The sequence below is a fragment of the Chryseobacterium sp. 7 genome, assembly GCF_003663845.1.
Classification (GTDB): Bacteria; Bacteroidota; Bacteroidia; order Flavobacteriales; family Weeksellaceae; genus Chryseobacterium.
In genome coordinates this window covers 115,343-173,013 of record NZ_RCCA01000002.1, presented here as the reverse complement: position 1 = coordinate 173,013, position 57,671 = coordinate 115,343, and the positions used below count along the sequence as shown (strand labels likewise).

Below are 57,671 nucleotides of genomic sequence, written 5' to 3'. Positions count from 1 at the left end.
GAATGGATATACCCATCGTTTTTTGTTAACAAGAAAATAAGTAACGTTAATGTGCTGGATGCTATTTTAAGCCCGTACAGCAGTAATGAAGTACTCTTTACTAATTATACCACGTTTGAAAATGGTGTTTACAAAATGAAATATAATGCGGCAAACAAAGATTTTGACCTGGTAAAATATTATAATCTTGGTGCAAAACCTTTTTACAGACGCCCTGTTGGACTTACTACAGATCCTCAAAATAACATTTTTGTATCTTTTGGATTTAATGATGGAAATCCTTCCATAGGCATCTATGATAAAGCTGCTGATGATTTTGTCATTAAGAAACTCATTCTTGCCAGTGATGGTATACAGAAGTCTATTTTCTACGAAAATATGCTGTGGACTCCGCTGCCAAGATCTAATAACTTCTGGGTATATGATTATAAAAACGCACTCAACCTTTCCGATGACTCAGATTATATCCTGGGTACGTCTAATGGATTCACAGGTTCGGGAGGAATCTTATCTGTAGCATTTGATAAATCCGGAGATGCATGGATAGGAACAGATGGAGGCTTAAGAATAATGCCTAATGCTACATCAGAAATAAAAAGTACAGATCCTAAAGTAGAGCCAATAGTTATAGAACAAAATGGACTGGGCGAAGAACTCTTCAGAGAATCTGCTATCCTTCAGATTGCTGTAGACGCAGGAGATTATAAATGGGTATCTATTGACGGTGGTGGTGTATATTATCTTTCTTCTGACGGCCAGAAAACCATAAAGCATTTTACCAGAGAAAATTCACCTCTGCCTACCAACAGTGTTACAGATATAAAAATTGACAAAAAAACAGGTAAAGTATATTTTGTAACCTATAATGGTATTGTTACTTACCAGGGTGATGTTGCTGATGTAACGTCTAATTTTGGTGAAGTTGTAGTATATCCTAACCCTGTTGTTTATTCTAACTTCAAAGGGAAAGTAACCATTAAAGGCCTTGCAGAAAAAACCAATATAAGAATTGTAGATGCTGCAGGAAATGTAGTGCATTCTGCAGTAGCTCGAGGAGGTTATTATGAATGGGATCTTAATAATCAGAAAGGGGCAAGAGTAGCATCAGGAATTTATTTTGTTCTGATGACTAATGAAGACGGATCTGACAAAGCTACAGCCAAAATAGGAGTAGTCAATTAAATTAATGAATTCACAAAACGGTTTTTTACTTTCATTTATCAAATATGGAGAAAACGATGCTGTACTGCATTGTTTTACAGAAGAAGAGGGTTTTCAAAGCTATTTTCTGAAAGGAATCTATTCCAAAAAGAACAAAAAGAAAGCCCTGTTGCAGCCACTAAACCAGCTTAACTTCTCTATAAATCCATCCCGGGGTAATGGTATAGCGACTGTTTCAAAATTTGAATTGGTAAAGAATAATGACATTTATACAGATATAAAAGTCAATACCGTCATTTTCTTTATCTCAGATTTCCTGAGCCATATCCTTAAATATGAGAATAAGAATATTCCCATTTATTCCGGCATTGATCATTTTATCAATGAGTTGACCAAAAAAAATTATCAGGCTCACCTTCTGTTTTTACTGGCTTTTTTAAAAATCCAAGGTGTTGCCCCATTATTGAGTGAAGGTAGATTCTTAGATCCGGAAACAGGAACTTTTTCCCCGGGGATCTGTCATCAGCTTTTCAATGAAGAAATTTCTACACTGTGGAAAGAAGCGCTTTGTGCGGAAGACTTTTATGCGACAAAGATCCACTCTTCCTTAAGAAAAGATTTTCTGGACAGTCTTTTGGTGTACTATCATTATCATATCACAGATTTCAAAACTCCAACTTCTTTAGAAATTATTCAACAGATATTTGAGTAAAATATTTTTTTTTACTTCTCTTTTGCTTTTTCAACATCATCCGGTATTTCAGTTTCAGATTTCGCAATTTCTTTTTTGGAAAATCTAGGCTGTAAAATTTTGGCAATAAGACCCGTCCATCCCGTTTGGTGGGAAGCTCCTACTCCACGGCCATTATCTCCGTGAAAATATTCATAGAAGAGTACATAATCTTTAAAATCCGGATCGGTCTGAAATCTTTCGTACTGCCCATGAACCGGTCTTTTTCCGCTTTCATCTTTTAAAAATATCTTCGCAAGCCTTTTGTTTAAAGCATCTGCAATCTGATCTAGGTTTGAATAATTACCGCTACCCGTAGGATATTCCACCAAAAAATCAGGGCTGTAATAAAAGAAAAAACGCTGCAGACTGTCGATGATCAGAAAATTAATAGGAAACCATACCGGGCCACGCCAGTTGCTGTTTCCGCCAAAAAGTCCGCTGTCACTTTCTGCAGGGGTATATTTTACGCTGTAATCCGTATCATTCAGCGTTAAAGTATAAGGATTATTTTCATATTCTTTTGATAAGGCTCTTACTCCATAATCACTTAGAAACTCATTTGGATTCAGCATTCTGCTTAAGAGCCTTTTCAATCGGTGCCCCCTAAGCAGAGACAGAAGATGCTTAGAATCCTGACCTTTCACTTCCCATCTTGAAACCAAAGAAGCGAGCTCAGGCTTATTATCCAGTACCCATTTCATTCTTTTTTTGAAATTGGGAAGGTTTTCAATCATTTCATCATCAATAACCTCAACGGCAAACATGGGAATTAAGCCTACAATTGTTCTTAACTTCAGGTACATGTGCGTTCCGTCACTGGAAGCTATCGCATCATAGAAAAATTCATCCTGCTCATCCCAAAGACTGAAATTTTCGTCGCCCATATTATCTAATGAATGAGCAATTGATAAGAAATGTTCAAAAAATTTCATCGCCATTTCTTCATACACTTTGTTATAAAGAGCTAATTCCAAGGCAATTCTCATCATATTCAGGGCAAACATGGCCATCCAGCTGGTACCATCAGACTGTTCCAGCTGTTCTCCATTAGGTAAAACCGAATTCCGGTCAAAAACCCCAATATTATCGAGACCTAAAAAGCCCCCTTCAAAGATATTATTACCGTTAAGGTCTTTTTTATTCACCCACCAGGTAAAGTTCATCAGTAGTTTCTGGAAAGCACTTTCCAGAAATTCAATATCAGGTTTATCTTTTAAATATTCATCAATTTTAAATACTCTGAAAACTGCCCAGGCATGCACAGGAGGATTTACGTCGCTAAAATCCCATTCATAAGCGGGAAGCTGACCGTTAGGATGCATATACCATTCAAACAGGAAAAGTTTCAGCTGATGTTTTGCAAAATCCGGATCTATCAGAGAGAAGCTTATGGTATGAAATGCCAGATCCCAGGTTGCATACCATGGATATTCCCATTTATCCGGCATGGAAATAATGTGTTCATTATTAAGATGCTTCCACCCGTAGTTTCTTATTTTTTCGCGGGATTTTGGCGGCTGCATTTCGGATGGATCTCCTTTCAGCCATTTTTCTACATTGTAATGGTAGAACATTTTATTCCAGAGCATTCCTGCAAAAGCTTGTCTTTGAACCAGTTTTTCATCATCAGAAGAAATTCCTTTCTGAATTTCTGCATAAAACTCATCTGCATCTTTCTGTCTTTGTTCAAAAAGAGTGTCAAAATCTTTAAAGGGCTCTCTCAGATCTTGATCTGAAAGTCTGAATTCAAATGTTTTCGATTCTCCAGCCTGAAAATCTTCATCAATAAAGAAAGAAGCTTTGGTTCCTGTATTTTGTGGATTCACAGACTGAGAATTTCCCGTCATCACAAAATTATTGATACCGTCTTTACAGTATTTTGACTCATTAGATGATTGGTAAAGTCTTTCATTATTGGTTTCGTTGTTGCAAAACAGCGTCTTTAAAGATTGTTTTCCATACACATTTTTAATCTCAATGTCCTGATGACTTACATGGATATGATTAGCATCTTCAGCATGCAGCTGTGGCTTATAATCATCATATCCCCAGTTCCAGGTATTTCTGAACCAAAGAGTGGGCAATATTAAAAGGGGAGCTTCTTTTTCAGATTTGTTGATAATCGTTAGCCTGACCAAAATATCATTCTGGCTTTCTTTTGCGTATTCGATAAAGATGTCAAAATATTCATTCTGATCAAAAATACCGGTATCAATCAGCTCATACTCTGCTTCATCTTTACCTCTGGCAGCATTCGTTTTTACAAGATCTTCGTATGGAAAAGCATTCTGTGGATACTTATACAGCATTTTCATATAAGAATGCGTAGGGGTAGAATCCAGATAATAGAAATACTCCTTTACATCTTCGCCATGATTCCCTTGTCCATTGGTCAAACCAAAGAACCGCTCCTTCACCATCTTATCTTTCTTATTCCAGAATCCTACAGAGAATACCAGCTTTTGAAGATCATCACAAATTCCGCATATTCCCTCCTCACCCCAACGGTAAGTTTTGGCTTCTGCGGTATCATGATTGGTATAGTTCCAGGCATCTCCGTTTTCACTGTAATCTTCACGAACAAGTCCCCATTCCCGGTTACTGACATAAGGACCCCATTTTTTCCATGAAACATCTGAAATTCTCTGTTTTTCCGACATAAACGATAATTATAAGTAATGAGCAATAAATAATGAGTAATATTGAGTATCGTTTAAAGCTATGAGAACAATCTCTAAACCTTGAACCTTGAACTTTAAACCTTAAACTCTCCTACCCTCCCGTAGAAAAACTCTCAAACGTAGTCATTCCGCCATCAATAAAGATACTGGCTCCTGTAATATAGTCTGCAAGATCACTTGCAAGGAATGTAGCTAAGTTTCCGATATCCTGAGGCTGCCCTATTCTGTTATAAGGAATAAGAGTAAGAAGAGAATTGAGTGCTTCCGGAGTACTCCATGCATTCTGATTGATAGGAGTCTGAATAGCTCCCGGACAAATAGAATTTACACGGATTTTGTCTGCACCATATTCCTGAGCAAGGGTTTGCATCAGCATTCTTATTGCACCTTTGCTGGAAGCATAATTAGCATGTCCAGCCCATGGAATAATTTCGTGTACTGAACTGATATGAATGATTTTTCCGCAGGCGACAGAACGTGAGAGATCTATTCCGCGTCGTAAAAATTCTTTAATGGCTTCTCTGGCACATAGAAACTGCCCTGTAAGATTCACTCCTATGACAGCATTCCACTGATCCATAGTCATTTCGGTGAATTTTGAATCTTTTTGAATTCCGGCATTATTAATCAGGATATCTACGGTCTGATATTCAGCCACTACATCCTGAAACATCTTGATGACCTGATCTTCTCTGGAGACATCACACTGATAGGTCATTCCGATTCCTCCTGCATCAGTAATTTCTTTTAAAACAGCTTTAGCATCTTCTACAGATCTTTCTGAAGGATAATTGACAATGACTGTTGCTCCTGCTGACGCTAATGATTTTGCAATTCCGGATCCGATTCCGCTGGAAGCTCCTGTAACTATAGCTACCTGATTTTTAAGTGATATTTCCATCTTTTGAATTTGTTTCTAATCAAATTTATGGAAAGATATCAGCAGATAAAAAATAATAACTCTTAAAGTTTATTAAAGTTTTTTGTACATCAGATACTGAGGTCCGCTTCTTCCGATTCTGGTTTTGCCATCATAAATATATCCTGCCTGAAGATAAATATGATAAGCAGATTCATTTTTTTGGTTGACAGCCAATACAATTTCATCGCAGGGATTGAAGCGTTCTCTGACAAAATGTTCAACTTCCAGCATCGCCGCCTTTCCAATTCCCTTGCCCTGCATCTGAGGGTTCACAGATAGAGAACGTACTAAAACTGAGTTCTCATTATCGGTAAGTTCCAATTTATCTTTTCCAAAATCGAGTACAAAAAATCCGACAGGCATATCATTTTCAAATATCGTCACTGGAAATGCATTATCATCATCCCGCTCACTGATACTTTTTAAAGCCTGTTGAGCTGTTGCTGTAAACCTCATCTGATTTTCATCCAAAGCATAGCTAACTCCGGAGAGATCTTCCTGTTTAAAAAATTCTAAATGTATCATAATATTAGTGATGGTAGATATCTTCATACATTACCCCGGCACGGATTTCCACAGGAAGCTTATTTTCTTCTGGAACAACAGGGCAATTGTAATCATAAGCGTTATAAGCACAGAAAGGATGATAAGATTGATTAAAATCAAGTACAATCGTATTTCCTTTCGGGATTTTAAGATCCATATATTTTCCTCCTCCATAGGTTTCTTTTTCATTGGTAGCATCACGAAATGGAAGGAAGAGATAGTCTTTATATTTTTCCTGCTTAATCAAAGCCAGACTTTGGTACAATGTTACCGTATAGGGCTTGCCATCTAAGGTAAAAGTCGCTTTTCCGTATTCCTGATAGGTTTTTGTTTTCCCTGAAGAGGTAGGAAGTTCAAAAGGCTGGGTGTCTTTTGATTTAACAAATTTTGCAGTTACCCGGTATTTGGCATCAAAAGGAAAGAAAGGGTGACCTTTAAAGTTGGTAAAATTATCTCCCCTTAATGGAGTTTCCTTTGGATTGAGATATTCCGCATTTAATTCTTTTTGAAATTTCTGTACCTCTTTCTCTTCCTTTGATATCTTTTTTTGAGAAAAAAACCATAGTGGAAGGAGTAAAAAGAGGAGTATATATTTCATGAGTTTAAAATTATAAGTAAAACTATGAATTTCCGAGACAACAGAAGTTAAAATTGTAATAAAAAATATAATCTGTAATAAATAAAACAAACACCAATAAATATAGCATACTTTTTGAAAAATAAAGCTCATGGACAGAAAAAACTTCATTAAAACCAGTGTTTTGGCGATATCCGGATTTTATTTTCTTCAATCTGAATTATTTCACGCAGCAGAAAGAAAAAACAGCCAGATAAAGAAATATCATGATGTTCCCATTATTATTATCGGCAGTGGATATGGAGGGGCGGTATCTGCCCTTCGTCTTTGTGAAGCCGGAAAAAAAGTAGTACTGCTGGAAATGGGTCTTAACTGGGAAAAAGCTGGTATTCCGTTTTCCAATCTTCTGAAACCCGGAAAGAGTTCTGCATGGCTGAAAAAGAAAAGCATTGCCCCTTTTATGAATATTTTTTCTCTGACTCCTTTTACCGGAACACTGGATCGTCTTGATTTTGACCACATCAAAATCTGGTTAGGAAGAGGTGTTGGAGGAGGTTCCCTGGTAAACGGCGGAATGGCCGTTACCCCTAAAGAAAGCTATTTCAAAGAAGTTTTTCCTGATCTTGATGCTGAAAAGTTTTACAGTCATTACTTTCCTTTGGTACGGGAAGAGCTTAAGGTAAATGTGATTGATGAGCAGTTTTTAAAAGACTGTCCGTATTACAAATTCACACGTGTAGGTGAAGAAGAGGCTCACAAAGCTGGTTTTAAAACGATGAGAGTTCCTAATGTGTATGATTTTAAATACATGGAAAAGGAATTCCGTAATGAAGTTCCACGCTCTGCCCTTAATACTGAAGTGATTTACGGAAATAATCATGGGAAAAACAGTTTAGACAAAACCTATCTCAAAAAAGCGCTGGAAACCGGAAATTTAGAAATTCTGGATCTTCATCACGTACAAAACATAAAGCTGAATGATGATAAAAGCTATACTTTACATGTTCAACAAACTGATACAGCCGGAGCTTCGGTTACCGACAAAGTTTTCACCTGCAAAAAACTCATTCTTTCTGCAGGAACCATGGGCACTTTACAGCTTCTGTTGAAATCTCATGCAGTAAACGATTTCCCTGTTCATGAAAAGGTTGGAAAAAACTGGGGAAATAATGGAAATTTCATGACCGGAAGAAACTGGGTTAAGCCATTATCCGGCGGAACCGGAGCCAAGCAATCTACTATCCCGGTGGGAGGAATTGATAACTGGGACGATCCTGAACATCCGTTTTTCACAGAAATTGCTCCTTTGCCTATGGGAATGGATGTCGCTACCGCTTTGTATCTGCTGATCAACAGAGTTGAGAAAAAAGGTGAAGTCACATACAATAAAGCCAGCCAGTCTCTTACATTGAATTGGGACGAAAGCAATACTGTTAAAATGAGAGAAAATGCCCAATATTTTATCCGGAAAATGAATAAAGCCAATGGCGGCACCAGAAGTCATTTGCTTTTCAATAATGGTTTTGGGGCAGATATCTGTTATCATCCGCTTGGCGGCTGTGTTCTTGGTGAAGCTACCAATGAATACGGAAAGCTAAAAGAACATGAAAATCTCTATGTTCTGGATGGTTCATTAATTCCGGGAACCATTGGCGTTAATCCATTTGTGACCATTACGGCTATTGCAGAATATTGTATTGAAAATCTGATTAAGCAAAATGAATTTGCTTAGAATTAAGGCATTGTATGTACTTCCTTAAGATAGATTCGGATATCGTCTTCCAACTTTGAAGGATAAATAAAATGAAGTTTTTCTGCCAATGAAGTTCCCAGCTCATGTACCAGAGCTGCATAAACAAACAGGGCCTTCCAGTTTTCCTCAATATCACTTCCTGAAAATGTATTTTCTACCCTGCTCCAAAGATCAGCTGATAGATATTTTTTGAAAAGTCTTCCATGTTTATTGGCTGTGATATTATTCCAGTCATTATTTCCGGCTATGTACCATTCGATCAAAGGGATAAGGTAATCTGTACGGAGAATATTTTCGGACATGAATTTAGCATAAAAAATATCACCCCGTTTCAGGCATTTTGCTACATAAGTTGTATCCCACCAAAAGTCATTCATCAGCTGGTGAAATTCTTTTTCTGTAGGTTTCTTAATCATGATTGATTGGTAGCTCGGAAGTTTTAGATTTTTGGTCAAATTATCTTTATCCAGTAAAACTTTATATCCTACATCCCAATCTTCGGGAAGATTTTCTTCATTGATTTCTTCAATAAATTCCGATACCTGATAAAGTTTAAAATCAACTTTCACATGATCTTTGTATAACACCATTTTCATGGCATGTTTTCCATCAAAAACACTGTCATTTTCTTCAATCATAGAAATGGGTTCACCAAAAAGACTGATCCATTCATTTCCCAATTCATAAGATACTCTGTTTTCAAAAACAAGCTCTACATCAAGGTCACTAAAATTATCTACGGGAGCGTAAGGGTTTACCAGAGAACTGGTCAGGAGAACAGCACGGATATCCGGATTTTTTTCAGCCCATTGAATAATCTGTTCCAGTTTTTCTTCCCTTATTTTCATATCAATAAGACTCTGATATTTTTACACGATATACATCTGAAGTATTTCTTTTAATTGATTCTACAAAAAAACCTCCTTCCTCGGGAATAACTTCTTTGAGATCAAAACTTTTACAATCTTTTGGAAGTCCGGAAAATATTAAGGTAAACCAAAAGTCTTTCATAAAGGGAACCGGCGTCCAGTATGGGGAAATTGAAATGTTTTCAGCATGAATCATTTTGCTTCTATGCTCAGACTGATTATCGAAAAGATAGGTCGAATGCCAGATCCTGATCAGGTTTCCTAAAAACGGTGATGCCGGAAAACAGCAGTGTACAATAACCTGCCGCTCCTCTTCTGTTTTAGCCTGAAGAGATTCCAGGATTTCCTTTGCAATTACTGGTTTTACAATTACTTCTTCCACCTTTTTATGAGTAATAAGTAATGGGCAATGAGTAGTAGCAATTACTACTCATTGCCCATTATGGATGTTAATATTCTAATTCTAGTTTTTCTTTGGTATAATTCCTCACTTTATGGGTCAGTTCCGGGTTTTCGGCCAGTTTTTGTCCGTAAGAAGGTATCATTTCAAGCAATTTTCCTTTCCATTCTCCATGCAGTTTTTCCGGGAAACATTTTTCCAATACATTCAGCATGGCATATACAGCTGTAGAGGCTCCTGGTGAAGCTCCCAGCAGAGAAGCAATTGTTCCGCTTTTGTTTACCACCACTTCAGTTCCGAATTCCAGCTTACCCCCTTCTTTTTCATCTTTTTTGATGATCTGAACTCTCTGTCCTGCTACTTTCAATTCCCAGTCTTCTTCTTTTGCATCTTTGATAAATTCTCTCAAATGCTGCATTCTCTGAGATTTCGTCATCGCAACCTGCTGGATCAGATACTTCGTCAGTGGAATATTATGCCACCATGCTCCGAAAAGTGATTTTAAGTTTTTCGTATTTACACTCTCCGGAAGATCAAGATAGCTTCCTTCTCTTAAAAACTTCGTTGAAAATCCTGCAAAAGGTCCGAAAAGAAGCGCTTTTTTCCCATCAATAATTCTAAGATCTAAGTGTGGAACAGACATTGGCGGAGCGTCTACTGTGGCCTGAGTATATACTTTAGCGTGGTGTTTTTCTACCAGCTCCTGATTGTGGCTTACCAGCCATTGTCCTGAAACCGGGAAACCTCCGTATCCTTCACTTTCTTTAATATCTGAACTGTCCAGTAACGGAAGTGCATATCCTCCAGCTCCAATAAATACAAAATCTGCTACTACTTCCTGCTTATGGCTGTGGATCCTGTCTTTTACCTTCATTTCCCATTTCCCGCTCTCTCTTGGGCTGATGTCTTTCACTTCATGATACAGGAACACCTCAACATTGGAATCTTCCAGAAGATGTCTTCCCATTTTTCTCGTCAGAGTTCCGAAGTTCACATCCGTCCCCATATCCATCTTTGTGGCTGCCATTACCTCAGACTGATTTCTTTTGCTCATTACCAAAGGAATCCATTCTTTCAGTTTTTCATGATCTGTAGAAAACTCCATTCCTGAAAAAAGGACAGAGTCTGCCATTTTATCATGACGTTTTCTAAGATATTCGGCATCTTTCTCTCCAAATACCAAACTCATATGTGCACAGGAATTGATAAATTCTTTTGGCTCATGAATATATCCTTTGGTAATCAGGTAAGACCAGAATTGTTTTGAAATTTCAAACTGTTCTGCAATGCTTTCTGCTTTGGTGATATCAATAGATCCGTCCGGTTTTTCCGGGGTATAGTTTAGCTCACAAAAAGCGGAGTGCCCTGTTCCGGCGTTGTTCCATGCAGCTGTGCTTTCTTTGGCAAACCTTCCGAGTCTTTCGAAGATAGCAATTTCAAGGTTTGGATCAAATTCATGAAGCAGTGTTGCTAAAGTAGCGCTCATGATTCCGCCCCCTATCAGTACAACGTCATATTTAGGTTTCGGTGTTCTGCTTGTAAGCGATTGTGACATAATTTTAAAATTTTACTTCAAATTTCGGGAAAAGTTTTAAAAACAGGAACGCGTTTAACGATTTTAACATGTTATTTTTGTTTGAAAAACACTTCTTTATCACACAACAAAAAACGATGGAAAATTTCAATAAACAACCATTGAAATGATTGATAAATACTACAATTTACATTAAAATAAAATTAAATTCTCATTTTTTTAATTCACTAATAGGTAAATAATTCAGTTGCTTTTTCACGTCAAAATCCTTCAAAAAGTTAAGTTTACTTAAGTTCGGCACAATAAATGACATAACTATAAATATTTACGCATATAATATTTTTCAAACACATGTGATAAATAGATATTAAATAATCAGATAAAATCACTTTTTATTGATAAATAGCTAAAATATTCGATATAAATCGATATGCAAAACATAAAATAATTGTTTTTTTTACGTACTTTTACATTGAATTAATACATATTAAACCAAAATTTTAGTTAAAATTATTTCATAAACATACTAGAGATGAAAATTATTACCTTCTTGGGTACACTGTTTGCGACAGCAGCATTTGCCCAAAGCGGAAGTGTTGGGATCAACACGTCTACACCCGACCCAAGTGCCATTCTGCACATTGAGAACTTCAAAGGAACTCCAGCCACGGTTACGGCAACTATTTCAGGCGGAGCAGTTACCGGCATTACGATTAACAATGGAGGAAGCGGCTATACAACGGCACCTACCGTTAACTTTTACGGAGGAGGACCAGTGATAAGCGGAGGTTCAAAAGCCCGCGCTACGGCAACCATTACCGGAGGAGTGGTAACAGGCATCACGATTAACAATGGAGGAAGCGGTTACACCTCGGCCCCAACGGTAACAGTTTCAGGAGGGAATAAAGGAATGCTGTTCCCTAATTTGAATCTTGCCAACCTCAGCAGCACTACTACACCAGTTGCCTCTCCTGCCAATGGATTAATTGGATTTAACGGAGGAACTAACAGCAACAATAAGGCGCTGCATGTTTTTAATAGTACCACCAATTCATGGCAGAGTACCATTGATGCTCAAAATACACCAAAAATTGCTTACCTTGATTTCACCGGATCACTATCCGTATTAGATAATGCTGTGTCAGGTGTCAGCAGCCAACTTTTGGTGAATAATCCAGCCATTTCCGGAGTATCGAATATCAGTGGATTCAAAGTACGTCCAAGCACTTTAGGAGGATATTCTCTGATTCTTCCGCAGGGAAGTTATCTGGTGGAAGTCAATCTGAATTTAAATTCCCCTCAGGAAAGCCCGGCAGGGGTAAACAGTACGGCTCCATTATCAGGGAGTACCTATTATCTGATGGGATATTTTATAGATTTTAACAGTGATGTTTATAATAATTCTACCAACTCTTTTACGGAAGGGCCATATAGCAGAAAAGAAGTTCCTATTGTTTCAAAAGTAAGCACCAACCATCTGGCTACATGGTCTTTCTATTATACCGTTCCTGCCAATGCCAATGCTAATATTATAGGCGCACTGAGAATGAGCCTGGGAAGAATGCAAAACAGTACATTCTATGACCTTGTAAATGTCATTGCCAATGGATCTTATATTAAAATATCTCAGCTTTAAAAACAATGAAAATGAAAAAATGTTATATCCTGCTATTATTGATCATAGCACAGACCATATATGCACAGGTTGCTATTGGAAAATCCACAGTAAGCAGCTCAGCTGTTTTGGATGTAGCCTCTACAACCGGTAAAGGAGTTCTTCTTCCCAGAGTGGATATTATAGACGTACTGAGCAGTACATCACCTGTAAGCAGCCCGACAGAAGGACTTGTTGTGTACAACAAAGGAAACTCTATCAGCCCTGGTGTTTATATTTGGAAAAACAATATGTGGAACTTGCTGTCTGACACCTACAACCTTGTAAGTTATATGATGCTTCAGCGTACGACAGATTATGCGGTATTGGGTGGTTTAGCCAACGGTACCTATAAAAATTTCAATGACGCAGCCTTTACTGTCATATCGAATGATATCGGTGCTTTATATAATTCATCTACCGGGGTAATTACTCTTCCGGGGAACAGCGGTTATCTGGTGAATGTATGCCTGAACGTAAGAACAGCTCTTGAAACAACAACAGGTGGAATTGGCGGAACCCAGGTTCATCTGCATCAATATCTGGTAAAACTTGTAGACCCTGTGAGTGGAACCCAGTATGGCAAAACAATCAGCATCAATGCGCAGTCTATTGCCGCCAATAAAACCCACACGCTGAATATGAGTTTTTCTTTTGTAACCACTTCACCTTCTCCCATTCTTTTAGTGCCTGCTATTGCTCACGACAATGGAGGAACCTATCAGAACGGAGCTGGCGGTAGCACCCCTAATAACGGAGAGATTATTATTACCAATGCGAAAGTTGATATCCAAAGATCAGCCCTTAACCAATAATTAAAAACACAATGAAAACATATATTTATATTGTCTGCATGATACTTTTCGGCACGTACACAAATGCACAGGTCGGTATCAATACAAACACTCCTAATACAAGCAGTGTTATGGACATAAACTCGTCGAACAAAGGGGTTCTTTTTCCACAATATGATCTTGTTGTTCTGAACAGCACTTCAACTCCTGTTGCCAACCCTACAGACGGACTTATTATTTACAATAGCGGAGGGGCTTCCACATTTCCGAAAGGATATTACGTGTGGATCAGAAATCAATGGCAGCGTACCCTTATTGCGGGGAGTGAGCCTCAGAATATGTCTCTGCTTATAGGTCCGGGAGTTTTAATTCCTGCCGCAAGTACTAATAATACGCTTGCAAATTTTTCTGTAACTTCTAATAAAATTACGGGTGCGTCTCTGGCCGCAGATAACTCCACCATTACATTACCTGCCGGAAATTATATTATCCGTTATTCCGTAGACTCAGGAAGCGGAACGTTCGTCAGCGGATCAAATACACAGTATCTTGGGCAGAACTTCACCTGCACCAGGTCTTATCTGATTAATTCGGCTACCAGCGGAACAATTACTGAAGTGAACAGAACGTGTCTTTTGTCGAGTTCTTTTACTTTTTTTCAGGGAACTTATTTTCTGACGCTGGCTGCTCCTACAACCATTCGTCAGAAATTCGAATTTGATTCTTCGGGAAATGGTTTTACGGCCAACAACCTTAATATCAGATCATCATTATCCCTTGTAATTACTAAGATGGGTCAATAAAAAAAAGAGCTTAAGCCTAATTATGTATGTTTAAAACAGGATTTAAAAATTTAAATCCTGTTTTTTATTTCCCAGCCGGGATTATATTGCTTACGCAAAACTTCAACTAGCCTTAAAAATCATTATCATACTCAAAAATCTAATTCAGATTTTTGTTCATTCCTCTTTCCTGCAAACAGCAGTCTTATCTTTCGTCAGCATTTTCAAAATGTGAAGGACAAAACTTCCATACCCTGTCATTTTTCATCTTTCAACCTACAACAGTAACGAGCCAGAATCTTATTGGGTAATTTATTAAAACCACAATCATTTTTACTCTCATCATTCATTAAAAAAGCAGATATAATAGATAAGTAATATCACAAAAATGAAATATAATATCTAAGTAACACCTATACATTGTCAACTTTTTAATAAAGGAAAATAAATTTGCATACAGAATAGACACAGGAAAATTTAGTCAAGGTTTAAAAACTTCATTATTTTTTGTCAGGCTTCTGATCATTTAAATTAATAATAAAGTTGTACTGACTTCTTGAAATGATTCTAAACATAATAAAAATACGCAATAATGAAAAAAACACTTATTCTATGTGCAATGATTACGACGTCATTTGCATTCGCCCAAGTCGGTATTAATACTCCAAATGCTCAGTCTACTTTAGATATAGTAGGTAGCCCAAATGATACTACTAAAGCAGATGGTATTATAGCACCCAGACTCACCGGTAATCAGTTAGCGGCAAAAGATGCAAAATATACAGCAGCTCAAACAGGAGCAATGGTATATGTAACAGCTGCGGCAGCTCCCACAACTCCTAAAACGATCAATGTAACCTCTCCTGGTTATTATACTTTTAATGGGAATATATGGACCACTTCCAGTAATAATACCGGAGGGACTTTAGTATCTTATGAAACATTAATATCAGGAAATACAGTAGCTTATCCCGGAAATAATACTTCGGTAGCTTTAGATATGAGTATTGGAACCGGTACTCTTGCCAGTTGGAGAATTAATAATACGACATTAAAGGTACCGGCTGGTAAATCAGGAAAATACCTGGTAAGCTTCACCGGAGGAATAAGAGTAATAGGCGATGTACCCTCATCATATTCATTTTTTATATATCTTAATAAAAATGGAACTAGCCTCACAACAGGTACCCCCGGCTGTACAATCCCACAGACAAGCGGAGCTTTCACAAGTGCTATTTTCTCCGTTTCCTGGAGTGAAGTTTTAGACTTAAATGTCGATGACACAATAAGTTTTTCAGGTTTAGTTTTTGGAGCTTCCGGAACCCCACAAACATTCAGACTTTCTAATGTTTCGATTCAGAAAATAAACTAAAAAGAAGTAAAAAAATTGAAAACCCCTGAAATAAGCAGTGATCACACGAAACTCATTTTAAGGGGTTTTTATTTAATTTGAGCTATATCATCAGTATCTTTAGTTCTGCTGGGATAATAGTTTCAATATCAAATCATCACCAGGATTATCATTACAAAAATGACTGCCCAATACTTAGGTTTATAACTATATTTTATAATAAAATTTTATATCTAAAGTTTTGCTGTTTATTTTAATTCAGCTTTGCCGTTAGTTTCTTAAACTGTTTTTCAGCATTTTTACCTTCATAAAGAATAGCGTATACCGTATCTATAATCGGTAGCTTAAGATTTTTCTGTTTTGCCGTTTTATAAATAGAATCTGCCGCATAATATCCTTCTGCCACCATGTTCATAGACTGAATGGCAGATTTCACCGTATATCCTTTTCCGATAAGGTTTCCAAGATTTCTGTTTCTTGAGAAAAGTGAATAAGCAGTTACCAAAAGGTCTCCCAAATAAGCACTTTCATTCACATCTCTTGGGGCTTCATAGATGGCTTCAAGGAAGGTTTCCATTTCACGGATCGCATTGGAAACAAAAACAGCTGTAAAGTTATCTCCATAGCCTAATCCACTTGCTATTCCTGCTCCGATTGCAAAAATATTTTTAAGAATAGCGCTGTATTCATTTCCTAAAATATCTTTACTTGTTTGTACCTTGATAAAATCTGAACTGAAAATACCTTCAAGTTTTTCAGCAGTTTCATCTTCTACCGTAGCAATCGTAAGGTAAGAAAGTCTTTCCATTGCTACTTCTTCAGCATGACAAGGTCCTGCAATAACAGCCTGGTTTCTGAAACCGATTTTAAATTCATCGCGAAGATAATGAGCTACCACATCATTTACTTTAGGAATAATCCCTTTGATTGCAGAGATAAATATTTTATCAGAGTAATCGCAGGTCATTTTATCTAATGTATCGGAAAGGTAGATTGATGGAGTTGCCAGCACAACAACATCACAGGCAGAAACCAATTCATTAATATCCGTTGTCAGTTTTAAGCTTTTCAGATTAAAGTGAGCAGCCGTAAGATAAGTTGGGTTATGTCCACGTAGCTCAATGGCTCCTTTTACAAATTCACTTCTTACGCACCAGTGTACTACTTTGCAGTTTTCAACAAGCATTTTTACAATTGCGGTAGCAAAACTCCCGCTTCCTACAACTCCTACAGAAATATCCTTTTTATTCTTTTTTGGATTCGAAGATTCTGAAATAATTTTCTTTTTAGCCATAATTGGAATGTGAACTGCAAAGATATTAAAACAAAGACGTAACGCAGAATCTGAAACAATGATAAAAGCTATTTTCTGAAAAAATTAACATTCCAATACAATTAAATAGCTAATTAACCGTTAAATACAGAAAAAACTGAATTTTAATTAAAAATAACTCTCAAAACGTATTTTTAATTAAATTTGCAAGTTCAAAACCGTTTTAACTTACTAAGAGAAGAAATATGAAAAAATTTCTAAACAGCAAGAAGAACGTAAACATTCTCCTCGGAGGACTTTTACTAGTAGTTTTTGCACAAGGTGTATGTATTGCCAAACTCTTTTCTGAAAGAGATGACAAAACCTACGAAGTAAACCTTGTAAAAATAAACACTGAAAAAGACAGTGTAGATTATTTAAAAATGAAAACTGATCTTACTCTTGTAGATCAGACCGTTGGTCAACTTAATTCCTTCCTGAAGTCTAAAGATATTACCAACGAAAAGCTAATGATGCTGGATCAGGACAGTATTTCAAATTCAATTTACCTTTCCAAACAGGCTAACCGATACAGCCAATATCTGATGGATCTTCAGACTAAACTGATGCAGGTTCCTTTAGGTATGCCTACTGACGGATATATTTCCTCTAACTTCGGGATAAGAAAAAACCCAATTCCTTTTAAAACTGTTTACGCTTCTGTAAAAACAAGTGCTGTCGCAGAATCAAAACCAGCCGTTGCCGCCGTTGCAAAGCCTGAAGTCAAAGCTGAACCTGTAGAGAAGATTGTGGAACTTACCGACAGTTATGGAAATAAAAGAGAAGTAAAAGTAATGGTTACTCCAAAAGCGGCTCCTGTGGCTGCTGCGCCAGCTCCTGCTGCTACAAAAGCTGTTGCCGGAACCAATACTACAACCCAAACTGCTGTAGCAGAAAAAAATAATCCACCTGCTGAAGCTGATCAGATGCAGTTCCACAAAGGACTGGACATTGCTGTTGCTTACGGCTCTGATGTGAGGGCTGCTGCTGCGGGAACTATTATTTTCTCTGGGCAGAAAGGAGGTTATGGAAACTGTGTGATTGTTTCTCACGGAAACGGATTGGCTACTTTATACGGACATTTATCTCAGCTTATTGCGAAGGTAAATGATAAAGTAAAAGTAGGCCAGGTAATTGCTAAATCCGGTAACTCCGGACGTTCTACAGGACCTCATCTTCATTATGAAGTACACAAAAACAATACTCCGGTTAATCCGAAATTGTTTATGAATTTATAATAAAAATGGCTGTCTATTTGACAGCCATTTTTTATTTTGATATGACTCCGGATTCCGGATAACTCATAAGTATTTTATTCTTTATGGGAATTCAATATTCAGCATTTTTTTAGTCTTCCTGTCAAATGCTACATTGATAAAAGGGAAAACCTTATCTCTTTGGCTTACTTCTCTTATTAAGATCATCTGTCCCAGATTGGAATTATCCAGAAATTCAAATCCCTGAAACTGTATTTTTGTAATAGGACCTAATTGAGAATCCATTCTTGAAAGTGTCTCTTTAACTACTTCCTTTTTAGGCTTAAATTTCGGCTCAAACATTTCAAGAATCCCGCTGTCATCTTTATTAATCAAAAATGAATTGATTTTATCAATTTCCGGGTATATATCTTTTACTTCCTGCAGTTCTTTCTGAGTAAATGATTTTGTAAAACTGGCCCCGTCTGATAAAAGTAATTTTGTTTTAATAACATCATATTCTCCGGGTTTTTGATTCTGAAAAACTATAAATGCAATATTGGCAGCATTGGATATTGCTCTTTGAGGCTGGCTATTGATCATTTTACTGTCTTTAATCTCCACTTCAAAAAAATCATCGGATTTTCCATTCAGTGTCTGCACTCCTTTCATTGTTTCAACATGACCTCCATAAAACTTAAGAATTTCGTCAACAGATTTTTTATCCTCTGATGTTGTAGCCAATTTACCACAACTAAACATAGACAATAGTAATAATAAAGGCAAAAATTGAATTGATTTCATTTGGTTATTAATTGATTGTAAAAATTTAATTTATAGATTTGAGCCTTTGCTAAGCATAAATTTTAGAAAAGTTTCTATCCCCTAAAGGTATAACCAAATATAATAAAAAAGTACATGTAAAATTTACATGTACTTTTGATTCATATCATTATTTCAAAATTTTAAGAGTTCCTTTTGGATGGGTAAATGTACCATCAGGACCTGCAATATTTGAATATACTATATTTTTATTATAATCCTGAATATGGGTTACATTGAAGCCAAGATGAGGTTCATGCCAATACACCATAAAAACATTCTTCGCTACTTCTACGGCCGTATATTCTACAGTATCGGTACTGTTTTTTGAACTTCCGGCTGTTCCTGTAAACGTCATTGTTTTGTTATCCTTAAAATCAAGAAGGAATTTTACCGTTCCAAAATCTACTTCTACTTTATTCCCGATTGCCGGATAAGGTGATTTCAGATCCCAGGCCATTTCGCCAAAGAAAACTTTCGCTCCCATTCCCAGTTCATCTTTTCCATGAAGATCAGGATATTTTTTTACCATAAAATCTACAACAGCAGAAGATGTTTTGTTTTCAGTGACTGCATGTTTATAGTTTTCCAGATAGTTTTTCACAAAATCAAGAGATTGTGGTGATGTGGAAGGTTCTGCAAAATGGGAAGGAATCACCTGTTCAGGCTTCAATGCTTTCATTGCATCAATCTGCCCCATCCACTGATCTATTGCTTTTGCATTCTGGGTATCTGCCATCCAAAGGTGAGAACCTACAGAAACTGAAATACCGCCCACAATGGTTTTAATAGAAGGAATCCAAAGAAAACTGTGTGCCGGATCTTCCAGATTTTGTCTGATTTCGATTTTGTTTCCTTCAAGATCAGGAATTGAAGTAACTGCTTCAGGAACGGTAATTTCTGATGGAGCATCAGTTTTCAACTGTGGTTTCCATACTCCCATTTTATCATCTTTTGAAGCTGATATCAAAAATGCAGTCTGAGCAGTTGAGATAATCTTTGCATTAGGAAATGCTTTTTTGATGACATCTAACCCGAAATAGAAATCAGGGTCACTGTGAGAAATAAAAACGGTTTTCAGATTTTTTCCTGTTGCTTTTATTTCTTTCACAAGCTGCTCTGCATATTGTTTCTGAAACTGAGCATCTACCAATACGGCGTCTTTATCACCGTAAATAATGGTAGACGTAATGGGAAAAATAGCTTTAGTTCCCGGATTATAAACTTTCACTTTGAGATTCCCGGCGAATATGCTGATAAATCCCAATAGTGCTATTAACGACAATAATTTCTTTTGTATCATTTCTGTTCTTTTTGGATTAATAAGCTGCTGTAAAACGTTCACGGATATGATTATTCTGCTCTAATTCGTCAACTAAAACTACAGCTACATCCTCTACAGACAGACGGCTTCTTCCGTTTTCATCAAATACCGGAGTTTCTAATGAAGTTCTGTATTTCCCTGTTCTTTCGCCTACATTAGCCTGATTCATTTCAATAGCTGGGCTGAAGAATGTCCAATCCAAAGTATTGTTTTCTTTGATTTTGTTTAAATAGTCTCTCGCTGCCTTTGCTCCTGGTTTGTAAGCTTCAGGGAAATCCGGAGTATCTACGATCTGTACATTATCCGGAGTGTAAAGGCTTCCTGCTCCACCTACTACAATCAGTCTTTTTACGCCTGACTGTTCTACTGCTTTCTGAATATTCTCAGAACCATTTAAGAAATCATTGTAAAGATTAGGATTCGTCCATCCTGCGTTGAATGTGCTGATTACAGCATCACTTCCTTTCAATGCTTCAGTAAGCTCGTTTACGTTATTTACGTCAACGCTTTTTGCTGTTACGTTCTCTTGTGTTTTTACTTTTGAGGCATCTCTTACCAAAGCTTCTACTGCATATCCTCTCTCTGCTAATTCTGATACTACGTGTGCTCCTACAAATCCTGTTGCACCGATTACTGCTACTTTTTTCATAATATTTTATTTTAATTAAATTGTAATAAATTTTGTTACATTTAAGGGTAAAAATTTTTATTCAAACTGATCCGTGAATTCCTGTAACGACTTGTCTCCTAAAAAGTTTACCACCAATTGATCTGTTTCTGCAAACAATGTATTTAAATGATTATTAATCTCCTTTCCTACACCACATGCCGGATTGGGATTTTGATTTTTTTTGCCTAATACTTCTGTATTTTTTACTGCTCTATAGATCTCAGAAATTGTGATCGTTTCAGCATTCTTTGACAGTTGAGTTCCCCCTTCTTTTCCCTGTCTGCTTATAATAAGGCCTGCTTCTCTCAATACACTGATTTCCTTTCGGATAATTACCGGATTTACATTGATACTACCGGCAATCCAGTCAGAAGTAAGCCACTCCTGAGGACTTTTCGCCAATAAGGTCATAATATGTACTGCCGTAGCAAATCTTGTATTGTTCATTGTAATTACTCTGCAAAGATAAACATTTTTCAAATGTAACAAAATTTATTACAGTTAAATTTTTCTTAAAGAATTAATTTATCCAGATCTAACAGTAAATAATTGATATTCTGATTGATGGTTCGTGTTGCAGATTGCATCTGATTCAGCATGGCAGCGCGGTTATGAAGATCATCTGCCCTGTAAAATCCTCCATCACTGAAGATAACAGATTTATCCGCTGCATCTTTACTGTCATCAAACTGATAATGAAGCCATCTTTGCTTCATATTTCCGATAATGGAATGTTCTTCTTTGTTGGAAAATTTCTTCTCCGTATACATATACCAGATAAAAGGTGGAAAATTGGGAGATTCCAGTTTCTCTTTCCAGATATCTCTCAAAAGATTTCTTTGATGGATAAATTCCACTTTTTTTCCTTTGGGATTAAGGGTTGCCAGACCAAAACCTGCTCCCAAAATACCTCCTCCGATGCCTATTGCATTATCCCAGCCGTCACTTTTCACTATTCCGCCAGCTATTGAAGAAGCTGCACCGGCAATGATTGAATATAAAATCAGTTTATTATTTCTGGATGAATTCAGATTGTCTACATAGTTTCCGATCTGTGCTACTCTTTCACCTTCACAATCGAATTCTGCGGCTACCGCATCCAGTTCAGTGAGCGCAATGGTAATTCTGCTGTTGATTTTGGTTTTAAGCTGTAATATCCTGACTTGTGAAGTCAGTGAAGAATCTTTTTTAAGCTGAATAATTTTATGCACATCATCCAGATTATTCAAAGCATTTAAAATTAAAATACTCTGATCTGAAAACATTCCGTTAAGATCTTTATTGGCAGTAAGGATAGAATCCGAATTATAAGACGGAAGTTTATTATTATAATTGTACTTAAAAGGAGCTTTACAATAGCTGTCTTTCAGGGTAAGAATATTCTGCTGAATAGCCTGATTTTTTTTGGAAACACAGGAAACCAGCAAGCCAGCAATAGCAAAGAGGTAAAAAAGTTTTTTCATACAGTCATATTTTGTGTTGCCTAATGTATTGTAGAATAAATTTCGTCATTTTCACAATTCATCTATACGAATATAGCACAAATAAAAAAATTTACCTGAAATCAGGTAAATTTTTAATCTATTTTTAAGAAGGATTATTTAATATCAAGCAATTCAACTTCGAAAACAAGGGTACTGTTTGGCCCTATTTCTTTGCTGATTTCCTGATCTCCATACGCTAAATGCGGTGGAATAATAAGTCTCCACTTACTTCCAACCGACATTAATTGAAGAGCTTCTGTCCAACCAGAAATTACTCTGTTTAAAGGGAATGATGCAGGTGTACCTCTTTTTACAGAGCTGTCGAATACTTTACCGGAAATGGTAGTTCCGTGATAGTGGCATTTTACTGTAGATTTAGGACCTGGTTTTGCTCCGTCTCCTTCTGTAATGATTTCATATTGTAAGCCGCTTGGTAACTGCACTACACTTTCTCTTTTACCATACTCTTCCATATATTCTTTACCATCTTTCAGGTTCTTTTCTGCCAATTCTTTTTTACGTTTAAATAACAAATCTGCTACTCCCATATTATAATTTTTTACAAAGATAAGGCTTTTTGGGCTTGGAAGATGGAAGTACGGTAATGGGAGCTTAAAAATAGAATCTCTTTTATATCCACAATAATTTTTTAATTCATTCTTATTTAAAATAATTAAAATCTAAAAATCAATCAGTTAAATAGATTATCAGTTAAAATTCAGCAATCATATTGACTTACTGTTTTTATTTTTCATACTATTTTCCACAAAATTCAAACAATTGTAATACTTTCTTAACACAGATTTCGAAACTTGGCGTTATAATTGAATTTTAAAAACTAAATGCCAAATCCATTACAATATAATAAGAAGTTTGATGAGCTGAATGAAGAGGAAAAAAAACTTCTGGGAATCAATAAAAAAACAATTGCTGATTTTGTTGAACAGTCCTCTTCCATCAGTGATGTCAATTATGCTACCCGGAATGCCCATGCGAAAACATATGCCGCAGCAAAGGGAACATTCTGGATTGAGCCGGATATCCCCGAACTGTTGCAGCCTTATTTCGATAAGGAAAAATTTGATCTTACGATACGGTTTTCCAATGCCCAGCTGAAAATTAAGAATACCAGAAAAGATATTCCGGCTTATGGATTTGCAGTGCAGATCAAGGATGAAAACGGAGTATTATTAGCCAATTATCCATTGGTTAATTTTCCTTTGTTCCCTATTAACTCTGTTTCTGCTTTTCTGAAATTGTTTACAGCAATTAACCGACTTTATATGAAGCAATGGAGAAACTTATTCACCATGTTTCTTCAGTTGGGTAAAATGATTCCTTCTTTGTTTACTGGCGATATGTTCCGTAATATGCTAAAGCTAATTGGAAAAAGAAATGATTTTATTCTTTCATTTGATTATTATTCTGTAGGTGCTTACCGTTTGGGAGATCAGGTTATCAAAATAAAGCTTTCCCCTCAGTCTGTTGATAAAAACGTAGGTAGAAAACAGAAGGTAAAAGATTCGTTACAAAACTATCTGCAAACAAATGATTTCTCGGCTGATGTTTTGATACAGGTCTGCTACGATCTGAAAGACCAGCCCATCAACAAACTTAATGTGGAGTGGAAAAATACTCCTTTTATTAAAATCGGTGAGGTAAAAATTGATAAAAATTCTTTGCTGGATTCCCGTAACTGTAATACTGAGCTTCTTTCATTCAATCCTTTTGAAAGCAAAATCTTTTTTCAGCCTGTAGGAAAAATACAAAAACTTCGTGATGAAGCTTATAAAGTTTCTGTGCAGACAAGGAGAAAAATTAATAAGCTGCTGCATGGGAAAAATGGGTAGAATAATGATGAATGATGAATTTTGAATACAGATGTAAAGCTTTTGTTCAAATAAAAGAGACTGTCTCAAAAGTTAAATAATTTGGTCTATCTCATTGACTGCGTCGAATCTTCAATTTCTAACGAAGGAAGAATCTCATAAATACTCAAATACATGAGATTCTTCACTACATTTCAGAACTTTGTTCGCAGACTTTCAGTCTGTGTTCAGAATGACACTTTTGAGACAACCTCTTCTATTTTATCTGAACTTTCTATCTTCTTCTTTAATAGCCAGATCATTGATGCTTGCATATCTTTTGGCCATCAGCCCATTTTCATCAAATTCCCAGTTTTCATTTCCATAGGCTCTGAACCAGTTTCCGTCTTTTGTCTGATATTCATATTCAAAGCGAACAGCAATACGATTGTCTGTGTGTGCCCAATATTCTTTTTTAAGCTTATAATGAAGTTCTTTTTCCCATTTTTTCTGAAGAAACTCTACAATTTCTTCTCTACCATTCACGAAAGTGTCTCTGTTTCTCCATTCGCTGTCTATGGTATATGCTTTGGAAACTTTTTCAGGATCCTGACTGTTCCATGCATCTTCTGCCAGTTGAATTTTTTCCAGTGCCGTTTCAAGGGTGAAAGGCGGAAGCGGGTGTTTTTGTTCCATAACTTATTGTATTAAATGGGTGACTATTTTTTTTGATTTTTCAATTAATTCATTAGACCTGAAAAGCTGACTTTCTATGATACTGCTTTCAAAAAGCATATAAATATGATCGGAAAGTTCATTATCATTCAGTAATTCTAAAAAATAGTTTCTGAGATCTGCTTTATGAGACTGAATTACACTCAGAATTTTGGTATTATCCATCGGTATTTCCGATAGAATATTCAGAAAGCTACATCCTCTGAAGTTTTCCTTCTCGTTCATATAGATCAGAAAATCAAAAGCTTTGATAATCTTGGATTTTGAATCTTTTTCTTTTGCTAAAAAGTTATTAAGTTCGCCAAACCAATATGCATGTCTCACATTCAAAAATTCTACACACAGATCTTCTTTGGATTTAAAATGTTGATAAAAGCTGGCTCTGGCTACTTCTGCTTCGGAGATAATCTGATTGATTCCGGTAGAATTATAACCTTGTCTGGCAAACAATTGAAATGTGGTTTCTATGATTCTTTCTCTTGGAGATTTCATATGCTTTTCTTTTCTGGAACAAATGTATGAAAAAACATTAAATACAGACCAGTCTGTCTATTTTTATTTTTAAAATATTTTTTTTGGGAAGTAAGACTGGAAAGCGCAAAGGCGCAAAATTTTTATAGATACAGTGTAATAAGGACGCAAGGATTTTATCTCTGATAAAATTTATTACCGCTAATAATGGCATTGAATAAAGCTAATAATTGAGAAGTAACCTTGCCGAAAATCTTTGATTTTCTCGCGTCTTAAAAAGCAGCATAATTTTTATCTTCTTTGCGCCCTTTAGTTCTTCCAACAAAAAAATTGCAAAACAAAAAAGCCTCCAGAGCAATACTCCAGAGGCTTTTCAAATATTTTAAATATAATTATTTTTCTTCTAACTCTTCTTTCTTTTCTTCTTCTTTTTCAGGGAAGATGATGGATAAGAGAACAGAGATCACCAATACTCCTCCTACAATTCCTAATGAAACCGGAGACGGAATATGAATCCATGGTGCAATAAGCATTTTAACTCCAATGAAAGAAAGGATAATCGCCAATCCGTATGGAAGTTTGCTGAACATGTGGATAAAGTTTGCTAACAGGAAATACAGTGATCTTAATCCTAAAATAGCAAAGATATTCGATGTGTAAAGGATCAACGGGTCATTTGAAATGGCAAAAATAGCCGGAATGGAATCTACCGCAAAAAGAACGTCTGTAAACTCAATAACCCCTACCACTACTAAAAGAGGTGTAGCCATTTTGATTCCGTTTTGGATGGTGAAGAACTTATCTCCATCATAGTTATCGGAAACCTTCCAGAAACTTTTGATCAGTCTTGCTCCTGCTGTATTACTATAATCTTCATCGTCATCATCGTCACCATCACCCCATGATTTAATCCCCGCATAGACAAGGAATAATCCGAACAATGTCATGACAACGTTGATTTTTACTGCTTCTCCGAAGATATTCATTTCAGGAAGATAAGTCAGATTGATTAATCCTACTCCTGCAAAAATGAATATAGCTCTGAAGATCAATGCTCCAATGATTCCCCAGAAAAGAACTTTGTGATGAAGGTATTTCGGAACTTTAAAGAAACCGAAAACGAGGATAAATACAAATAAATTATCCACAGAAAGTGCTTTTTCAATCCAATAGGCAGCCTGATACTGTGTAAATTTCTCAACAGCCAAGGCATGGCTTTCAGGACTTCCATCGGTATTGAATACCCAATATACCACTCCTGAAAAAACCATTGAAAGCGAGATCCATACGATAGACCAGATAGTAGCTTCTTTGGAAGAGACTTCATGACTTTTTTTATTAAATACCCCTAAGTCCAGGAGCAGCATGATAACAACCGTTACCGCAAATCCCCACACCAGACCTGGGTGCAGTTCTAAAATACTTTGATGTTTTTCCACTTGAGTTATGTTATTATATGATAAAAGCAATAGATGCACAGAGTACAAATATTGCTATTTTATTTATCTTTTGATTGTCAATTGATTATAGATAATTCATCTGTACCGTTTGGATCGTCTGCTCCAGCTTTTTATCTGCTGTAGGATCTCCGATTGCATTGAATTTCCACTCTCCGTTTCTCTTATAGAAAACACCCATTACCATGGCAACGTGACCACCGAAAGAAGAATCATTTGCAATATCATATTTTGCAAAAACTTCTCTTACATTGGTAGGCGTTCCTTCATAAATACGGATGGAAGCAAAAGGAATGGTTCCGAAGTCCTGACCTCTGTAGCTGTTCAGTACCATTGCCACATGCTCTACATTCGGCTCCAGCTGGCTGAAATCTACTGTGATTACTTCGTTATCCAATCCGTCATCTCCATCTACGTCACCTGTAAGGTCATCTCCACTATGTCTTACAGATCCGTTTTTGGATTTAAGGTTTCCGAAATAGATTACTTCAGTCACGTTTTTGTTTGAATCATATAAAATACAGCTTCCGTCTAAGTCTACTGCTTCTTTTTTAGTCCCAAAAAATCCTTTCTTTTCAATTGCTCCCCAGTTGATTCCTACACAAGCCTGGGAAAGTTCAGCACCATTTTCTTTTTTAAGGTTAATTCTCTGACCTTTTTGTAAGTTGATAGCCATTTTTTTATGTTTAGTTGTTATTTACATTTTTGCAAAAAAGTGAATCTTCTTTGCTTTCAAATTTCGTCTTATTTGTTGTTCAAATTCAAATTAAGCATTGCCCGCAGAATATTGGTTTCTTCATCGAAGTCAAATATTTTGCTCATAATGTCCATATTTTCAAGGTTTTTGATGTAATCTTTCAAAACACCTTCTACTTCTGCCGGTAATGTACGCTTTCTTTCGTTCATACTATGTTCCAGCTGTTCATTTTTAATTTTCAGCTGATCAATTATAGAACTCTGATTGGATTGATTTTCAGAAGTATCCAGTTTATCCAGTTCTTTATCAAAAAGATATAATTTCTTTTCGTCTACACTGAAAATAAAATGATCATCAGACTGAAAGATTTTGAAAAGTTCATAATCATGGGTTCCAATGAGGTAACCACAAACAAAACGGACCTTAAACCCCTGTATATTAAGCCTTCCTAACAGTTTTCTTTCAATGGAATAATCTTTATACTGATACGCAGGAAATGAACCGGATTTCAGCAGCGTTTCGTCTGCATCTGTTCTATAAAATTCCTGGGTATATTTTTTATGAAAGTATAATACATTCTCCCAATTGGCTGTAAAACTATCTTCCGTAAGGTCTTTATACAATGTTTTCAGATGTTGGGAAAATATACCACTGTACATTTTCCTGTCGGTTTGAAAGCTGTCCACCTGTCTTTCCTCAAAACCTGAAATATATTTACCATTGATGTTAATTTCATTAATGACAGCCAGCATATCATTTTCCTTCTGTTTTTTAATTTTAGTCAGAAGTTCTATGAGGCTGTCCGTATACTGCAGGTGGAAAAGCTCCAGTTTATTGTAATCTAAAGCCGTATTTTCCTGGAACAGATTGTGAATAATATCTGTTTTGATGTAAATAGATATAATATCAATATGTTCAAAAAAATTCGCGAGAAGCTTAAGCTTTGTTAATCTTCTTTTGCTTTGCGACAATATGGTTGCTGCATCATCCCCCACCTTAGTATGCTATAAATTAACCTCTGACATTTGCTTTAAGTTCGTGCTCCAATGTCTGAAGATCCTGATCCAGTTTTCTTCTGTTATCTGCTCCCTGTTTCTGGATTTGTTTCACTTCATTCAATGTATTGATTAACATTGACGTTGTTTCTTTCAATGTTTCTACAGATACAATAGTCTGCTCATTAGCTCTGGCAACATTTATTGAGTTCTGGCCAAGACGCTCTGCATTCTTTCTTAAGATCTCTTCTGTAGTAGAAGATACTTTCTGCTGAATTTCAATATTTTGCTGTTGTCTGTACATCGCTACAGCCAATGAAAGCTGGTTTTTCCAAACAGGAAGTGTAGTGGTAAGAATCGTTTGTGCCTTTTCAGCAATGGAAACGTTGTTATTCTGTACCAGTCTGATCTGTGGAAGCGACTGCATCATGATCACGCGTACCACTTTAAGATCTGCCATTCTTCTGTCTAACCTTGCAATGAAATCTCTCTTATCAGCAATCTGATAATCCTGAAAATCCTGAGGACTGGCCTCCATTTGAGCCAATTCTACTGCAGCTCTTTCCATTCTTATATTTCCTGCAATCACAAGACCTTCAATCTGTTTGATAGAATTCACATTACTTTCAAAAATAGTCTGAAGTACAGCATTATCTTTTGTAGAAGTGATGATTCCTGCATTTACTTTGTAAGAGATCTGCTCAATATTGTTGATGATCTTGTCATACTTTGCAAATAAGTTCTCTACCTGAGTCATTACCTTCTTCATGAAAGGCAATTTACTCAGGAAGCTTTTTACTTTATTTCCGTTAAGCTCGTCCACATCTACATAGTTAAGCTCTACCAAAAGATCATTGATAAGTCCTCCTACTTCTCCTGAGTTTGACCTTCTTACATTTCCTAAGAAACTGTCACTCTGATTGGTTAAAGTTTTCTGAAGCTCCGCTCCGAAATTCACGATGGAACCTGGGTTTGCTTCATCAATAGAGTTCGCAAGAACTTCATATTTCTCACGTTCTTCTGACTGCAGCTGAGTAAGATTTACATTTCCCTCTCTATCCACAAGAACTGCCGGTGCTGCATTCTGAACAGGCTGGGCCGGAGTTGGAGGAACCATTGGTGTAGGTTCAAAGGTTTTAAGAGGTTCTATTGATCCTAGTGGATCTATGGGTTGATTTTCCTGATTGTCCATGATTACTTCTGATAAATTGATACAAATTTGTCAAGGCCGTCTCTTTGTCCTGCACCCACAGCCTCAAATTTCCATTCTCCGTTTCTGTTGTAGATTCTTCCGAATTCTACAGCGGTTTCGATTGAGAAATCTTCGTCCAGTTCATATTTCAAGATCTCTTCATTCGTATCCGTATTGAAAATTCTGATGAAAGAATTTCTTACCTGTCCAAAGTTTTGTTTTCTTGATTCTGCTTCGTGAATGGTTACTACTACTGTAATTTCCTTAATCGCATCATCTATTTTTGTAAGATCAATCTTGATCTGCTCATCATCACCTGATCCTTCTCCTGTAAGGTTATCTCCTGTGTGGATTACAGATTTGTCTGGAGACTCAAGGTTGTTATAGAAAATAAAGTGATTATCTGAAACTAATTTTTTGTCGTCCCCAAGCAAAAATAAAGAAGCATCAAGGTCGAAAGCCGTTCCTGTAGAAGTATTATTGATATCCCATCCTAAACCTACAGTAAATTTAGGTGCGTTAATATTTTCTCTTTGTCCTTTTTGTAAGTTAATAGCCATAATATAATTCCGTTTGTGTTAAAGTATTGATGTTATTTTCGTATTCTTTTATTAAATGATAATTGTTACTGATAGCAAGCTCCAAAAGCAGGTCCATCTGTTCTTTTTTTACTTTAGACGTAAGATAATCAAAATTACTTGAATCCAGTCCTAAAATATATTTTACAATCCTTGTGTTGAACTGAAAACTTTCTTTATTCATCACTTCTGCAACATGGTTTACATTTTTTACTGCATAATAGTTGAAAAAATTTTCAATCTTCGGGTCAAGGTCAAAATTCATCAGTTCTGCGTAATACAGGAACATAAAGTCTGCTTCCACACTATATTCATCCAGGATTCTGTTCACTGTATATTCATGACTTCCCGTGATTTTTATATCGTCTATAAAAATACAAAGTTTTCCTCTCAAAAAGTCCTTATCAATGTAATAAGTGTCATTTGCGATCAGATTTTTACGATCTTCGAAATTAAGATTCCCGTAATCTGTGATATAAGTATGATTTCTGTTGATTTTAGATAAAATACTTGACTTTTTCCCTTTCTGAAACAGATAAAAATCCAGGTGTTTTTTAAAGTAAAAGCATAAAAAATTGGATGCTGTAGGAATCGCCATGTATGGACTTGGCAACACTACAATTTCTTTATCTGTATTTAAAAGTTCTGCATTTTCAGAAATAAATCCGTCAAATAATTCTCTTGCAAATTTTTCAGCATACGACTTATCGCCATACTTGAAATAGCTGTATTCTGCAGGTAAGAAAGTAAACTCATCTGCCGAATGAATGTGGTGTAAGCTGTATCTTGTATTCATGTTTATTTTTAGTGTTTAAGTAAATGGGCACTGAAACCAAAGTTCTTTGCTCCCTGATAATCTGCTACAGGATTGTCTCCGATGTGCAGAATCTGATCGAGCGGCAAGTCTTGATCTTCGATCTTATTCTTCACTTCCTGAAAAATTAGCGGGTTCGGTTTGGAACAGTTAATCTCATCAGAATAGATATGAAAATCAATGTACTGATCCAGGTTTTCATGGATTAGAAATTTCCTCATTGTTTTTCCTTTAATAAATCCTGTATTGCTCAGAATATTAATGGTTTTTCCCTGGTTTTTTATATCCTCAAAAAAATTATGAATATTTTCAAAAATCACAACTGGTTTATACTCCAGAAACAATTCTTCACTTTTGTTGTAAAATTCATTGAGCTTTTCTTTATTCAAAAGTTTCACATCAACATCTAAAGCACCCAAAATCATCAGATAAATTTCAAAAGTATCAATATTTCCTCCTGTCACCTCATTGATCGTATTACAAAGATCATCGTAATATTTTACAGTTTTCGCAACCTCTTCTATTGGCTTATCTACGTTAAAAAATGAGGAGAACAGCTCAACTCTTTTTGCTTTAAATTCAGGATGAGATTTGATTAAAGTGAGCCACAGGTCAAAGGAAAAATGACAGTGGTTTTGAATGTCGATATCTGTTTTCAATAGGTTTTAAGTTAAAAGTTTTTATTTAGCTTCTTGAAAAAGATTTAAAATTTTCATTCATCAAAAAGTGTTTATAAGACTATTCTTCCCAAAGATAAAATTTTTATCATAAAAGCATTACGTTCGTTCTCTGTTTTAAGATATTTTTATGAAAAATGATAAATTTAGAAGCCCTCAAAGAAGGTAATTGAAAAACCGTTTAATGTCCTTTTCCAAAAAATATTTGGAAAAATTCTTTGGAAATCAAAAAAATATTATAATTTCGCAACCGATTAAAAATCAACAATGTCAACAAAAATGATAAATATTATAACTTTAAGCAATCCTGTCAGAGCTGTGTTCTTTGGCAGCACTGAATATTTATCTGAATAGTTCTATAGATCTTTTATAATAAAAAATATATTGAAGACCTGTCTATTCGGATAGGTCTTTTTTGCTGCCCTAATTTCAGACTTTAACAATTTAGGAAAATTCTGCTGTTTGTTAAGATCTCTGAAAATTTTTCTTCGATACAAAATACAAAAAAATGTTTTGCCGGCTTCATAAGACCGGAGTGTATTTTGTGCTCATTTTTTTCAGAATCTTTTCTAGGCACAGATCTAAAAATCAACAATTTAAATCAAACAAAATGAAATACAACACACGAAATATAGGGATTATAGCACACGTAGATGCAGGAAAAACAACGTTATCAGAAAGACTTTTGTATTACACAGGACTCATTCATAAAATCGGTAATGTAGATGACGGAAATACTACCATGGATAAAGACATCCAGGAAAGAAACAGAGGAATTACCATTTCATCCGCTGCAGTTTCTACAGCATGGAAAAAAGACAATAAAGTGTATAATATCAACATTATTGATACGCCGGGACACATTGATTTTGCAGTGGAAGTAGAACGTTCCTTAAGAGTTCTGGACAGCGTTGTCGCCGTTTTCTGTGCTTCATCAGGGGTACAGCCACAGACTGAAAATGTTTGGTTCCAGGCTGAAAAGCACGGAACATCCAAAATCTGTTTCATCAATAAAATGGACAGAATTGGGGCAGATTTCTTTGGAGTTCTCAATGAGATAAAAACCAAGCTGAATGCTGTTCCTCTTGCTCTTCAGATTCCGATTGGGGCTGAAGTCCATTTTGAAGGCGTTATTGATCTTGTCAAAATGAAAGCATTATACTGGACTGATGAAAATGGTGAAACTATTGTGGAAAAGGAAATTCCCGGTCATTCTATTGCTGAAGCTGATCAATACAGGATAAAGTTAATGGAAACTCTTGCAGAAAATGATGAGATGTTCTTTGATATTTTTATGTATACTGAACAAACAGTCACTGTTGAAATGATTTCAGAATCTATACAAAGAGTCTGCAGATCCGGAGCAGCTGTTCCCGTTTTATGCGGTTCTGCTTTTAAGAATAAAGGAATTCAGCCTCTTCTTGATGCTGTGGTTACTTATCTTCCGGCTCCGGACCAGCTTGCTGATCTTCAAGGGAAAGATCCTCAAACGGAAGAAACGGTGACATTGGAAAGAAATGAAAGGGCTGCTTTTTCAGGGCTTGTTTTCAAAGTTGTCATTGATAAGCATATGGGAAGACTGGCTATGCTTCGTGTGTATTCCGGAAGGATACAATCCGGAGATACGATATTGAACGTAAGGACGGGTGAAAGTTTCAGAATTTCGAGAATTTTACAAATGCAGTCTGATAAAACGTTATCTATGGAAGAAGCTAAAGCAGGAGATATTGTTGCTTTAACGGGAATAAAGGATGCCAAAACCGGAGATTCTTTATCTTCTCTGGATCAACCGGTATTACTGGAAGCCATCACAATTCCAACTCCTGTTATCAGAGTTGCTATCGAGCCAAAAACCAATGGTGATGAGAAATCTTTCGGTTTGGTATTGGCAAAAATTCAGGAAGAAGATCCTTCTTTGGTGGTTGAAAGAGACCAGCAGACCGGGGAAACTTTATTAAGTGGATTAGGAGAACTTCATCTTGAGGTTACTTTGGAGAAAATCCGTCTGAATCATGGTATTGAAGTTAATCAGGGAAAACCTAAAGTTTCTTACCGTGAGATCTTAACGGAAACCAAAGTTCACAGAGAAAAGCTTTCCAAGCAAAACGGAGGAAGCGGTCAGTTTGCTGATATTACTTTTGAAATCGGACCAGGAAATGACCATGAACATGGATTGGAGTTCGTCAATATGATCAAAGGAGGTGTTATTCCTACCGAATTCATTCCTTCTGTTGAAAAAGGATTCAGGGAAGCTATGGATCATGGACCACTGAAAGGATATCCTCTGGAAAATATGAAGGTGACTCTTCTGGATGGCTCTTTCCATGCTCAGGATTCTGCGGCATTTGATTTTGAGATAGTCGCAAGAGAAGGATTCAAAGCAGCAGCCAAAGGATGTAGTCCTAAACTGATGGAACCTATCATGCAGGTAGAAATCCAGAGTATTGAGGAATACACAGGTGCTGTCACTGCGGACATTAACAGAAGAAGAGGAATCATTACTTCAATTGATGAAAAATCGGGAAGAAAGATGTTTGCAGCGGAAGTTCCGTTAGCTTCAACTTTCGGGTACATTTCTGACCTGAGAACATTGACGAGCGGAAGAGCTTCCATCAGCATGAAATTATCACACTATGCTTTAGTGCCTGATTTTATCGCGAATACATTAATAACCTAAACAAGCAAGGACTGTAGATTTTTCTTACAGTCCTTGTCTGGTTATGAGGTATATCGTGAATCGTCAATTCGCTGCGCTTGTCAATTTTTTCTGCAATACAAAAATTCACTATTCACTTGCGAAGCAAAATTCACTTATTGACCCCTTCTTTATTTTTCCGGCATCACCTTATATGTTGGGTCTTCCTGAATATCAATTTCCACTATAGCTTCTGCATTTTTAAGTATTTTCCGGCAGTCTTCGCTAAGATGACGTAAATGCAAAGTTTTATTCTGTTGTTTATAACGTTTGGATAATTTGTCTAAGGCATCTATTGCACTCATATCTACAATACGGCTTTCTTTAAAATCCACAACAACCTGCTTAGGATCATTCATTGGATCAAATTTATCTGTAAATGCTGTAGCTGAACCAAAAAACAGCGGTCCATATATTTCGTAATGCTTTACTCCATTTTCATCCACATATTTTCTTGCTCTGATTCTTTTAGCATTATCCCATGCAAAAACCAATGCTGAAATGATAACACCAATCAAAACTGCTAATGCCAGATTATGTAAAATTACTGTAATCAAAGCTACGGTAACCCCTACAAAAATATCCGATTTCGGCATTTTATTCACAATCCTGATCGATACCCACTGGAAAGTACTGATAGCAACCATCATCATCACTCCTACCAGAGCCGCCATAGGAATTTTTTCTATCACAGGTGCTCCACATAAAATAATGATGAGAATCAACAGTGATGCTATTATTCCGGATAATCTTGCTCTGGAACCCGCGTTCAGGTTCACCAATGTCTGCGCTACCATCGCACAGCCACCCATTCCGCCAAAGAAGCCATTGGTAATATTAGCCAATCCCTGGGCTACGGATTCTTTATTTGTATTTCCTTTGGTATTGGTAATTTCATCCACCATTGATAACGTCAGAAGAGATTCAATAAGACCTACTCCGGCCATGATCAGGGCATAAGGAAAAATGATCTGCAACGTTTCCAGGGAAAAAGGGATCTGCGGAATATGAAAACTCGGAAGATTTCCGCTGATATGGGCAATATCTGCTACTGTTTTTGTTGGAATATTAAATCCAAAAACAACAGCAAATACGATGATAATAGCCACCAGAGAGGCTGGAACAACTTTCGTAATTTTTGGAAAAAAATAGACGAGGGCAATGGTGAGGGCAGTTAAACCTGCCATGATATACAAAGGCATCCCTTGCAGCCAGCTTACCACTCCATTACTGTCTGTAATTTTGAACTGCTCTATCTGCGCCATAAAAATAATAATGGCCAAACCGTTCAGGAATCCATACATAACAGGCTGTGGAATCAGTCTTACAAATTTCCCCAGCTTAAAAATTCCAACAGTCATTTGAAGTATTCCTGCAAGCACTACGGTGGCAAAAAGATACTCTACTCCATGAGATTGTATCAGAGCGATCAAGACAACAATAGTTGCTCCTGCTCCACCGGAAACCATTCCAGGACGTCCGCCTAAAACTGCCGTCACGAGTCCCATCATAAAAGCAGCATAAAGCCCTGTAAGCGGAGATAAACCTGCAAGGATAGCAAATGAAAGTGATTCAGGAATCATCGTCATGGCTACGGTAAAACCTGCAAGCAATTCATTCTTGTAGTTTATTTTCTTCGAAAAGTCGAATAAGCTTATAGTATTTTTCATTGATTGGCAAAGGTATGGACTGTCTCAATGGTATACAATTTTTTCTTTTTATCATTTCTTCACAATTAGAAGTAGAGATTTAAATAATCACTACCACAACTGTTATTAATTGTTAATTTTAATTAAAATAAATATATAAAGTACATTTTTTACATTTTCATCTATTATTGCTTATTATTTTTGTTTACATTTGGAAGCGAATAAGCAATTATTTGGTACTAATTAAAATTCAACGCGTCAAAAGCTGATTATGAATCTCTATTCAGCTTTAACCCACAGAATTATATAAAAACCTTAATAGGTTATATATTATTTTACACAAATGGAAGGAAGAGGAGTTTGAAGAGAGAAGAAGAGGAAACCCATTAAAAATAAAAAATATACCCAAGTATTAAGGTGCCCCTACCCACCTGTTTTTAAGGTATTTATAAAATTAAAGATCCATTTTATAAGGTTAATAATCTTATTGAGTACTTTAAATATTTTTACGCCATAATTTCTTTTTTTAATCAATTTCAAATTAAAACAATTCACTTTCTTTCATATAAGATAATATACATCTCTATTTCCGTTTTTTTGACACATAAGTTTAAACAAAAGAACAATATTCAGTAAAAATGTTATATAAAGAAATCCATATTGGGAAATTTATTAAGGAGAGAGTAGATGAAAATGAAATAACAACAGAGAGAATATGCAAATTTTTAGGTAAAGATGAAGGAGCTGTCGAAATGATGTATGGCAGCAAATCTATGGATACAGATCTTCTTCTAAGATGGAGCAAATTATTGGAATACGATTTTTTCAGACTCTACAGTTCGCACATGATTTTATATGCTCCGCCTTCTGCCATCAACAAAAACCAGCAAAAGTCTGAAAAGACGCCCTATTTCAGAAAAAACATTTACACTCAGGAAATCAAAGACTTTATCATGAAAAGAATTCTTTCCGGTGAAATGACCCAAAGCGAAGTTATTAAAGAATATTCCATCCCAAAAAGTACACTCCACAGATGGCTTCAAAAGAGTGATAATGTAAACGGATAAACAGACACAGCATGCGCCCCAATTACAAGAAAATATACCTGGATATGCTCAGGATGGAATATCCGGAAAAGCTGAAGGATCCGAAAATCAAAGAACTCCTTGAAAAGCTTCATACCAGTGAGGATGTGCTTAAGTTCAATGAAAAACTGTTCAAACAATCCAGAGAAAATCAAAAACTCAAAACCTATGACAAACAGACTATGCTAAAATTACTGCAGTATCAGAAAAAGCATGGTCATTCCACAAGTTATATGTCCAGAAAATATAAGATAAGCCGAACTACTCTTTCAAAATGGAAAGTGATGTTTGAAGAAGAACTTGGAAATACAATGAAAAATGCCGGTCAATAATCTACCGGCATTTTTTAAAGGTAATAATAAGGAAAAAACCGGGCTAAACGTTTGCCGGAGTCGAACCGGATAGCCTTGCCGGAGTGACCGGCTTCGCTATTCCTCCCATGATGGTGTTACGATGAATTTTTTCCTAACGACACTTTATAATCATAATATCAAGAAGCTGGAAGTGGAAAGAAGAAAGGGGTTAAAGCCGATAATATATCTGACTTATAGAAAATTATAATACAAAGATCTTTCAACGTTCCACTTCCGGCTTCTGATATGAGAAAACAAGGCAACAGACGAATAATGTAGTCGTGCTCTAACCAACTGAGCTACTCTTCCTATTTAGACCGTGTTTTTTGTTGTGGAAGAGACGGGATTCGAACCCGTGACCCCGTCGTGATGAGCGAAGTAACATTTTTCTACGGCACTTGTTTGTTTTTTAAAATAAAAAGAGGCTAAGTTCGAAAAGACTTTTACAAGATCATTTTCATGATCTGTTATGGAGTCGAACCAATATTATACCGAAGTAAGCCTTCTCTACGGCACTCTTTTTATGGAAATCAAGGTAATATTTTTCAGAATCTTCCATGCATTTGCTCTACCTGCTGAGCTACTTCTCCTTTTTCAGGGAAAAGGCAGGATTCGAACCTGCGACCCAATGTTTAATCAATCCGAAGTATGATTCTAAGACGACACTTGATTTTAATTTTAGTAAGGTAATTAAATCAAACAGAGACTTATACGGGGTGTTACCATTTCTACTATCTGCTATGCAGAACAGGATTCGAACCTGTATTACCGTCCCTTAAGAAGTAACTCTGTTTTACGACACTTACTTTCTATGATTATTCATAGTTATTAGTTTTCTTTCTACAAAATTATATTGCAACCGTGCAATCTTTTTACGTAGTTTGTTTTTTTATTTTTTTTCATAAGTATTGAGTATTAACCTCAATACAGTATTCCTTTTAGATTTGGTTTATAATGAATCATGATTATTAGTTATTCGTTTTATTTTTTACAAATTTATATGGCTAGTGCGCATCCTATTTACGCAGTTATTTTTTATTAAAAAAACCAATCAAAATTAATAATAAGAGTAATTGATGTTCAATTGGAAGTTGACGATGAAACTCTTATTGACGGCATTGGTTAGCTACCGGGCGATCTGGTGAAAGACTCTGTCTGTTTTTGGAATCGAAGTAGGTCTTTCTAACGGCACCAGTATTATTAACACTGCAAAATTATATTGTGAGTACGCAATCTATTTACGTAGTTTTATTTTTATTAAGAAAATAATGATGAAATCATTTCAAAAAGTTTAAAAATACCTAACAGGGGAAGTGATATAATAAATCCTATGATTAAACAAATTCCTATTTTGCTTAAAAAACCTGTTTTGTTTTCTGAGTAGCTCCCTTTTTCTCTTGTTTTGGTTTTAAAAACAGGAATATGTTTTGTAGCCATGAAACTATCCTTTTCAAGTTCAGTGATTACATTCAATGCATATTCATCAAGCAGGTTTTTATTTCCTCTGAAAACAATATCTTTTAAAATGGCACTTCCTGAATTGCTTAAAGAGTTTCTGTAAATTTCTACTGCATTTTCCATTTCATTATTCTCCGGTGTAGAAAGAATCCAGAATTTACCTGCTTCATCAAGAAACCCCGCTTCAAAATAAATATGCCCCAATTTTTTTCTTAAGGAAAGATCATTAGGAAACTGATTGATCATATTTCTTAATCTGTCACATGCCTTTTTCTTTCTTCCTTTTTTGAGATCCTGTTCAATTCTATAAAATAAATTCCCCATTGTTTTAAGCAACTTTATTTTTATTTCAAAAGGAGTGCCTGTTACAGCACTACTTCTTGAATCATTTTCACTGCAGATTTTTTGTCTTCCAACGCATTCAGTACATCGAAAATTTTGTCTGACCAACCTGCAATAAGGTGTACATCATCTTTTCTGATATCAAGCTGCTGTGTACCATAACCTGCCAGGTCAAAAATATACAGCTTCGCATGAGGAGCAATGGCTTTGTACTTCTTCCAAGTATCTTCAAAGGAGTTTCTGTTTCCTCTGCTATCCCACATTTGGGTATCCGTGAAAAGCATTACTTTATCTACCTTTTCTCTTCTTTTGATGAGATCTTCGATGACCAGATAACCATTGGTAGAATATCCTACTTCACCTTCACGTTTGTAAAATGCATCTACATTCCTTAAAATACCATTTTTCGGCATTGGAACCCTTAACCAGCGGTCGCCGAAGATACCTGTTACCACATTTTTACATTGTGACTTCAGGATCATAGACATCAGCAGACCAATATCATAGAGTAAAATTTTACTTTTAGCAGAAACTGCTTTCTGCATAGAACCTGATACATCCGCAGCGATCACCACTGATGTGTCAAAACCAAAACCTTTAATGTTTCTGGCACTCACCACAACAGCATTTTCCAATGCTTCCAATACTGAAGACAGATAAGGAGAATCTATGTTTTTTAATTCTCTGTAAGCCGCCAGAAATCTGAATGGAAGCTGTTTTGAATTGGATACGGCTCTTTCATCAGAAAGATAGGCACATACTTTATTCATTGCATCAGATGAAACCTTCGCTTCCAGAATATTTCTCAGGTTTCTCATAGTTGCCATGTAACCCAGTTTGTTGCTGAAGATTAATTCTTCCCATTTATTTTTGAAGGCCAGTTTTCTTGCTGTATCATCTGCAAATTTTGTCTGACCCAAAACGGAAAGTTCCACTTCCCATGTATAAGGAGCTTCCAGTGTATTGTTAGCAATTTTATTGAAAACTGCCTGCTGATTTTCATCTTTAGCTTTCGGGTGAACCAGAAATAATGCGTCTTTTAAGGTTACGTCTGCTTTTCTGTTGTATTTTGCAAACTGGTATTCATCAAATTTGTTGAATGATTTCACCAGACCTTTCTGAATCTGCTTTGACAGTTTGTTCAGCTTCTTGGTATCTGTTCTTTTGTTCGCAAGTTGGTAGTATGCCAGCAATTCTGTAATTTCATCTGCTCTTTGCACCACTCCATCAACAGTTTTGCTTACAAGGTCTGTACCTGAGATATGCTTTGCCAGTTCAGTTGTCAAAACCAATGGAATGGATCTTAGGTACATATCTTTCCTTGCATATACAGCGAGTTTTGCTACAAACTCAGGATCATTTTTTTTGATCAGAGACTGGATTCTTTCCAATCTGTCAGCTCCTTTTTCATAGTTGGCATCTGACAGTCCTGTTGTAACAACAGCACTATACAATTCTTCTGCAGGTGTCATTTTAAATGCTTTTGCACCTTCATAGTTTAGAACTACTTTTTTATTTTCTCTTTTTAAAAAATTAAATTTCATGGTTACTGTTTTTATTGTTCAACATGGGAAGGATTGATACTTCCTTTCTGATTTCTGATGCAAAGTAAAAACAGTGTTACGCAACCTTTTTGCGTAGAATATTTTTCTTTGAATTTTTTGATTTTTTATTTTTGAAAAGTGATTATGAGGGGGATTTATTTTGAATAGCTAAACGGATTTGATAGGATTACGCAGATTTTAAGTTTTGGTTAAAGCCAGATGAATAATGGATAATTTATTAGGCGACCTAATGCCCACTTCTATTGAATAATACTATGTTAATAGTATTTCTACCGCAGATTGCACAGATAAACACAGATATTATGAGAAAGTTTTTTAAACCGATTTCGGCGGATGAAGTCATAATTTATTAAGCAGGCTAAAGCCCACCTCTATTGAATCAACATTAAAACAAATATTGAAATTTAATAACAATCTAATTCCTAATTCCTAATTCCTAATTCCTAATTCCTAATTCCTAATTATAAACTCCTTCTATCATTCGTTTTCATTAAAGAAATCATCTATGCTAAGTTTTACGGGAACGGTTTTTTAGCTTTGTTATAATTAAAATTAAGCTATGATTAAAGGAATATATGAGACTCATGTTCAGGTGAGCGATCTGGAAAATGCAATACAATTTTATACGGAAGTATTAGGGCTTAAATTGGCTCACAGAGATGAAACCAGACCTATTGCCTTTTTATGGGTTGGGGAAGGGAAAGAATTTATGTTAGGATTGTGGGAACAGAAAGAGAATCTTCAGACCAGACATTTTGCTTTTACCAGCAGTAAAGAGGATATTTTGAATTATTCTGTGGAATTTCTGGAGAAAAAAAATTTACAACCCTACAATTTTCTCAAAAACGGAAGCATTGAGCCCATGGTATTTGCGTGGATGCCCGCACTGGCTATTTATTTTAATGACCCTGATGGAAACCAGCTTGAGTTTATTTCTATTTTGGATGGTGAGGGCAGACCGGAACTGGGAGTACTTAGCTATGAAGAATGGATGAAACAAACAGGAAACTGACATAATATATTTTAAATAATACAACGCAGAGGCACGAGAAATGAAGTTTCGCGCCTTTGCGATTGTCAACAAAATAATAAGGCGAACATCAGCAGTTTTTAAATATTTACCAGTTTTTTTACTGCCAATACATGTTTGCAGGGACCTCTTTCTCCCTGATATTTACTGAACCATTCACAGGTACAGCGTTCTCTTTCTTCTTCAATGATTATTGTGTGGTGAACGCCGGATCCTTCAACTCTGGCTTCTGTTCTTTTTTTACTGTTATTTAAAATTTCTACTTTTCCGTCCTCTATAAGTTTTTCAGCATTCTTTATGCGGGGGTTAAGTCCGATAATACGGCTTAATTTAAAAGGAAGTCTGCGGTAGAAAAATTCTCTGTCATCAAGATCGTAACCCAGCAAACCCATTGCAGCGAGCCTTCCAGTAATATTTTTAGTGTTCTCAAAGCTTACATTTTCTTCCAATACAAGTTTCGAAGGGTTGAAAGACTGATTGACGTAAGCATATTTATCCAAAGCATCAATCCAGTCATCTGAAACCTCTGAAATCAGGTTGTCCAAAATTGCTCCTTCTCCGGAAAAGCCTCTCCAGGATTCTCTTGACAGAGAAAAACTGAATCTGATATTTCCCATATTGAGCTGCCATGTGGTAGACTGCATATTTATATGGGGGAAAACCTGCATACTATCAATATAAGGAAGAAGCGGTTCTAAAAGCCTAAGCCTGTGAAGCCCTCCTATACAAACAGAATCTACAGATTTTACGGGAGAAAAAATGGGTTTATTTCCTCTGACAATTAAATAATAATCTGTCTTTATCACTCCTTTCGGCATTGCGCGAAACAATTGCTGTGTCTGGATTTTATTGAATGTATGGCGTTTTTCTGACTCTGATAAGTATACCTGAACTGTTCCCAAACCTTTGATCCATTTTACAGGTAAAGGAACTTTTCTTTCTATTATTTTTTCTTCTTCTTTGTAGAGTCCTACTTCTTTTTCACCTATAGAAAGCATAATTTTTTCATTCGGACGAATGCTTCCCAGTGCGTTGATCATAGGTTGATTAAAATCTACGTTCGTAGTTCCGTTTTCCAGAAATTCTCCATCCAGCCCATCAGGCGTCACATCTATTCTTGCATAAACTCCGCCGCAGTGAGAAAACCCTTCAAACCTTAATCTTTCATTTCCTGCCGTTACGATCGGATCTTTAAGAAGTGTCATCTGAAATGGCGACAGGCTAAAGCTGGATCTCACAATATTGGAAAGCGTGATCAGACATCGCGCCAAAATAAAAGGCTGCCCCACATTTCCCCAGAAAAAACAAGGGATATCGGTATTTTTATGTATCTCACTATATTGGGCAAGAAATAATTCTTCAAGAGCCCCCTTCTTCAGTAGAGACGATGCTCCTGAATAATTGTAAATAAGCGTATCTTCCATAATTTATTTTTTCAGAAGAAGATTGCAGATTTTTTTCAGACTCGAGTTTTCTTTCCAGTTGTTTAATTTTTCGATGACTTCTTTATGAGCTGTTGAATGGTTCAAAGCCAATACTTCATGGTAGATTTCCAGAATCTTTTTCAGATTGGTCACTGGTGTATCCATTTGAAGCAGCATATTGGAAATCAATTCCTCTAAAGCAATATTATGATTTTTACTTACATTCAGCATATGATGCTGCATAAGATCTGTTAATCTTTTAACCGGTGCCCATTCCAGCTTTTCGTGCAAGCCAATTACTCTTCCCAACCATGCATTATCCATCATCTGGCTGGAAACATGTTCAAGCCAGATTTCAGCTGCTGTTCCCCGGATGGTCTTATCACTGTCCAGAAAAATAGTTCCTAAAAACAGATAACCCACTTCATCCAATGGCTTTTTGATCTGATAAAGTGCATTGGCTGTGTTCAAAACGAGGCTTCTTTCGAAAACCTCTGCAATTCCGGAATAGAAAAGACAGTACTTGATCACCTTCGCCAATGCATTTGCCGGGGTATTAGGAAAGCATAGTAAGAGTGCTGGTATTTCGTTCAGTTCCTTTTGTTCGGCAACAAAATATTCCATGAACAAAGGATCTTTTCTCCTTTCAAGATGATAAGTTGGAATAACAATATTGAGCTCTACCGGATAATATGAGTTTTTCTTATTGTCAATGGTTTTCCAGTCATAAGCTCCAGAAAAGAATTCCGCAGGAATGTTATCATATCCAAAGCCGTTGAACTCCTCAAAAACAGTTTCCGGCGAGCGGGTAATTCCGGCCGTCATCCACCATGAAGGATGTGTCAAGCTTCCTTCTGGTTTTTTATTTTTACCAAAGAAAAAAAGCAGTAGTTCCCTGTATTCGCCTTTTAATCTTTTCTCAACTTCTACAATGGCTTTTGAGGTATCATCCAGTGCACAACGCTGCAACGCCAGCTGAATATCCAGATGGTGAGGCTCCACATTATTCTTTTGATAACCCTCCAATCTATCCACCAAAATTAATGGAGAAATCCAGCATGGAGCATGGGTGATTGGGAATAACAGAGGAATTTTATCTCCAGATTTTATTTTTTCAAGAGTATAGACTGCAATTTCCTTAAATGCTTGTCTCGCGGGACAATCTGCTCCAACCTCTTCTATTGGGCCTAATTTTTTTTGATAGGTTGAATAAGATTCTCTGGCAGCTTCTTCCTCTTTAGTTTTCTGATATATTTTTTCCAGATTTTTGAGCTGAACAGGATATTTTTCCATCAAATTCAGTCCATAATTGATGATAGCATTACACAGTAAAACATTCAGATAAGGAACTTCCCATTTCGCAATGGTTTTACAGGCTTTCAAGAATACAGGTTCTATCAGTTTCACAGATTCAGCATCTACATCTCCGGCAAATTTGACAAATCCAGTTAAAGCGATATCACAATGATAACTGTACGGATCATCCATTGCCAAAGGAAGATAGAACATCAGATCCTCAAAATTCTGAAGCACCTGCACTGCATTTTCATCCCCAGTAAGCAACAGTTTTTCCGAAGCTATAGATTCCAGTTCCTGTTGTTCATCTACAATATATTTTACCAAAAGAGGGCGTATATTCGTCAGTATATTATCTGAATAATGAGAAAGTGCCTCTACCATATTTTCTGACACCGGAATATATTTAAGAATGATCTTCGCGGCTTTCGACTGTATACCGTCGTCTTTGCTTACAAAGGCAGAACTTAAAGCCATTCCCAGCATTTCAGGATCCATTTTCTTCCGTTGAAATATTTTTTCCGTAAGGACTAAACTGGAAACCACTACTGTTTTCACCTCTGAGCTCAGCAGATTGGGAAGATAATGTGAAAATTCATCATGCTTAAAACCAGAAGTTCCCACTATTTTTTTCAAATGTGATAATATGGTATTCACGGCTTTTGACTGTGAAGAAGCTAATCCTGCAAGCAAATCATCCTGCAGATCAGACAGTTCTTCTTCTGTTGGTTTTAATGAAGTAAATGCATCCATAAACCAGCCTGTGACGTTTTTATTAAAGTTCCTGTTGGAAGCCAGAAGACATTCTCTCAGGAATCTTTTTCTTTCAATTTTCTTTTCAGCAATAAGCTTTTGAACGATGGGAAACCATTCTTTACGGAATGGTAAAGATTTAGAGGGATATTCACAAAGATACCAAAAATGGGTATTAAGAGTTTCCGGATGATCATCCAGATCTGCAGGATAATTACTCAGGTGATGCCCAAGCAATTCAGGATTAGGCTGCACGTAACCTTTTTCCGTCCATTCCAAAATATCTATATAATTAAATGCAGTAAATTCAGCTTCCACAGATTCATTGATAAAATCTGAAAACCAATCTGGGCACCCCCATTCCAATATCTGCTCGGTTTGTTCGGCATTACGGAAGAGGCTCCAGTAGTTTTTACCGAAGTTCTTCTTGTCCATACAGACAAACGAAGCAATATCTATAATGGAATGCTGATTCACAGATCCTGCCGTATGGTAGGAGTTTTTAGTCATTACTATTTTACTGATCTCGCGATCCATTTTCTTGATAGACGGCACCAATGTTTTCCTTTCTTCAATACTAAGCTCTTTTAGAAAGGGGATAATCTCATGTATTTTTTCCTCATTAAGGATCTCATAAAGTCTTTCTTTCATGTGCTTCTAATTTGATGTATAATTTGTTTCAGGTTATTTATTTTTTCCATTCTTTAAGCAGTCTGCTAAAGGCTTCAGCCAATTCCCGCAGGTTTTGCTTTTACAGTTTATCATAATGCTCAGATAGCTTTTTTATGATTAAAAACAGGCTTTTCAACGGCTGAAAGAATGGGTCTCAGCAGTTTTTCAAAAATATATTTATAACTGTTAATCAAATTGATAAAGTTTAAAACATGATCTCCTGATCTTTTTGCAGGTACACATGCCAGTCTGATCTTTTTACCGATTATTGTTTCCTGTTCTTTTTCCTTTAAATCATCCAAAACAGCCTTGTTAAATAAGGCTTCAAAAGCCGTACCAGAGAGCGTTTTATAATTATTAAACAGTCCCTGAAACAGAAATAAATACAGTCTATACAAGGAAGGTAAATTCAGGTTTGTCCAAGTATTATCAGACTTCACGTTTTCATTAATTCCATACTGATATTCAGCATATAACAAAATTTTATTATTTTTTATTGTTAAAATAAAATCTGAAAAACTGGATTTCCAATATAAAATTTTGAATAGGTCATTATCATAAACACCTTCATTAGAACTGAATAAATTGTTCAGAAAAGAGACATTTTCAGGAGGATATTTTTTTTCAAAGAAGTGGACGGCAAAATAAGCCGGTATTATTCCATATCCGGACCTATTTTCAGCTTTGCAGCCCATCAAAGAAGTCAACATAGAAATCATATTCTATCTATGTATTTTATTAGTATGCTTTTAAATGATTAACCACTTCTTTTTATCTTTTGGTGTAAGTTTTTCAAAAAAAGGAGTCATATTCTTTATTTTACAGTTTAAATATAATCCCTCAAAACCTCCATCAATAAACATAAATTCATTCTTGTCCGCTAAAATAAAAAAAAATGACTGACAGACAGTAAATTATCCCATTAAAGTGAATTTTTTAACAAAATATTAAGTTAATAAAACAGCTACTACAATGCAATTGATAGCACAACAACAATTCCCTGTTTAAAGATATATTAATAAAAAACAGGATAAAAGCTTTCTATTTTAGCATTTACACATTATTTGGTGTCTTAATTTTAAGAATTATCATGCTCTAAGCTAATACCATTTTACGGTACTGATACGTTAATTTTCTTTAAAATAGTAAAAACAGGATTGTAATTCGTTAAATTTTATATATTTGCAAAACAAAAATACTTGATAACTCAAATACTTTTCAATGATAAGCACGGAATTGTTATTTTTAATAAACATCAATAAACTGCAGTCTGTAATCGCCAGAAAATTTGATGCTCTGAGTATTCATGGCCTGGGATTCAATGACTTTGTTATTCTTTATATTCTTAATTCTTCATCGGAAAGCAGGATGCGAAGAATAGATCTTGCTGAAAAAACAGGTCTTACTGCATCTGGAATCACCCGATTATTGAATCCGCTGGAAAAAACAGGACTGGTAGGCCGGGAAACCAACGAAAGGGATGCCCGAGTAAGCTATGTAGTCATCACCCCTAGCGGTAAAAAGATATTTGAAGAGGCTAAAATAAGTGCTGAGCATATTGCTAAAGAAATTCTTTCTTCTAAAAAGGGTAAATCTTTAAAAATGATCAGTGAGCTTCTATTTGATTTAGGAGGAAATATACAATAATGAAAACATGAAAAATGCATTAAAGAAACAGTTGAGAGAAAAGGCAAAAGACCACAAAACAACGATGGGAGTTCTTGCTGTTACCAATACTTTAACCGGGAAAAAATATATTCAGGCTTCTCTAAATCTGGAAGCACTGGTAAATAAGATGAAATTTCTTTTAAACGGCGGAATGTTTGAGCATTCACAATTACAAAAGGAATGGACAGAATTGGGCAGTGATTCTTTTACTTTTGAATTTGCCGTAATTGTTCCAGATCAGAACAATGAATATATCAATTATCGCCAGGAGATACGAAAGGCTGAACAGACTTTAATATCAGAAAGCAACAGGGAATTCTATTCATCATGAAGAAAGTTGTCCGCATAAAAGAGGTAGACCTGTGCTATGAAATTTTCGGAGAAGGCCATCAACAGGATGTTGTATTAATTTCCGGATTAGGAAGTCAGATGGTCCGTTGGGATATTGCGTTCTGCAATCTGCTGGTTGAAGAGGGATTCAGGGTGATTCGTTTTGATAACAGAGACTCCGGAAGTTCTGTTTTCAATTCCAACATAGAAATTCCTTCTGACAAAAGCATTGAAGAAGTTTTTGCTGTACTCAGTAAAGAAGATATACCCTATTCTTTGATGGATATGGCGAATGATGTCATTGGACTGCTTGATCATTTAAATATCAAAAAAGCTCATATTGCAGGACGTTCCATGGGAGGAATTATTGCACAACTTTTAGGTTCTTACTATCCGGAAAGAGTTTTATCATTGACAATCATCATGTCTACATCTTTGAATCCATCTCTACCCAAGCCGGATCCTGAAGTAATGGCAATGATGACCCAAGGATCTGCTGATCCTGTTCTTCATAAAGAAGAATACCTGAAAGAGAAGATACGTTTTGCGGAAAGAATTTCAGGTTCGGGATATGTTTTTGATCCTAATATGGAAACCATATTGTTGGAGCAAGAACTTACACATACTAAGACAAAAAATGGAATTATCCGACAGCTTTTGGCAATGGGATCATTTCAGTATGATCCTGAAATTTTGAAGAGAATAACCGTTCCGGCACTGATTATTCACGGAACAGATGATCTAATTTTTCATCCTGATTGTGGAAAAGATATCGCTGATACAATTCCTAATGCTGAATGGACTTTAATAGACGGTATGGGACATTCTATTCCGGTGGAACTCTATGGTTTTATCAGTGAAAGGATCTCTGATCTAGCAAAATAAAAAAGACTGCCTCTTTATTTGAGACAGTCTTCATTTTTAAATATGCGCTATTTAATAATTCCTAAGGCACCAATGCAGAATCTTCGCAATATTTTTGGCATCATCAACTCCTCTGTGGTGAGTACCTTCTAAAGTCATACCCAATTCACCCAAAGCTCTGTTCATTCCGACACTTTTCCTGATAGTGGGATGAATTTCACCAAATAATGTCTTCACATTAATATGGTCATCACTCATAGGATAATCTGTGTAGAATCTTCTTGCCTGATCCTTCAGCATATTGAGGTCATAGTTTCCGTAACTTGCCCATGTCAGCCCTTCGGAATCATATTCTGCTCTCAGAATATCGAAAGCATCATCCAGCATAATTCCTTCATGATCCAGCATATTTTGGGTAAGCGTTGTGAGTTCCGTACAGAACGGACTTACTTTTGAATATTGGGGTTTTACTAAAATTCCTTCATTTTTGGAGATCTTACCGGTTTTTGCATTCATAATGCATACCCCAATTTCGATGATCTCACTTTCCTGTCCTCTTGGCGGCCGGTTATCCCAACATGTTGCTTCAAGGTCTACTATTAATATATTTTCTGTTGTTTTCACTTGTTTAAAATTTAATTGTTAAAGAATGAAAGATGCATGCACAAAGAGGAAGGTTTACAATGGTGAATTTACTTCCAACCTCCAGCTTCTGTCTTCCAGCCTAATTACGATTTACAGAATCTTACTTAAAATTCTGGCTGTATTATAAGCATCGTCTGCTCCACTGTGATGAGTGCCTTCAAAATCCATATTCAGGTAACTCAGGGCTCTTTTAAGTCCTATTTGTTTGTGCAAATTGAAATGTCTTTTAAATTCATGCATCACATTCATATAATTTTCTGAAAAAGGATTGGTTATCCCGAGCCAGTCACATTGTTCTGTGATCTGTTCTCCATCAAAATTTCCATACCCTGCCCATGTAAGCGGTGCGGAATGATATTGGTTCCTGATTATTTCACAGGCTTCTTCGAAATAGATTCCTTTTTCTTCTATCAATTGTGGAGTAATTCCTGTTAATTTTGTGCAGAATCTGTTAATTTCTGATCGTTCAGGAATTACATAGATGCTTTGTTTCTGGGAAATTACTTTTGTTGTTACGTTTAATCTGCAAATTCCTATTTCTATAATATCGACTTTCTGCCCGATGGGAATTCTGTCGTTTTCCCAGCATGTAGCTTCCAGATCGATGATTATGATTTCATTGGTTGTTTTCATGATTTTTTAGAAATGAGAAGCCAGAGGGTAGAAATTAGTCAGGTTTCTATTTCTCTTATCCTTCGGCTTCTTTTTCATTGTTAATTGTTAGTTTCTGGGAGCAAATGGTGATGTCCATTTTTTCCTTTTCATTATTTCTTTGACCTCCTCGTAGGAAACCGGGTAAAAATTATGGCAATCTACCCCAACGTCAAAACTAAGTGCCATCTCATCATCCGGCAAAGTTCCGTGTGAATGGCCGTATAACTGCCACACGCCGCGGTGTGAGCCATTCCAGGTACGCATGGCGTAATGAAAAAGAATGATTTTCTGTTTACCATTGTTTTGTGCCGGTTCATCAATTCTCAGTTCGTGATAATCTCTGATGGAGGCAAATCGCTTGGGATACGTTAAAGCCGCTCCTTCATGATTGCCTTTAATCAAATGGATGTTGCCATTTAACCGATCCAAAATCTCTTTTGTAAAGTCCGGTTTTCCTAAACTCATATCTCCTAAATGGTAGATCGTGTCACCGGGTTCAACTTTTTCGTTCTATCTTTTAATGAGTTCTTCATTCATATGGTCCAGTGATTCAAAGGGTCTCTCTGAAAACTTTATAATATTCTCATGACCAAAATGATGGTCTGCTGTAAAAAATATATTGGGTTTCATTTTTTTATTTTTTTATTTTTTTAAACCACCCCGTCAAAAATTCTTTGAATTTTCGCCACCCCTCCAAAGGATGGGAATTTTCACACTTTCATCAGCTCTATTTCTCTTTAATAAAATGAAGTGTTTTCGTTCTTCTGACTTTTATGGTTACTTATTATACATAAAAAGTTTCGGTAAAAATTTACCGAAACTATACTTTAAGAGTCATCAACTCTTCTTTTATAAAATCAATTACTAAAGAATTCAACTTTTTGTTGATCCTTTTCTGCTCTTCTTTTTCAATAGCTGTGAAAGCTGCCGGGAAGTCTTTCTGGAAATCTTCTAAAATATCCTGTGAAAAAAGACCAATCACCTTACCTATCATTTTAGGTTCGAATTCGCCAATTTTGCTTACCACATTATTCAATCTGTTGACTGTAGCATATCTTTGGATTTCTTCCCAGATTTCCTGAGCTTTTTCACTGAAGTGAACCTGTTTCTGAACAGTTTTAGCTTCTTTTTTAACCATTTTGGACTTTTCAACCCATTTTTCATTCTTATTTTTTAGAATAATTCTGGCTCCGTTTCCAAAGTATTTGGTTTTCATAGTTTTTACGATGGTACCTTCACATATATTATCTTCCAATTCAGGTAATCCAAGCCAAGCCGGAATTTTTGAATTGAAAACATTGGGGTATCTCAAAGCTTCTTCAAGAGTTCCCTGGAACAAGATTTTAGCATAGAAAAATCCTGTCTTCTCAAAAATATGATTCACAACTTCAGTATCCAAATAGGTAATTCCATTCAGTTTGATATCGAAAGCGTAAAATTCGTTGTGCGGTGCATATTCTATTCCTTTCTGAACCTTCACAGCATCTTTTACAGCTTCCACTTCTTTATGTTTGTAACCGCCACCGAACAATTCACCGTAGATGACTACAGTTTCTACATCCGGGTAGATGGTTTTTACGATTTGAAACACTTCTAATACATTTTTTCTGTAGCGTTCCAAAATCTGATGTGCATTGAAAAATTTTTCATCTTTATCGATGAAAGCAGTTCTCTTAGCGATTTTAATTTCCTTTCCGTCGGTAAAGAAAGAGAAATTAGCCCCGTGAACTTTTTCCTGTACAATGAAAACCTCATCCCCAAAACCCTGAATCCTGATCTGTTCGATCACGCGGGCCTGGTAAGCATTTTCTATAGCGTTATATGTTTTGAAAATCATTTTGTTTTAGTTTTTTAAAATTTTTTAAAAGGGAAAGAATATTTTCCTTTCCTACCGGATTCATAGAGTGGCTATAGAATTTCGGAAGATCCAGATAGTTGTCCATGCAATATTCTATCAGCCACTTGGCACAGTCATATCCTGTTTTTTCAATAAATTCCTGACAATTCTGATCTAAATAATGCTCGTCTGCAAGATCATGGTCAAAAGAGATCATTTCCGGAAGTCCTTTTTCCAAAATCCTGTTGACAAATTGCTCGTAATTCCGAACAATATGCCAGTCGTTTCTGAGAAAAATATCCTGTTTGGTATAATGATAAGCCTCAATAGGATATCTTATATCATCCAGAAATAATAATCTTTTTGTTTTTTCCATGATTTAATTTTTATAATTTTCTAAGCTTCTATCTTCTTACACCCATCTTCCAGCTTTATTACACCATCATATCAGCACAGTTGGAACTTGCGAAAGCGTAAGGTTTTGCTTTAAACACATATCCCATTCCCAGAATATATCCCATTGCATCTTTTAATGCTACGTTGGATTTAAAATCCGGGTCGGTATTAATGTCTGCGTGTACCTCCATTTCTACACCATAAGTATCCAACACAGAGCAAATCGCGTATGCAATTTCAACAGATTTGTTGACTTCATTCAGCATTCGCTCCTTGATACTGATACTCTGTATTTCTCTTTCTTTTCTAATAAAGGTAAACGCTCCTTTTCCCTCACGAATAAATACTACTGCCGTAGCATAACTGATGGCATCTCCGTATACATGGGAGTCTGATCCCACACATACTTTAAGACGGTGTCCATTAGCCTGTTCGCGGAGGATGGCTTCTTCTACCAGCTGTGTGATAGAGTGTTGGAAAATTTTTCCATTCATATTCTGCCATTTTTGTTGTTGCGTTTCCATTTTTTCTACATATTTTAAATTGATAAATGATTGTTGATAATTGATAAATGATCACTAGTTGTCATAATTTCTAACTTCTAGTTTCTAATTTCTTTTTTTGCACTCCGAACCGGACTCAAACCAATACCATCAGTTTTGGAGACTGAGATGCTGCCATTACACTATCAGAGTAATTCATGAGTAATAAGTAATTGGTAATGAGTAATATTTTTTTTATTACTTATTGCTCATTATTTATTGCTTATAATCTAGTACGGGAAGAGGGATTCGAACCCCCAAAAGCTTGATCCTAAATCAAGAGTGTCTACCATTCCACCATTCCCGCAGGTTTTTTATGAGTAATTGGTAATAAGTAATATGAAAATCTATGGTTATTACTCATGTTAGGTTTGAGAAAGCTCTGTCTGTTTATAAACTATGCCTGTTAGTGTTTGTAAAGATCTTCTACGCTTGACAAACCTTTCTCATTTCCTAATGTATTTTGTTTTAAAAAAGTAAAAGGCTGTCTGTTTTTATTGACTAAAGATCTTCTGCTCTTGACAGTCCTTTTTTCTCTTTTCTTCATTTTTTGTGTGAATGGTAACTGGCCAATTTTTAAAAAAATCTGAACTTTCATGGTATTAATATCAATTCAAGATTGACCAGCTATTCACATCCAGTACTCTATAAGGGAATCGAACCCTTATCTTCTGCTCGAAAGGCAGGCGTCCTCACCGTTAGACGAATAGAGCATTAAGCCACTGACCAGGAATCGAACCTAAACAACAAGAGTACATTTCCTGCATGCTGCCATTACATTATCAGTGGTTGGTGGAAGTAGTAGGATTCGAACCTACTCAGCAATGAAGCAACAGATTTACAGTCTGCCCCGACTCTCCAACTTCGGCGTACTTCCCTATTTCATGAGCAATTAGTAATGATTAATAAGTAATTTCTCATTTTTTCCTTTCAAAAAAAAGAAAAGGTCTGTCTTTATATTGAATGTTTAAATAAAGATCTTCTGCGCTCGACAGCCTTTTTCTTTTATTAATAAAGGATATTCTTTGCTATAGATGATAAAAGATTCTTATATCTCCTATAGTTTTTACATTGAGATGGTTATGGGATTCAAACCCACTCAGTTTATACAGCGGTTTTGCAGACCGCCCCGACTCTTCCACTTCGGCGAACCATCAGATTAAAAAATAAAGTCTGTCTCAATTTATTTGAAGAACTTCTGCGCTTGACAAACTTTATTTTTACCTAAAAATTTATAAATGATCACAATTAATTTCTAATGAATCCGGAGAGAAGAAAAGCCTGTCTGTATTTCTCGTGTTTGGCGTAAAGATCTTCTGCGCTCGACAAACTTTTACTTTTTCTCCTGAAACAATTAACAATTAGTTACTGTAATTCCGGAAGGACTCGAACCTTCAACCTTCTGTGTATCAGACCGATACTCTAACCACTTGAGCTACGAAATCATTGGTATTCCATAAGGGGATCGAACCCTTGTCGTTCGGTAGAAAGCCGAATGCACTCACCACTATGCTAATGGAACAAATTGTCTGGAAAGCAAGATTCGAACTTGCGACCTCCCGCGTCCAAGACGGGTAAACAACCACCGTTATCTTTCCAGCTTTGGGGTTCACTTCTATTTCTTTTCCGGGAGACAGCCGGATGGGAAATTTTCCATGAACCTTTTTTTGTGATTCCGAGAGGACTCGAACCTCTAACTTTGGGTTTAGAAAACCCATACTCTATCCAGTTGAGCTACGGAACCGTTTTTTGTAATCCCAGAAAGATTTGAACTTTCAACCCCCGGTTTAAAAGACCGGTGCTCTAACCAATTGAGCTATGAGATTTTATATTTTGGGTATCTCCGGGGATCGAACCCTGTTCTCCGGTTCCACAGACCGGCGCTTTACCAAATAAGCTAAAGAAACCATAAAAAAAGCGCCTCTTTTCGGGAGGCGCTTTCATATATTTAAACGTAAGAGATCATTAGCTGATCCACGTATATAAGCACCTTTTATCCACAATTCCACCTTCAAGAATACACGCAACACCTGTCGGTTCCTGTCCGAATAGTCTTGAATATTGATTGAATATGTTGTGTAACTGTTTCATTTTATTTTTGTTTGTTTCTAAATTATTTTTAATTGAATCCTGAAAACCTGTTGCTTTCAATTTTCGGTTGCAAAGTAAATATGATTTTTTTTAACCTGCAAATAAATTTTCAAATTAAAACATTGATAATCAATTAATTATAATTTAAATTTAGAATAGAGAATTTCTGTCCGCAATATTTTGCAGATATCTTAATTACCTAAATGACTGTCTCTCACCGGGTTGCTTATCACTCTATTTTATCGTATTAAAGTTTCATTGTTGATTAAAAAATTTTCATGTTTATGGTTATTTTTTTTCATTCTAAATAATTTCTGACCTAAAAAACAAAAAACGCCTCGGTTTTCCGAGGCGTTTCTGTTGTATTTTGATTAATTTTTTACAAGTTTATAGTAAATAATTTCCAAAGTCAGCACATTTCGCCTCATTCCATATCACCTCATCATACCCTAATAATCCTTTATTAGAAGGACTTTCGAATAGTTCCGCATTGATATGTGCTCTTTGTATTGTCATAATTTTCTGGTGCAAAGATAAATCTTTTTTGATATTATTTTATTATTTCCACAAGGAAGGATAATAAAAAGGGCGATTCTGATACTTATAGATAATGCTTTTTTTAACGCAAAGTTTTAATTTCAGGAGTTTCTTATTTTTAGGGAGCTAAGGGGAATCAATTAACATTGATTGATGAAGCTGAAAATATATTTTTTTAACTGGCTGAAAATCTTCGATTTTCTTGCGTCTTAAAAATTATATATAAAATTTATAAAATCTTTGCGACTTTGCGTTTTCCAACAAAACAGAATTACTCTGTTATCTTAAACGCAAAGTTTTATTTCAGGAGTTTCTTATTTTTAGGGAGCTAAGGAGAATCAATTAAAAATTGATTTGATGAAGCAGAAGTTATTTTTTAATTTTTAAATTCTTCAATCTTTAAATATTTAATTCCTGAACATTTTATTTCTTCCTGTTTTGAATCTTGAGATATCTTTCAGAATTACGTCATCATGGGGATTAAAGAATTTCAGTTCATTTACAATTTCGGAACGGGTATTTACTTTTTCGGCGATGATTTCGTAGGCTATATTTCTGGTGGCTGCCTGTAATTTCAGATCTTTTTTGAATTCATGTTTCATGGCTTCCAGATAGATAATCTTTTTATAGGCCGGAGTCTTTTCATATAAATTCAGAATTTCAGATTCTAATTTTTTAATGTCGAAAATATTTGCAAAATAATTATTCAAACAGTTGAAAGCATCTTTATCTTCTTCCCATCCCTTCAACAGCACTTTCTGAGCATCTTCTGTTTTTTCCATCTTTTTACGATAAATCAGGGAAGCTTTCACCATCTGGCTGTTAGTCATATAATCTTCTGCTACCATCTGGTAATAGTGATGGGCATTTTTAAGATCGTTGATTTCTTTATAGAGATCTCCTACTTTTTCTTTCTGCTCCATTTCTTTGTAGAGATCAATGGCTTTTTTGAACTGTTTTGCTTTTTCGTAGCAGGCGGCGGCATCGGATTTATTATTCAGTTTTTTAAGATATACTACTGCCGCTTCATTATAAAAGCCTCCGTTTTCCAGTGTTTTTGCTCCTCTGTAGTTGTCCTGCAAAAGATTCATATAAACTCTGGCTGCTTTTTTATAATCTTTTTCGGCAATATATTTTTCAGCAAGTTCTTCGTATTTGCTTCTGATCCTGTCAAAAAGAGAATTTTCCAGATAGAAACTGCTGCTTCCGCTGCCTTTTCTTCCTGAAGAATTTCTGTTATTTTGTTCTTTATCTTTTAAAGAGGTGATCACCAAAAGGATAATAAAGGCTACGATCAGGAAAATAATCAATGTTCCGATCACACTCCAGAAACTTTCGTGGAATAGCTGGGCTACAATCCCGATAACCTTGAACATTGCCAGCAACACAAAAGCTGCTATAAATTTGTCTATAAATTTCTGTCTATTCATCATCATCGGAGTTTAAAATGGTTTTATCTTCTCTAAACAGACGATAAAGAAGCAGCATCACACAAATAACAAGCACCCATACAAACCAGTTGTACCCAAACATTTTGACCAGCGGATAAAATAAGTATACAAGCATGGCTACAAGGATGGCAATTAAAATCAACTTTACCCATACCGGAACATTGTCTCCGCCAAGGTTTAATGATTTATTTTTAAACAGGAATAAGTACAATCCTACTCCGGCAATCATCAGGATCACCATGTACATAATGTCTGAAACCGGAGCCTTTTTCTCTAATGGGCTTCCTTCCGGAGCTATCGCTTTTATTTTTGCTTTATCAATAGATGCAGAAGAAGGATCCACAA

General features: G+C 36.0%; 56 protein-coding genes and 10 tRNA genes (2 of these 66 running past the window's edge). 16 read left to right on the top strand and 50 right to left on the bottom strand.

The annotated features are described in order from the left end of the window. On the top strand, window positions 1-1,182 hold the 3' portion of the coding sequence (locus CLU97_RS21605; protein WP_121489936.1) for a hypothetical protein. Its footprint begins 1,074 nt before the window's first position; 1,182 of the gene's 2,256 nt are visible here — the last part of the coding sequence; its start codon lies off the left edge, out of view; the stop codon is at window positions 1,180-1,182. 4 nt (window positions 1,183-1,186) lie between these two features. Continuing rightward, window positions 1,187-1,873, top strand: a complete 687-nt coding sequence (gene recO / locus CLU97_RS21600; protein WP_121489935.1) for a DNA repair protein RecO — start codon at window positions 1,187-1,189, stop codon at window positions 1,871-1,873. A gap of 11 nt (window positions 1,874-1,884) precedes the next feature. Here recO and CLU97_RS21595 read toward each other — a convergent pair whose 3' ends face one another. The 4 genes from CLU97_RS21595 to CLU97_RS21580 form a co-directional block, all read right to left on the bottom strand. Next, a complete protein-coding gene (locus CLU97_RS21595) occupies window positions 1,885-4,554 on the bottom strand; it encodes an MGH1-like glycoside hydrolase domain-containing protein (RefSeq protein ID WP_121489934.1) in 2,670 nt (889 codons plus the stop codon). 112 nt (window positions 4,555-4,666) lie between these two features. Beyond that, window positions 4,667-5,476 carry a glucose 1-dehydrogenase gene (locus tag CLU97_RS21590; RefSeq protein ID WP_121489933.1) on the bottom strand — a complete coding sequence of 270 codons (810 nt, stop codon included), beginning with the start codon at window positions 5,474-5,476 and terminating at the stop codon, window positions 4,667-4,669. Window positions 5,477-5,548: 72 nt separating this feature from the next. Then, complete coding sequence (locus tag CLU97_RS21585) at window positions 5,549-6,022, bottom strand: GNAT family N-acetyltransferase (protein WP_228437896.1); 474 nt, start codon at window positions 6,020-6,022, stop codon at window positions 5,549-5,551. A gap of 4 nt (window positions 6,023-6,026) precedes the next feature. Beyond that, a complete protein-coding gene (locus tag CLU97_RS21580; RefSeq protein WP_121489963.1) occupies window positions 6,027-6,641 on the bottom strand; it encodes a DUF1684 domain-containing protein in 615 nt (204 codons plus the stop codon). Between the two features lie 130 nt (window positions 6,642-6,771). Here CLU97_RS21580 and CLU97_RS21575 point away from each other — a divergent pair, with 130 nt between their 5' ends. Next, entirely contained in the window at window positions 6,772-8,352 is a 1,581-nt protein-coding gene (locus CLU97_RS21575) for a GMC family oxidoreductase N-terminal domain-containing protein (RefSeq protein ID WP_121489931.1), read from the top strand. Window positions 8,353-8,354: 2 nt separating this feature from the next. On the opposite strand, the gene CLU97_RS21570 is transcribed toward CLU97_RS21575, so the two are convergent. The 3 genes from CLU97_RS21570 to mqo form a co-directional block, all read right to left on the bottom strand. Continuing rightward, window positions 8,355-9,221: an AadS family aminoglycoside 6-adenylyltransferase gene (locus CLU97_RS21570; protein WP_121489930.1), complete on the bottom strand. Its 867-nt coding sequence runs from the start codon at window positions 9,219-9,221 to the stop codon at window positions 8,355-8,357. Between the two features lies 1 nt (window position 9,222). Then, the gene (locus CLU97_RS21565; protein ID WP_121489929.1) at window positions 9,223-9,624 is read right to left on the bottom strand and encodes a hypothetical protein; all 402 of its coding nucleotides are present in this window, start codon (window positions 9,622-9,624) and stop codon (window positions 9,223-9,225) included. A gap of 67 nt (window positions 9,625-9,691) precedes the next feature. Beyond that, window positions 9,692-11,197, bottom strand: coding sequence for a malate dehydrogenase (quinone) (mqo, locus tag CLU97_RS21560; protein WP_121489928.1), 1,506 nt, complete (start codon window positions 11,195-11,197; stop codon window positions 9,692-9,694). A 511-nt stretch (window positions 11,198-11,708) separates the two neighbouring features. Here mqo and CLU97_RS21555 point away from each other — a divergent pair. From CLU97_RS21555 to CLU97_RS21540, 4 genes are all read left to right on the top strand, one after another. Further along, a complete protein-coding gene (locus CLU97_RS21555; protein ID WP_121489927.1) occupies window positions 11,709-12,812 on the top strand; it encodes a hypothetical protein in 1,104 nt (367 codons plus the stop codon). Between the two features lie 11 nt (window positions 12,813-12,823). Beyond that, window positions 12,824-13,645 (top strand): hypothetical protein, encoded by an 822-nt coding sequence (locus CLU97_RS21550; protein ID WP_147436537.1) that lies wholly within the window; start codon window positions 12,824-12,826, stop codon window positions 13,643-13,645. 11 nt (window positions 13,646-13,656) lie between these two features. Next, window positions 13,657-14,427 (top strand): hypothetical protein, encoded by a 771-nt coding sequence (locus CLU97_RS21545; RefSeq protein WP_147436536.1) that lies wholly within the window; start codon window positions 13,657-13,659, stop codon window positions 14,425-14,427. A gap of 571 nt (window positions 14,428-14,998) precedes the next feature. Continuing rightward, a complete protein-coding gene (locus tag CLU97_RS21540; RefSeq protein WP_121489924.1) occupies window positions 14,999-15,778 on the top strand; it encodes a hypothetical protein in 780 nt (259 codons plus the stop codon). A 232-nt stretch (window positions 15,779-16,010) separates the two neighbouring features. Here the strand turns inward: CLU97_RS21540 and CLU97_RS21535 are convergent, their stop codons facing one another. Then, on the bottom strand, window positions 16,011-17,051 hold the full coding sequence (locus CLU97_RS21535) for an NAD(P)H-dependent glycerol-3-phosphate dehydrogenase (RefSeq protein WP_121489923.1): 1,041 nt from the start codon (window positions 17,049-17,051) through the stop codon (window positions 16,011-16,013). Between the two features lie 224 nt (window positions 17,052-17,275). Here CLU97_RS21535 and CLU97_RS21530 point away from each other — a divergent pair, with 224 nt between their 5' ends. Next, on the top strand, window positions 17,276-18,307 hold the full coding sequence (locus tag CLU97_RS21530; RefSeq protein WP_121489922.1) for a M23 family metallopeptidase: 1,032 nt from the start codon (window positions 17,276-17,278) through the stop codon (window positions 18,305-18,307). Window positions 18,308-18,388: 81 nt separating this feature from the next. Here CLU97_RS21530 and CLU97_RS21525 read toward each other — a convergent pair whose 3' ends face one another. The 6 genes from CLU97_RS21525 to CLU97_RS21500 all read right to left on the bottom strand — a co-directional run bounded on the left by CLU97_RS21525 (window position 18,389) and on the right by CLU97_RS21500 (window position 23,113). Further along, on the bottom strand, window positions 18,389-19,069 hold the full coding sequence (locus tag CLU97_RS21525; RefSeq protein WP_121489921.1) for a hypothetical protein: 681 nt from the start codon (window positions 19,067-19,069) through the stop codon (window positions 18,389-18,391). A gap of 148 nt (window positions 19,070-19,217) precedes the next feature. Further along, window positions 19,218-20,390, bottom strand: coding sequence for an MBL fold metallo-hydrolase (locus tag CLU97_RS21520; protein ID WP_121489962.1), 1,173 nt, complete (start codon window positions 20,388-20,390; stop codon window positions 19,218-19,220). A gap of 16 nt (window positions 20,391-20,406) precedes the next feature. Beyond that, on the bottom strand, window positions 20,407-21,060 hold the full coding sequence (locus tag CLU97_RS21515; protein WP_121489920.1) for an NAD(P)-dependent oxidoreductase: 654 nt from the start codon (window positions 21,058-21,060) through the stop codon (window positions 20,407-20,409). 57 nt (window positions 21,061-21,117) lie between these two features. After that, on the bottom strand, window positions 21,118-21,528 hold the full coding sequence (locus tag CLU97_RS21510) for an Rrf2 family transcriptional regulator (protein WP_121489919.1): 411 nt from the start codon (window positions 21,526-21,528) through the stop codon (window positions 21,118-21,120). A gap of 65 nt (window positions 21,529-21,593) precedes the next feature. Then, window positions 21,594-22,544: a hypothetical protein gene (locus CLU97_RS21505; RefSeq protein WP_121489918.1), complete on the bottom strand. Its 951-nt coding sequence runs from the start codon at window positions 22,542-22,544 to the stop codon at window positions 21,594-21,596. Window positions 22,545-22,678: 134 nt separating this feature from the next. Further along, window positions 22,679-23,113: an FKBP-type peptidyl-prolyl cis-trans isomerase gene (locus CLU97_RS21500; protein WP_121489917.1), complete on the bottom strand. Its 435-nt coding sequence runs from the start codon at window positions 23,111-23,113 to the stop codon at window positions 22,679-22,681. A gap of 294 nt (window positions 23,114-23,407) precedes the next feature. Here CLU97_RS21500 and CLU97_RS21495 point away from each other — a divergent pair, with 294 nt between their 5' ends. Then, window positions 23,408-24,415, top strand: a complete 1,008-nt coding sequence (locus CLU97_RS21495; RefSeq protein WP_121489916.1) for a catalase — start codon at window positions 23,408-23,410, stop codon at window positions 24,413-24,415. 240 nt (window positions 24,416-24,655) lie between these two features. Here the strand turns inward: CLU97_RS21495 and CLU97_RS21490 are convergent, their stop codons facing one another. From CLU97_RS21490 to CLU97_RS21450, 9 genes are all read right to left on the bottom strand, one after another. Beyond that, window positions 24,656-25,069: a DUF1348 family protein gene (locus CLU97_RS21490; RefSeq protein WP_121489915.1), complete on the bottom strand. Its 414-nt coding sequence runs from the start codon at window positions 25,067-25,069 to the stop codon at window positions 24,656-24,658. 3 nt (window positions 25,070-25,072) lie between these two features. Continuing rightward, a complete protein-coding gene (locus tag CLU97_RS21485; protein ID WP_121489914.1) occupies window positions 25,073-25,600 on the bottom strand; it encodes a TetR/AcrR family transcriptional regulator in 528 nt (175 codons plus the stop codon). Window positions 25,601-25,971: 371 nt separating this feature from the next. Then, window positions 25,972-27,018, bottom strand: a complete 1,047-nt coding sequence (locus CLU97_RS21480; RefSeq protein WP_121489913.1) for a TerC/Alx family metal homeostasis membrane protein — start codon at window positions 27,016-27,018, stop codon at window positions 25,972-25,974. Between the two features lie 85 nt (window positions 27,019-27,103). Further along, window positions 27,104-27,712, bottom strand: coding sequence for a TerD family protein (locus CLU97_RS21475; protein WP_121489912.1), 609 nt, complete (start codon window positions 27,710-27,712; stop codon window positions 27,104-27,106). 68 nt (window positions 27,713-27,780) lie between these two features. Next, window positions 27,781-28,728, bottom strand: coding sequence for a hypothetical protein (locus tag CLU97_RS21470; protein WP_121489911.1), 948 nt, complete (start codon window positions 28,726-28,728; stop codon window positions 27,781-27,783). A 16-nt stretch (window positions 28,729-28,744) separates the two neighbouring features. After that, a complete protein-coding gene (locus tag CLU97_RS21465; protein ID WP_183084656.1) occupies window positions 28,745-29,920 on the bottom strand; it encodes a toxic anion resistance protein in 1,176 nt (391 codons plus the stop codon). A 2-nt stretch (window positions 29,921-29,922) separates the two neighbouring features. Then, complete coding sequence (locus CLU97_RS21460; RefSeq protein ID WP_121489910.1) at window positions 29,923-30,480, bottom strand: TerD family protein; 558 nt, start codon at window positions 30,478-30,480, stop codon at window positions 29,923-29,925. After that, on the bottom strand, window positions 30,470-31,294 hold the full coding sequence (locus CLU97_RS21455) for a phosphoribosyltransferase family protein (protein WP_121489909.1): 825 nt from the start codon (window positions 31,292-31,294) through the stop codon (window positions 30,470-30,472). Before CLU97_RS21455 ends, CLU97_RS21460 begins: the two co-directional genes overlap by 11 nt. Window positions 31,295-31,302: 8 nt before the next feature. Next, window positions 31,303-31,971 (bottom strand): HAD family hydrolase, encoded by a 669-nt coding sequence (locus CLU97_RS21450; RefSeq protein ID WP_121489908.1) that lies wholly within the window; start codon window positions 31,969-31,971, stop codon window positions 31,303-31,305. Between the two features lie 628 nt (window positions 31,972-32,599). Here CLU97_RS21450 and fusA point away from each other — a divergent pair. Beyond that, entirely contained in the window at window positions 32,600-34,666 is a 2,067-nt protein-coding gene (gene fusA, locus CLU97_RS21445) for an elongation factor G (RefSeq protein WP_121489960.1), read from the top strand. Between the two features lie 149 nt (window positions 34,667-34,815). Here fusA and CLU97_RS21440 read toward each other — a convergent pair whose 3' ends face one another. Continuing rightward, window positions 34,816-36,354 (bottom strand): SulP family inorganic anion transporter, encoded by a 1,539-nt coding sequence (locus tag CLU97_RS21440; RefSeq protein ID WP_121489907.1) that lies wholly within the window; start codon window positions 36,352-36,354, stop codon window positions 34,816-34,818. Between the two features lie 617 nt (window positions 36,355-36,971). On the opposite strand from CLU97_RS21440, the gene CLU97_RS21435 reads away from it, so the two are divergent. Both CLU97_RS21435 and CLU97_RS21430 read left to right on the top strand, forming a co-directional pair. Further along, complete coding sequence (locus CLU97_RS21435) at window positions 36,972-37,400, top strand: transposase (RefSeq protein WP_121489906.1); 429 nt, start codon at window positions 36,972-36,974, stop codon at window positions 37,398-37,400. Window positions 37,401-37,411: 11 nt separating this feature from the next. Next, window positions 37,412-37,750: a helix-turn-helix domain-containing protein gene (locus CLU97_RS21430; protein ID WP_121489905.1), complete on the top strand. Its 339-nt coding sequence runs from the start codon at window positions 37,412-37,414 to the stop codon at window positions 37,748-37,750. Between the two features lie 1,278 nt (window positions 37,751-39,028). Here CLU97_RS21430 and CLU97_RS21420 read toward each other — a convergent pair. Then, window positions 39,029-39,553: a DUF6584 family protein gene (locus CLU97_RS21420; RefSeq protein ID WP_121489903.1), complete on the bottom strand. Its 525-nt coding sequence runs from the start codon at window positions 39,551-39,553 to the stop codon at window positions 39,029-39,031. Between the two features lie 41 nt (window positions 39,554-39,594). Then, entirely contained in the window at window positions 39,595-41,115 is a 1,521-nt protein-coding gene (locus CLU97_RS21415) for a TROVE domain-containing protein (RefSeq protein WP_121489902.1), read from the bottom strand. A gap of 580 nt (window positions 41,116-41,695) precedes the next feature. On the opposite strand from CLU97_RS21415, the gene CLU97_RS21410 reads away from it, so the two are divergent. Further along, window positions 41,696-42,148: a VOC family protein gene (locus CLU97_RS21410; RefSeq protein ID WP_121489901.1), complete on the top strand. Its 453-nt coding sequence runs from the start codon at window positions 41,696-41,698 to the stop codon at window positions 42,146-42,148. A 98-nt stretch (window positions 42,149-42,246) separates the two neighbouring features. Here the strand turns inward: CLU97_RS21410 and CLU97_RS21405 are convergent, their stop codons facing one another. The 3 genes from CLU97_RS21405 to CLU97_RS21395 all read right to left on the bottom strand — a co-directional run bounded on the left by CLU97_RS21405 (window position 42,247) and on the right by CLU97_RS21395 (window position 47,030). Further along, on the bottom strand, window positions 42,247-43,590 hold the full coding sequence (locus CLU97_RS21405; RefSeq protein ID WP_121489900.1) for an SWIM zinc finger family protein: 1,344 nt from the start codon (window positions 43,588-43,590) through the stop codon (window positions 42,247-42,249). A gap of 3 nt (window positions 43,591-43,593) precedes the next feature. Beyond that, window positions 43,594-46,290, bottom strand: coding sequence for a DUF6493 family protein (locus CLU97_RS21400; protein ID WP_121489899.1), 2,697 nt, complete (start codon window positions 46,288-46,290; stop codon window positions 43,594-43,596). 119 nt (window positions 46,291-46,409) lie between these two features. Beyond that, a complete protein-coding gene (locus CLU97_RS21395; protein WP_121489898.1) occupies window positions 46,410-47,030 on the bottom strand; it encodes a hypothetical protein in 621 nt (206 codons plus the stop codon). Between the two features lie 502 nt (window positions 47,031-47,532). Between CLU97_RS21395 and CLU97_RS21390 the strand changes: the two genes are divergently transcribed. The 3 genes from CLU97_RS21390 to CLU97_RS21380 are packed head-to-tail and all read left to right on the top strand — an operon-like array spanning window position 47,533 to window position 49,194. Next, a complete protein-coding gene (locus tag CLU97_RS21390) occupies window positions 47,533-47,958 on the top strand; it encodes a MarR family winged helix-turn-helix transcriptional regulator (RefSeq protein ID WP_121489897.1) in 426 nt (141 codons plus the stop codon). 7 nt (window positions 47,959-47,965) lie between these two features. After that, window positions 47,966-48,310: a GIY-YIG nuclease family protein gene (locus tag CLU97_RS21385; protein ID WP_121489896.1), complete on the top strand. Its 345-nt coding sequence runs from the start codon at window positions 47,966-47,968 to the stop codon at window positions 48,308-48,310. Further along, window positions 48,307-49,194 carry an alpha/beta fold hydrolase gene (locus CLU97_RS21380; protein WP_121489895.1) on the top strand — a complete coding sequence of 296 codons (888 nt, stop codon included), beginning with the start codon at window positions 48,307-48,309 and terminating at the stop codon, window positions 49,192-49,194. Before CLU97_RS21385 ends, CLU97_RS21380 begins: the two co-directional genes overlap by 4 nt. 51 nt (window positions 49,195-49,245) lie before the next feature. On the opposite strand, the gene CLU97_RS21375 is transcribed toward CLU97_RS21380, so the two are convergent. The 21 genes from CLU97_RS21375 to CLU97_RS21280 form a co-directional block, all read right to left on the bottom strand. Beyond that, window positions 49,246-49,797, bottom strand: coding sequence for a 3'-5' exonuclease (locus CLU97_RS21375; RefSeq protein ID WP_121489894.1), 552 nt, complete (start codon window positions 49,795-49,797; stop codon window positions 49,246-49,248). Window positions 49,798-49,908: 111 nt separating this feature from the next. Continuing rightward, entirely contained in the window at window positions 49,909-50,451 is a 543-nt protein-coding gene (locus CLU97_RS21370; RefSeq protein WP_121489893.1) for a 3'-5' exonuclease, read from the bottom strand. A gap of 87 nt (window positions 50,452-50,538) precedes the next feature. Then, window positions 50,539-50,937 (bottom strand): phosphoesterase, encoded by a 399-nt coding sequence (locus CLU97_RS21365; protein WP_228437894.1) that lies wholly within the window; start codon window positions 50,935-50,937, stop codon window positions 50,539-50,541. A 355-nt stretch (window positions 50,938-51,292) separates the two neighbouring features. Then, window positions 51,293-52,309: an RNA ligase, Rnl2 family gene (locus CLU97_RS21360; protein WP_121489892.1), complete on the bottom strand. Its 1,017-nt coding sequence runs from the start codon at window positions 52,307-52,309 to the stop codon at window positions 51,293-51,295. After that, on the bottom strand, window positions 52,290-52,685 hold the full coding sequence (locus tag CLU97_RS21355; protein WP_121489891.1) for a cyclic-phosphate processing receiver domain-containing protein: 396 nt from the start codon (window positions 52,683-52,685) through the stop codon (window positions 52,290-52,292). The genes CLU97_RS21360 and CLU97_RS21355 overlap by 20 nt, the downstream gene beginning before the upstream one ends. Before the next feature lie 58 nt (window positions 52,686-52,743). After that, the gene (locus tag CLU97_RS21350; RefSeq protein ID WP_121489890.1) at window positions 52,744-53,229 is read right to left on the bottom strand and encodes a ribonuclease H-like YkuK family protein; all 486 of its coding nucleotides are present in this window, start codon (window positions 53,227-53,229) and stop codon (window positions 52,744-52,746) included. Between the two features lie 100 nt (window positions 53,230-53,329). Further along, window positions 53,330-53,400: transfer RNA gene (locus CLU97_RS21345), tRNA-Trp, on the bottom strand. 81 nt (window positions 53,401-53,481) lie between these two features. Next, window positions 53,482-53,554: transfer RNA gene (locus CLU97_RS21340), tRNA-Leu, on the bottom strand. A gap of 99 nt (window positions 53,555-53,653) precedes the next feature. Next, window positions 53,654-53,794: a hypothetical protein gene (locus CLU97_RS23860; protein WP_183084655.1), complete on the bottom strand. Its 141-nt coding sequence runs from the start codon at window positions 53,792-53,794 to the stop codon at window positions 53,654-53,656. Window positions 53,795-53,888: 94 nt separating this feature from the next. Continuing rightward, window positions 53,889-53,960 (bottom strand) — tRNA-Glu (locus tag CLU97_RS21330). A 77-nt stretch (window positions 53,961-54,037) separates the two neighbouring features. Further along, window positions 54,038-54,124 (bottom strand) — tRNA-Tyr (locus CLU97_RS21325). Between the two features lie 494 nt (window positions 54,125-54,618). Continuing rightward, window positions 54,619-54,692: transfer RNA gene (locus CLU97_RS21320), tRNA-Ile, on the bottom strand. Window positions 54,693-54,694: 2 nt separating this feature from the next. Continuing rightward, a tRNA-Glu gene (locus CLU97_RS21315) sits at window positions 54,695-54,769 on the bottom strand. 6 nt (window positions 54,770-54,775) lie between these two features. After that, window positions 54,776-54,847: transfer RNA gene (locus CLU97_RS23855), tRNA-Pro, on the bottom strand. Between the two features lie 70 nt (window positions 54,848-54,917). Beyond that, window positions 54,918-54,991: transfer RNA gene (locus CLU97_RS21310), tRNA-Arg, on the bottom strand. Window positions 54,992-54,999: 8 nt separating this feature from the next. Continuing rightward, window positions 55,000-55,073 (bottom strand) — tRNA-Lys (locus CLU97_RS21305). Between the two features lie 8 nt (window positions 55,074-55,081). After that, a tRNA-His gene (locus tag CLU97_RS21300) sits at window positions 55,082-55,149 on the bottom strand. Window positions 55,150-55,212: 63 nt separating this feature from the next. Further along, window positions 55,213-55,338, bottom strand: coding sequence for a hypothetical protein (locus tag CLU97_RS24255; protein ID WP_262690861.1), 126 nt, complete (start codon window positions 55,336-55,338; stop codon window positions 55,213-55,215). A 387-nt stretch (window positions 55,339-55,725) separates the two neighbouring features. After that, window positions 55,726-55,854 carry a penicillin-binding protein gene (locus tag CLU97_RS21290; RefSeq protein ID WP_068939893.1) on the bottom strand — a complete coding sequence of 43 codons (129 nt, stop codon included), beginning with the start codon at window positions 55,852-55,854 and terminating at the stop codon, window positions 55,726-55,728. Between the two features lie 428 nt (window positions 55,855-56,282). After that, window positions 56,283-57,305: a hypothetical protein gene (locus CLU97_RS21285; RefSeq protein ID WP_121489959.1), complete on the bottom strand. Its 1,023-nt coding sequence runs from the start codon at window positions 57,303-57,305 to the stop codon at window positions 56,283-56,285. Further along, window positions 57,298-57,671 carry the 3' portion of an APC family permease gene (locus tag CLU97_RS21280; RefSeq protein WP_121489887.1) on the bottom strand. The gene runs 1,318 nt beyond the window's last position, so 374 of the gene's 1,692 nt are visible here — the last part of the coding sequence; the start codon falls outside the window, past its right edge — the gene reads right to left on this strand; it ends in the stop codon at window positions 57,298-57,300. Before CLU97_RS21280 ends, CLU97_RS21285 begins: the two co-directional genes overlap by 8 nt.

Coding starts and splice junctions, on each gene's coding strand:
- recO (WP_121489935.1), top strand. CDS start 1,187: ATGAATTCACAAAACGGTTTTTTACTTTCATTTATCAAATATGGAGAA.
- CLU97_RS21595 (WP_121489934.1), bottom strand. CDS start 4,554: ATGTCGGAAAAACAGAGAATTTCAGATGTTTCATGGAAAAAATGGGGT.
- CLU97_RS21590 (WP_121489933.1), bottom strand. CDS start 5,476: ATGGAAATATCACTTAAAAATCAGGTAGCTATAGTTACAGGAGCTTCC.
- CLU97_RS21585 (WP_228437896.1), bottom strand. CDS start 6,022: ATGATACATTTAGAATTTTTTAAACAGGAAGATCTCTCCGGAGTTAGC.
- CLU97_RS21580 (WP_121489963.1), bottom strand. CDS start 6,641: ATGAAATATATACTCCTCTTTTTACTCCTTCCACTATGGTTTTTTTCT.
- CLU97_RS21575 (WP_121489931.1), top strand. CDS start 6,772: ATGGACAGAAAAAACTTCATTAAAACCAGTGTTTTGGCGATATCCGGA.
- CLU97_RS21570 (WP_121489930.1), bottom strand. CDS start 9,221: ATGAAAATAAGGGAAGAAAAACTGGAACAGATTATTCAATGGGCTGAA.
- mqo (WP_121489928.1), bottom strand. CDS start 11,197: ATGTCACAATCGCTTACAAGCAGAACACCGAAACCTAAATATGACGTT.
- CLU97_RS21555 (WP_121489927.1), top strand. CDS start 11,709: ATGAAAATTATTACCTTCTTGGGTACACTGTTTGCGACAGCAGCATTT.
- CLU97_RS21550 (WP_147436537.1), top strand. CDS start 12,824: ATGAAAAAATGTTATATCCTGCTATTATTGATCATAGCACAGACCATA.
- CLU97_RS21545 (WP_147436536.1), top strand. CDS start 13,657: ATGAAAACATATATTTATATTGTCTGCATGATACTTTTCGGCACGTAC.
- CLU97_RS21540 (WP_121489924.1), top strand. CDS start 14,999: ATGAAAAAAACACTTATTCTATGTGCAATGATTACGACGTCATTTGCA.
- CLU97_RS21535 (WP_121489923.1), bottom strand. CDS start 17,051: ATGGCTAAAAAGAAAATTATTTCAGAATCTTCGAATCCAAAAAAGAAT.
- CLU97_RS21530 (WP_121489922.1), top strand. CDS start 17,276: ATGAAAAAATTTCTAAACAGCAAGAAGAACGTAAACATTCTCCTCGGA.
- CLU97_RS21525 (WP_121489921.1), bottom strand. CDS start 19,069: ATGAAATCAATTCAATTTTTGCCTTTATTATTACTATTGTCTATGTTT.
- CLU97_RS21520 (WP_121489962.1), bottom strand. CDS start 20,390: ATGATACAAAAGAAATTATTGTCGTTAATAGCACTATTGGGATTTATC.
- CLU97_RS21515 (WP_121489920.1), bottom strand. CDS start 21,060: ATGAAAAAAGTAGCAGTAATCGGTGCAACAGGATTTGTAGGAGCACAC.
- CLU97_RS21510 (WP_121489919.1), bottom strand. CDS start 21,528: ATGAACAATACAAGATTTGCTACGGCAGTACATATTATGACCTTATTG.
- CLU97_RS21505 (WP_121489918.1), bottom strand. CDS start 22,544: ATGAAAAAACTTTTTTACCTCTTTGCTATTGCTGGCTTGCTGGTTTCC.
- CLU97_RS21500 (WP_121489917.1), bottom strand. CDS start 23,113: ATGGGAGTAGCAGATTTGTTATTTAAACGTAAAAAAGAATTGGCAGAA.
- CLU97_RS21495 (WP_121489916.1), top strand. CDS start 23,408: ATGCCAAATCCATTACAATATAATAAGAAGTTTGATGAGCTGAATGAA.
- CLU97_RS21490 (WP_121489915.1), bottom strand. CDS start 25,069: ATGGAACAAAAACACCCGCTTCCGCCTTTCACCCTTGAAACGGCACTG.
- CLU97_RS21485 (WP_121489914.1), bottom strand. CDS start 25,600: ATGAAATCTCCAAGAGAAAGAATCATAGAAACCACATTTCAATTGTTT.
- CLU97_RS21475 (WP_121489912.1), bottom strand. CDS start 27,712: ATGGCTATCAACTTACAAAAAGGTCAGAGAATTAACCTTAAAAAAGAA.
- CLU97_RS21465 (WP_183084656.1), bottom strand. CDS start 29,920: ATGGACAATCAGGAAAATCAACCCATAGATCCACTAGGATCAATAGAA.
- CLU97_RS21460 (WP_121489910.1), bottom strand. CDS start 30,480: ATGGCTATTAACTTACAAAAAGGACAAAGAGAAAATATTAACGCACCT.
- CLU97_RS21455 (WP_121489909.1), bottom strand. CDS start 31,294: ATGAATACAAGATACAGCTTACACCACATTCATTCGGCAGATGAGTTT.
- fusA (WP_121489960.1), top strand. CDS start 32,600: ATGAAATACAACACACGAAATATAGGGATTATAGCACACGTAGATGCA.
- CLU97_RS21440 (WP_121489907.1), bottom strand. CDS start 36,354: ATGAAAAATACTATAAGCTTATTCGACTTTTCGAAGAAAATAAACTAC.
- CLU97_RS21435 (WP_121489906.1), top strand. CDS start 36,972: ATGTTATATAAAGAAATCCATATTGGGAAATTTATTAAGGAGAGAGTA.
- CLU97_RS21430 (WP_121489905.1), top strand. CDS start 37,412: ATGCGCCCCAATTACAAGAAAATATACCTGGATATGCTCAGGATGGAA.
- CLU97_RS21420 (WP_121489903.1), bottom strand. CDS start 39,553: ATGGGGAATTTATTTTATAGAATTGAACAGGATCTCAAAAAAGGAAGA.
- CLU97_RS21415 (WP_121489902.1), bottom strand. CDS start 41,115: ATGAAATTTAATTTTTTAAAAAGAGAAAATAAAAAAGTAGTTCTAAAC.
- CLU97_RS21410 (WP_121489901.1), top strand. CDS start 41,696: ATGATTAAAGGAATATATGAGACTCATGTTCAGGTGAGCGATCTGGAA.
- CLU97_RS21405 (WP_121489900.1), bottom strand. CDS start 43,590: ATGGAAGATACGCTTATTTACAATTATTCAGGAGCATCGTCTCTACTG.
- CLU97_RS21400 (WP_121489899.1), bottom strand. CDS start 46,290: ATGAAAGAAAGACTTTATGAGATCCTTAATGAGGAAAAAATACATGAG.
- CLU97_RS21395 (WP_121489898.1), bottom strand. CDS start 47,030: ATGATTTCTATGTTGACTTCTTTGATGGGCTGCAAAGCTGAAAATAGG.
- CLU97_RS21390 (WP_121489897.1), top strand. CDS start 47,533: ATGATAAGCACGGAATTGTTATTTTTAATAAACATCAATAAACTGCAG.
- CLU97_RS21385 (WP_121489896.1), top strand. CDS start 47,966: ATGAAAAATGCATTAAAGAAACAGTTGAGAGAAAAGGCAAAAGACCAC.
- CLU97_RS21380 (WP_121489895.1), top strand. CDS start 48,307: ATGAAGAAAGTTGTCCGCATAAAAGAGGTAGACCTGTGCTATGAAATT.
- CLU97_RS21370 (WP_121489893.1), bottom strand. CDS start 50,451: ATGAAAACAACCAATGAAATCATAATCATCGATCTGGAAGCTACATGC.
- CLU97_RS21365 (WP_228437894.1), bottom strand. CDS start 50,937: ATGAGTTTAGGAAAACCGGACTTTACAAAAGAGATTTTGGATCGGTTA.
- CLU97_RS21360 (WP_121489892.1), bottom strand. CDS start 52,309: ATGATTTTCAAAACATATAACGCTATAGAAAATGCTTACCAGGCCCGC.
- CLU97_RS21355 (WP_121489891.1), bottom strand. CDS start 52,685: ATGGAAAAAACAAAAAGATTATTATTTCTGGATGATATAAGATATCCT.
- CLU97_RS21350 (WP_121489890.1), bottom strand. CDS start 53,229: ATGGAAACGCAACAACAAAAATGGCAGAATATGAATGGAAAAATTTTC.
- CLU97_RS23860 (WP_183084655.1), bottom strand. CDS start 53,794: ATGAAGAAAAGAGAAAAAAGGACTGTCAAGAGCAGAAGATCTTTAGTC.
- CLU97_RS24255 (WP_262690861.1), bottom strand. CDS start 55,338: ATGAAACAGTTACACAACATATTCAATCAATATTCAAGACTATTCGGA.
- CLU97_RS21290 (WP_068939893.1), bottom strand. CDS start 55,854: ATGACAATACAAAGAGCACATATCAATGCGGAACTATTCGAAAGTCCT.
- CLU97_RS21285 (WP_121489959.1), bottom strand. CDS start 57,305: ATGAATAGACAGAAATTTATAGACAAATTTATAGCAGCTTTTGTGTTG.